Origin of the sequence: Metaplanococcus flavidus, from assembly GCF_042675885.1 — a bacterium.
Classification (GTDB): domain Bacteria; phylum Bacillota; class Bacilli; order Bacillales_A; family Planococcaceae; genus Planococcus; species Planococcus flavidus.
This window is the reverse complement of the sequence record NZ_JBHTKI010000051.1, coordinates 1-55,814: the sequence shown is the minus strand read 5'-3', so window position 1 is coordinate 55,814 and position 55,814 is coordinate 1. Positions and strand designations below refer to the sequence as shown.

At 44.3% G+C, this 55,814-nt stretch carries 56 protein-coding genes, 1 pseudogene and 1 riboswitch; of the genes and pseudogenes, 44 read left to right on the top strand and 13 right to left on the bottom strand.

Translation table 11 applies throughout. The annotated features are described in order from the left end of the window. Positions 1-244: 244 nt before the first annotated feature. Both ACFQ1X_RS16520 and ACFQ1X_RS16515 read right to left on the bottom strand, forming a co-directional pair. Positions 245-442 (bottom strand): hypothetical protein, encoded by a 198-nt coding sequence (locus ACFQ1X_RS16520; protein WP_144841276.1) that lies wholly within the window; start codon positions 440-442, stop codon positions 245-247. A gap of 26 nt (positions 443-468) precedes the next feature. After that, positions 469-813, bottom strand: a complete 345-nt coding sequence (locus tag ACFQ1X_RS16515) for a hypothetical protein (protein ID WP_144841275.1) — start codon at positions 811-813, stop codon at positions 469-471. Positions 814-1,495: 682 nt separating this feature from the next. On the opposite strand from ACFQ1X_RS16515, the gene ACFQ1X_RS16510 reads away from it, so the two are divergent. The 14 genes from ACFQ1X_RS16510 (at position 1,496) to ACFQ1X_RS16445 (ending at position 11,641) form a co-directional block, all read left to right on the top strand. Continuing rightward, entirely contained in the window at positions 1,496-1,840 is a 345-nt protein-coding gene (locus tag ACFQ1X_RS16510; RefSeq protein WP_144841274.1) for a hypothetical protein, read from the top strand. Between the two features lie 484 nt (positions 1,841-2,324). After that, complete coding sequence (thyA, locus tag ACFQ1X_RS16505; protein WP_144841273.1) at positions 2,325-2,702, top strand: thymidylate synthase; 378 nt, start codon at positions 2,325-2,327, stop codon at positions 2,700-2,702. A 12-nt stretch (positions 2,703-2,714) separates the two neighbouring features. Continuing rightward, the gene (locus tag ACFQ1X_RS16500) at positions 2,715-3,212 is read left to right on the top strand and encodes a dihydrofolate reductase (protein WP_144841272.1); all 498 of its coding nucleotides are present in this window, start codon (positions 2,715-2,717) and stop codon (positions 3,210-3,212) included. Next, a complete protein-coding gene (locus ACFQ1X_RS16495; RefSeq protein WP_144841271.1) occupies positions 3,205-3,921 on the top strand; it encodes a lysophospholipid acyltransferase family protein in 717 nt (238 codons plus the stop codon). Before ACFQ1X_RS16500 ends, ACFQ1X_RS16495 begins: the two co-directional genes overlap by 8 nt. Positions 3,922-4,049: 128 nt before the next feature. After that, positions 4,050-4,889, top strand: coding sequence for a DegV family protein (locus ACFQ1X_RS16490; RefSeq protein ID WP_144841270.1), 840 nt, complete (start codon positions 4,050-4,052; stop codon positions 4,887-4,889). Between the two features lie 435 nt (positions 4,890-5,324). Further along, a complete protein-coding gene (locus ACFQ1X_RS16485; RefSeq protein ID WP_144841269.1) occupies positions 5,325-6,128 on the top strand; it encodes a GDSL-type esterase/lipase family protein in 804 nt (267 codons plus the stop codon). Between the two features lie 6 nt (positions 6,129-6,134). Then, positions 6,135-6,710: a YpmS family protein gene (locus tag ACFQ1X_RS16480; protein ID WP_144841268.1), complete on the top strand. Its 576-nt coding sequence runs from the start codon at positions 6,135-6,137 to the stop codon at positions 6,708-6,710. Positions 6,711-6,727: 17 nt separating this feature from the next. Then, positions 6,728-7,258 (top strand): peptide-methionine (S)-S-oxide reductase MsrA, encoded by a 531-nt coding sequence (msrA, locus tag ACFQ1X_RS16475; protein ID WP_144841267.1) that lies wholly within the window; start codon positions 6,728-6,730, stop codon positions 7,256-7,258. Beyond that, the gene (gene msrB / locus ACFQ1X_RS16470) at positions 7,255-7,680 is read left to right on the top strand and encodes a peptide-methionine (R)-S-oxide reductase MsrB (RefSeq protein ID WP_144841266.1); all 426 of its coding nucleotides are present in this window, start codon (positions 7,255-7,257) and stop codon (positions 7,678-7,680) included. The genes msrA (ACFQ1X_RS16475) and msrB overlap by 4 nt, the downstream gene beginning before the upstream one ends. An 88-nt stretch (positions 7,681-7,768) precedes the next feature. After that, positions 7,769-8,011, top strand: coding sequence for a YozE family protein (locus tag ACFQ1X_RS16465; RefSeq protein ID WP_379083423.1), 243 nt, complete (start codon positions 7,769-7,771; stop codon positions 8,009-8,011). Between the two features lie 69 nt (positions 8,012-8,080). Next, entirely contained in the window at positions 8,081-8,785 is a 705-nt protein-coding gene (gene deoD, locus ACFQ1X_RS16460) for a purine-nucleoside phosphorylase (protein WP_144841265.1), read from the top strand. A gap of 110 nt (positions 8,786-8,895) precedes the next feature. Beyond that, positions 8,896-10,440 (top strand): lmo1851 family serine protease, encoded by a 1,545-nt coding sequence (locus ACFQ1X_RS16455; RefSeq protein ID WP_144841264.1) that lies wholly within the window; start codon positions 8,896-8,898, stop codon positions 10,438-10,440. A 74-nt stretch (positions 10,441-10,514) separates the two neighbouring features. Beyond that, positions 10,515-11,396: a CobW family GTP-binding protein gene (locus ACFQ1X_RS16450; protein WP_144841263.1), complete on the top strand. Its 882-nt coding sequence runs from the start codon at positions 10,515-10,517 to the stop codon at positions 11,394-11,396. After that, on the top strand, positions 11,393-11,641 hold the full coding sequence (locus ACFQ1X_RS16445) for a hypothetical protein (RefSeq protein WP_379083420.1): 249 nt from the start codon (positions 11,393-11,395) through the stop codon (positions 11,639-11,641). Before ACFQ1X_RS16450 ends, ACFQ1X_RS16445 begins: the two co-directional genes overlap by 4 nt. 62 nt (positions 11,642-11,703) lie before the next feature. Here the strand turns inward: ACFQ1X_RS16445 and ACFQ1X_RS16440 are convergent, their stop codons facing one another. After that, the gene (locus tag ACFQ1X_RS16440) at positions 11,704-13,044 is read right to left on the bottom strand and encodes an MATE family efflux transporter (RefSeq protein ID WP_144841262.1); all 1,341 of its coding nucleotides are present in this window, start codon (positions 13,042-13,044) and stop codon (positions 11,704-11,706) included. A gap of 127 nt (positions 13,045-13,171) precedes the next feature. Between ACFQ1X_RS16440 and ACFQ1X_RS16435 the strand changes: the two genes are divergently transcribed. The 9 genes from ACFQ1X_RS16435 (at position 13,172) to ACFQ1X_RS16395 (ending at position 25,406) form a co-directional block, all read left to right on the top strand. Continuing rightward, positions 13,172-14,254 (top strand): undecaprenyldiphospho-muramoylpentapeptide beta-N-acetylglucosaminyltransferase, encoded by a 1,083-nt coding sequence (locus ACFQ1X_RS16435; RefSeq protein WP_144841261.1) that lies wholly within the window; start codon positions 13,172-13,174, stop codon positions 14,252-14,254. A gap of 16 nt (positions 14,255-14,270) precedes the next feature. Further along, positions 14,271-15,224 carry a diaminopimelate epimerase gene (gene dapF, locus ACFQ1X_RS16430; protein WP_144841260.1) on the top strand — a complete coding sequence of 318 codons (954 nt, stop codon included), beginning with the start codon at positions 14,271-14,273 and terminating at the stop codon, positions 15,222-15,224. Continuing rightward, complete coding sequence (locus tag ACFQ1X_RS16425; RefSeq protein ID WP_379083417.1) at positions 15,217-16,902, top strand: diguanylate cyclase domain-containing protein; 1,686 nt, start codon at positions 15,217-15,219, stop codon at positions 16,900-16,902. Before dapF ends, ACFQ1X_RS16425 begins: the two co-directional genes overlap by 8 nt. Positions 16,903-17,133: 231 nt before the next feature. After that, positions 17,134-19,944, top strand: a complete 2,811-nt coding sequence (locus ACFQ1X_RS16420) for a 2-oxoglutarate dehydrogenase E1 component (RefSeq protein ID WP_144841259.1) — start codon at positions 17,134-17,136, stop codon at positions 19,942-19,944. A gap of 24 nt (positions 19,945-19,968) precedes the next feature. Further along, entirely contained in the window at positions 19,969-21,240 is a 1,272-nt protein-coding gene (gene odhB / locus ACFQ1X_RS16415) for a 2-oxoglutarate dehydrogenase complex dihydrolipoyllysine-residue succinyltransferase (RefSeq protein ID WP_144841258.1), read from the top strand. Between the two features lie 511 nt (positions 21,241-21,751). After that, positions 21,752-22,342, top strand: coding sequence for a DedA family protein (locus tag ACFQ1X_RS16410; RefSeq protein WP_144841257.1), 591 nt, complete (start codon positions 21,752-21,754; stop codon positions 22,340-22,342). 83 nt (positions 22,343-22,425) lie between these two features. Further along, positions 22,426-22,623 carry a DUF6501 family protein gene (locus ACFQ1X_RS16405; RefSeq protein WP_144841256.1) on the top strand — a complete coding sequence of 66 codons (198 nt, stop codon included), beginning with the start codon at positions 22,426-22,428 and terminating at the stop codon, positions 22,621-22,623. 62 nt (positions 22,624-22,685) lie between these two features. Further along, on the top strand, positions 22,686-23,543 hold the full coding sequence (locus ACFQ1X_RS16400; protein WP_144841255.1) for an ATP-binding protein: 858 nt from the start codon (positions 22,686-22,688) through the stop codon (positions 23,541-23,543). 9 nt (positions 23,544-23,552) lie between these two features. After that, entirely contained in the window at positions 23,553-25,406 is a 1,854-nt protein-coding gene (locus ACFQ1X_RS16395; protein ID WP_144841254.1) for a vWA domain-containing protein, read from the top strand. Positions 25,407-26,076: 670 nt separating this feature from the next. Here the strand turns inward: ACFQ1X_RS16395 and ACFQ1X_RS16390 are convergent. Both ACFQ1X_RS16390 and ACFQ1X_RS16385 read right to left on the bottom strand, forming a co-directional pair. Next, entirely contained in the window at positions 26,077-27,255 is a 1,179-nt protein-coding gene (locus tag ACFQ1X_RS16390) for a toxic anion resistance protein (RefSeq protein ID WP_144841253.1), read from the bottom strand. After that, on the bottom strand, positions 27,227-27,925 hold the full coding sequence (locus ACFQ1X_RS16385; protein WP_144841252.1) for a 5-bromo-4-chloroindolyl phosphate hydrolysis family protein: 699 nt from the start codon (positions 27,923-27,925) through the stop codon (positions 27,227-27,229). The genes ACFQ1X_RS16390 and ACFQ1X_RS16385 overlap by 29 nt, the downstream gene beginning before the upstream one ends. Before the next feature lie 425 nt (positions 27,926-28,350). Here ACFQ1X_RS16385 and ACFQ1X_RS16380 point away from each other — a divergent pair, with 425 nt between their 5' ends. The 3 genes from ACFQ1X_RS16380 (at position 28,351) to ACFQ1X_RS16370 (ending at position 29,787) form a co-directional block, all read left to right on the top strand. Further along, a complete protein-coding gene (locus ACFQ1X_RS16380; protein ID WP_144841251.1) occupies positions 28,351-28,551 on the top strand; it encodes a cold-shock protein in 201 nt (66 codons plus the stop codon). Between the two features lie 455 nt (positions 28,552-29,006). Beyond that, complete coding sequence (locus ACFQ1X_RS16375; protein WP_144841250.1) at positions 29,007-29,231, top strand: cold shock domain-containing protein; 225 nt, start codon at positions 29,007-29,009, stop codon at positions 29,229-29,231. Positions 29,232-29,310: 79 nt separating this feature from the next. Next, positions 29,311-29,787 carry a YkvA family protein gene (locus ACFQ1X_RS16370; RefSeq protein WP_144841249.1) on the top strand — a complete coding sequence of 159 codons (477 nt, stop codon included), beginning with the start codon at positions 29,311-29,313 and terminating at the stop codon, positions 29,785-29,787. A gap of 50 nt (positions 29,788-29,837) precedes the next feature. On the opposite strand, the gene ACFQ1X_RS16365 is transcribed toward ACFQ1X_RS16370, so the two are convergent. Then, positions 29,838-31,445 carry an ABC-F family ATP-binding cassette domain-containing protein gene (locus ACFQ1X_RS16365; protein WP_144841248.1) on the bottom strand — a complete coding sequence of 536 codons (1,608 nt, stop codon included), beginning with the start codon at positions 31,443-31,445 and terminating at the stop codon, positions 29,838-29,840. A gap of 500 nt (positions 31,446-31,945) precedes the next feature. Continuing rightward, the gene (locus tag ACFQ1X_RS16360) at positions 31,946-32,182 is read right to left on the bottom strand and encodes a hypothetical protein (protein WP_144841247.1); all 237 of its coding nucleotides are present in this window, start codon (positions 32,180-32,182) and stop codon (positions 31,946-31,948) included. 99 nt (positions 32,183-32,281) lie between these two features. Here ACFQ1X_RS16360 and ACFQ1X_RS16355 point away from each other — a divergent pair, with 99 nt between their 5' ends. Next, the gene (locus ACFQ1X_RS16355; RefSeq protein ID WP_379083430.1) at positions 32,282-33,457 is read left to right on the top strand and encodes an MFS transporter; all 1,176 of its coding nucleotides are present in this window, start codon (positions 32,282-32,284) and stop codon (positions 33,455-33,457) included. 30 nt (positions 33,458-33,487) lie between these two features. Continuing rightward, positions 33,488-33,985: a GNAT family N-acetyltransferase gene (locus ACFQ1X_RS16350; protein WP_144841245.1), complete on the top strand. Its 498-nt coding sequence runs from the start codon at positions 33,488-33,490 to the stop codon at positions 33,983-33,985. A gap of 80 nt (positions 33,986-34,065) precedes the next feature. Here ACFQ1X_RS16350 and msrA (ACFQ1X_RS16345) read toward each other — a convergent pair whose 3' ends face one another. Beyond that, positions 34,066-34,599, bottom strand: a complete 534-nt coding sequence (gene msrA, locus ACFQ1X_RS16345) for a peptide-methionine (S)-S-oxide reductase MsrA (RefSeq protein ID WP_144841244.1) — start codon at positions 34,597-34,599, stop codon at positions 34,066-34,068. Between the two features lie 571 nt (positions 34,600-35,170). On the opposite strand from msrA (ACFQ1X_RS16345), the gene ACFQ1X_RS16340 reads away from it, so the two are divergent. From ACFQ1X_RS16340 to ACFQ1X_RS16330, 3 genes are all read left to right on the top strand, one after another. Then, positions 35,171-36,115, top strand: coding sequence for an LCP family protein (locus tag ACFQ1X_RS16340; RefSeq protein ID WP_144841243.1), 945 nt, complete (start codon positions 35,171-35,173; stop codon positions 36,113-36,115). Between the two features lie 70 nt (positions 36,116-36,185). Then, a complete protein-coding gene (locus ACFQ1X_RS16335) occupies positions 36,186-37,376 on the top strand; it encodes an AI-2E family transporter (protein ID WP_144841242.1) in 1,191 nt (396 codons plus the stop codon). A 61-nt stretch (positions 37,377-37,437) separates the two neighbouring features. Further along, positions 37,438-37,857 (top strand): sporulation protein, encoded by a 420-nt coding sequence (locus ACFQ1X_RS16330; RefSeq protein WP_144841241.1) that lies wholly within the window; start codon positions 37,438-37,440, stop codon positions 37,855-37,857. Positions 37,858-38,247: 390 nt separating this feature from the next. Here ACFQ1X_RS16330 and ACFQ1X_RS16325 read toward each other — a convergent pair whose 3' ends face one another. Genes ACFQ1X_RS16325 through ACFQ1X_RS16310 form a run of 4 tightly spaced genes read right to left on the bottom strand, consistent with a single transcriptional unit; the run spans position 38,248 to position 41,592 of the window. After that, positions 38,248-39,003: an energy-coupling factor transporter transmembrane component T family protein gene (locus ACFQ1X_RS16325; protein ID WP_144841240.1), complete on the bottom strand. Its 756-nt coding sequence runs from the start codon at positions 39,001-39,003 to the stop codon at positions 38,248-38,250. Further along, positions 38,984-40,414, bottom strand: a complete 1,431-nt coding sequence (locus ACFQ1X_RS16320; RefSeq protein ID WP_144841239.1) for an ABC transporter ATP-binding protein — start codon at positions 40,412-40,414, stop codon at positions 38,984-38,986. Before ACFQ1X_RS16320 ends, ACFQ1X_RS16325 begins: the two co-directional genes overlap by 20 nt. Next, on the bottom strand, positions 40,407-40,988 hold the full coding sequence (locus ACFQ1X_RS16315; protein ID WP_144841238.1) for an ECF transporter S component: 582 nt from the start codon (positions 40,986-40,988) through the stop codon (positions 40,407-40,409). Before ACFQ1X_RS16315 ends, ACFQ1X_RS16320 begins: the two co-directional genes overlap by 8 nt. Further along, entirely contained in the window at positions 40,981-41,592 is a 612-nt protein-coding gene (locus ACFQ1X_RS16310; protein ID WP_144841237.1) for a YkoF family thiamine/hydroxymethylpyrimidine-binding protein, read from the bottom strand. The genes ACFQ1X_RS16315 and ACFQ1X_RS16310 overlap by 8 nt, the downstream gene beginning before the upstream one ends. Before the next feature lie 110 nt (positions 41,593-41,702). Beyond that, positions 41,703-41,808, bottom strand: a riboswitch (TPP riboswitch). 458 nt (positions 41,809-42,266) lie between these two features. Between ACFQ1X_RS16310 and ACFQ1X_RS16305 the strand changes: the two genes are divergently transcribed. From ACFQ1X_RS16305 to ACFQ1X_RS16290, 4 genes and pseudogenes are all read left to right on the top strand, one after another. Next, positions 42,267-42,590, top strand: coding sequence for an IDEAL domain-containing protein (locus ACFQ1X_RS16305; protein WP_144841236.1), 324 nt, complete (start codon positions 42,267-42,269; stop codon positions 42,588-42,590). A gap of 287 nt (positions 42,591-42,877) precedes the next feature. Continuing rightward, positions 42,878-44,242, top strand: coding sequence for a M20/M25/M40 family metallo-hydrolase (locus ACFQ1X_RS16300; RefSeq protein ID WP_144841235.1), 1,365 nt, complete (start codon positions 42,878-42,880; stop codon positions 44,240-44,242). Between the two features lie 494 nt (positions 44,243-44,736). Further along, positions 44,737-45,567: a hypothetical protein gene (locus ACFQ1X_RS16295; protein WP_144841234.1), complete on the top strand. Its 831-nt coding sequence runs from the start codon at positions 44,737-44,739 to the stop codon at positions 45,565-45,567. Positions 45,568-45,615: 48 nt separating this feature from the next. Beyond that, positions 45,616-45,717 (top strand): annotated as a pseudogene (locus tag ACFQ1X_RS16290) (glyoxalase); the annotation flags it as partial. Between the two features lie 562 nt (positions 45,718-46,279). Here ACFQ1X_RS16290 and ACFQ1X_RS16285 read toward each other — a convergent pair. After that, on the bottom strand, positions 46,280-46,390 hold the full coding sequence (locus ACFQ1X_RS16285) for a putative holin-like toxin (RefSeq protein WP_379083407.1): 111 nt from the start codon (positions 46,388-46,390) through the stop codon (positions 46,280-46,282). A 781-nt stretch (positions 46,391-47,171) separates the two neighbouring features. On the opposite strand from ACFQ1X_RS16285, the gene ACFQ1X_RS16280 reads away from it, so the two are divergent. The 9 genes from ACFQ1X_RS16280 to ACFQ1X_RS16240 all read left to right on the top strand — a co-directional run bounded on the left by ACFQ1X_RS16280 (position 47,172) and on the right by ACFQ1X_RS16240 (position 55,629). Further along, positions 47,172-48,170, top strand: coding sequence for a macro domain-containing protein (locus ACFQ1X_RS16280; protein WP_144841232.1), 999 nt, complete (start codon positions 47,172-47,174; stop codon positions 48,168-48,170). A gap of 344 nt (positions 48,171-48,514) precedes the next feature. Continuing rightward, positions 48,515-48,700: a hypothetical protein gene (locus tag ACFQ1X_RS16275; RefSeq protein ID WP_144841231.1), complete on the top strand. Its 186-nt coding sequence runs from the start codon at positions 48,515-48,517 to the stop codon at positions 48,698-48,700. 59 nt (positions 48,701-48,759) lie between these two features. Continuing rightward, a complete protein-coding gene (locus ACFQ1X_RS16270; protein WP_144841230.1) occupies positions 48,760-49,032 on the top strand; it encodes a DUF4212 domain-containing protein in 273 nt (90 codons plus the stop codon). Between the two features lie 93 nt (positions 49,033-49,125). Next, a complete protein-coding gene (locus ACFQ1X_RS16265; protein ID WP_144841229.1) occupies positions 49,126-50,790 on the top strand; it encodes a sodium:solute symporter family protein in 1,665 nt (554 codons plus the stop codon). 350 nt (positions 50,791-51,140) lie between these two features. Then, positions 51,141-51,635 carry a hypothetical protein gene (locus ACFQ1X_RS16260; RefSeq protein WP_144841228.1) on the top strand — a complete coding sequence of 165 codons (495 nt, stop codon included), beginning with the start codon at positions 51,141-51,143 and terminating at the stop codon, positions 51,633-51,635. A gap of 600 nt (positions 51,636-52,235) precedes the next feature. Further along, on the top strand, positions 52,236-52,913 hold the full coding sequence (locus tag ACFQ1X_RS16255; protein ID WP_144841227.1) for a hypothetical protein: 678 nt from the start codon (positions 52,236-52,238) through the stop codon (positions 52,911-52,913). A gap of 1,560 nt (positions 52,914-54,473) precedes the next feature. Further along, on the top strand, positions 54,474-54,668 hold the full coding sequence (locus ACFQ1X_RS16250) for a hypothetical protein (RefSeq protein WP_379083403.1): 195 nt from the start codon (positions 54,474-54,476) through the stop codon (positions 54,666-54,668). 250 nt (positions 54,669-54,918) lie between these two features. Continuing rightward, the gene (locus tag ACFQ1X_RS16245; RefSeq protein WP_144841225.1) at positions 54,919-55,323 is read left to right on the top strand and encodes an AbrB/MazE/SpoVT family DNA-binding domain-containing protein; all 405 of its coding nucleotides are present in this window, start codon (positions 54,919-54,921) and stop codon (positions 55,321-55,323) included. A gap of 51 nt (positions 55,324-55,374) precedes the next feature. After that, the gene (locus ACFQ1X_RS16240) at positions 55,375-55,629 is read left to right on the top strand and encodes a type II toxin-antitoxin system RelE/ParE family toxin (RefSeq protein ID WP_379083428.1); all 255 of its coding nucleotides are present in this window, start codon (positions 55,375-55,377) and stop codon (positions 55,627-55,629) included. The last annotated feature ends 185 nt before the right edge of the window (positions 55,630-55,814 follow it).

Below are 55,814 nucleotides of genomic sequence, written 5' to 3'. Positions count from 1 at the left end.
AGAGAAATTTTGGAAGACTGGCAAGTCTTTTTTTGTGCCTTTGCACAGTGCAGCGTTATGTACTTTTTCGTTTCATAACTCTGTACTTCTATATTGCACTACACACTTGTTATCCGTTAAGGGTATTGCGTTAGAGTATTCATTTTCGTAAATGGAATGGATTTACGAAAATGAATGTTAATAGTTTAAGATATTATTGATTGAAGGAGAACAATCCCCAAGACAAAAGGGATTGTTCTTTTTTTCATTGTTTCCAGACTCCCTCCTTTAGCAATTGATTTCGATACTTTTCAAATTCTTCTTTTGAAAGTTTTAAGTCTTCCATAATGAATTGGTCATCTCTCTTCGCATGATGATGTTCCAACATACGATCTAAATAATACAAATCTAAAACACGCATTCCTGATGAACGACGGCCGAAGTTTTTAAATGATCCTCGCATAAAATCATCCTCTCCGTTTAACTTGATCAGTTGTCGTCTAATTCAAAGCGTCTCGTCCAAGATAAATTCCATAGCTTTTCTAGTTCTGCGATTATAAGGTGAAGCTGTTGATCATGGATTTCATTCAGTATACAGACGATTTCTTCATTCTCTTCGCAATTTCTTAGTAATAAAAAGGAACCGAGTAATAAGGCAGCAAAACCTTTGAACTTATACTGATCTTCAAACTCCTGCACCATTTCAATTATCCAGTCGGGAAGTGCTGCTTCTCGCTCTTTTACCGTGTTGGCATCGAAAAGCTTTTGGCGTACTGTAAAAATGAAATGGCACTTCTGCTCAAACGACAAGGTAAAAAATTCTTCTTTGCTCAACTCTCCATTCGATTCACCTCCTAAATACAGAAAGTGCTATCTGTTCTTTATTTATAACAGAACATATGTTCGCATTCAAGTTACAGCCTATCGTTCGAACTATCTTTATTATGAGAAAGCACATAAAAAGTGATCAGACACCTGGATTGCAAACATCCGATCGCTTTTTCTTCTGACTTAGGAAGGCATTCAGGTTCTACGTTACCTTGTCACCTTAATGATTCCACTGTGCTGCCCAACAAGGAAAGCCTAGTGATGTAGAATTTACCCGACTAATCTTCTATATTATGAACAGCTATCGCTTCAATGCGAATGTAAAGCTTATTATAAGATAGTAAAAGAGGATCTTTGGCTATCCTCAACGTTCGGCATATCTAACAGTTGAAGACGAACCAAAATTACCATGGGTGGTTTTACTTCCTTGATACGGTGATTCATCGCAACGACAAGAATACCATAACTAAAATGATGGTTGAGAGTTCTCTGTTTCCTATCCAAGACACATATAGAAGCCTTCGTGTATCTCAGCACCAACCTCAGTAAAAGGATAGTCTATCTGTTTTGGAAAAAAAGGGTTATAAGATTATGTGTTAAAATCAAGACATAGAGGGAAGCGTCCTTTGCTTGGGAGTAGTGGACGGTGAACTCCCTTCAAATTGTTTTCGTCGAGGAGGTAGAGATGTTGAATAGATACTTATTTATTTTTACATTGATAATGACGCTATTTTTGGTTGGATGCGGCATTAACGAAACTACCGTTGCAGGAGAAGATGAGGAAGCGCAAAAGGCTGCTTGGGATTACATTGTAGAACGAGATTGGAATAAGAATGTTCAAGCAGGTGAACAAGATGTGGAAGTAAGAGAAGTGAAGGTTGATAGTAATTATGAGCTTCTAGACGAAAGCTATATAGGAGAAAGAGTTTTATCTATATCCTTTGAAGGTGATGGAAAATTAGTTACCGAAATACCAACAATAATTGTAGATTCGGATACCAATGAAGTAGTTGGGTATATTCCTAGCGAATGAAAAGCTAATGTTCGTAATACTAAATAAAGAAGCGGAACAACCTGAAATATAGGATGTTCCGCTTTTGTAGAGAGTAGATGTCATGTTAAGACTAAAAAACAACACCTTGTTTAACATAGCCTGATATTGAAGAAGACTTGATCAAAGTGAACGCCGACCGATTTTTGAGAAAAGAAACGCCTATGTAGATATCACCGTAAAATATTGTGTTAAAATAAAATGAGTTTAGGATATAAACAGAACAATGGACAAAACAATTCGGTAAAAATCTCCAATGGGTAAGTGGTGTTTTCCTGTTCAAATTAAACAAAACCTAAAAGAACAATGGACATTTCCAACGGTTAATTGAAACCTTGAGAATTAAGTAGAAAAGTTATAAGGAGTTAAATTAAAGTAAATACAATAATAGGACTAATTTAGCTTTAGAAAAAAATCGGTATAATAATAATCGATCGTACACTGTATAGAAAATAGTGGGATTTAAATGGATTCAACAAAAAAAGAATTGTGTAATCTGCTGGACGGCTATAAAAGCCTTTGTTGCTCTCGGATTAAGCAAAATACTGCTAACGAAAAATTTTTCGGAGTGCCTTTCAATATAGCCTCCTACGCACTGTTGACTCATTTGATTGCGAGAGAGTGCGGCCTTGATGTGGGTGATTTCGTGCATACAACAGGAGACACCCATCTTTATGTTAATCATCTTGAGCAAGTGAACGAACAGCTCAGCCGCACACCGAAAAAATTACCGACATTAAAAATAAATGATGATGTGGAATCCATTTTCGATCTCACATTGAACGATATCAGCATCGAAGGCTACGATCCGCATCCACGGATTTCAGCGCCGGTTGCTGTATAGGAGGAAGTAAGGATGATTTCATTGATGGTTGCACATGATTCCAATTATGTCATAGGGAAAGATAATCAATTGCCTTGGCATATACCCGAAGATCTGGCTTATTTTAAGAAACATACAGTCGGCAAAGGGATTGTGATGGGACGTAATACGTATCAGTCCATCGGCCGCCCTTTGCCAAAAAGGAGAAATATCGTGGTCAGCCGAAATCAGGATTTGCGGATTGATGGAACAGATGTGGTCCATACTTTGGACGATGCTATCCGACTGGCTGAAGAAATTCATGAAGAAGTAATGATCATTGGAGGGGAGCAGATTTTCAGGAGTATCCTGTCGCAGGCGGACCGCCTTTATATCACATTGATCCATAAAGAATTTGAGGGGGATACCTTTTTCCCTCAATATGGAGCCGAGTGGGAACTCGTTTCAGAGTCCCAACGCTTTCAATCGGGAGAAATCCCATACAGTTATCTGATTTTTGAACGGAAAAACGGAGACTCCTTGAATGTTTAGTTCAATCAGGACATTCTCATTTCTGTTCGGCTACTTGCCGGTGGCTGCGATGAAGCTCAAAAGCTTTCAGAAGAAAAAGCCACAACTGTCAACTGAAGAATATGATAAGTTGATCCATACGGAACCAAGCAAATGGGCTTCGGGCATCATGCGTCGTACAAAAAGTGAAGTGACGGTGGAAGGGCTGCATCTTTTGCCGGATGGCCCAGCACTTTTAGTCAGCAATCACGAAGGGAATTTTGATATTCCTGTAATTCTGTCAAGTATTCCAAAACCCTTCGGCTTCATTTCAAAACAGGAAGTGAAAAAGTTTCCTGTAATTCCGACTTATATGGAAGATATGAATTGCATTTTCATCGACCGCACCGATCGTAGAAGTGCACTGAAGTCGATCGGTGATACTGCCCAAAAATTGAAAGAAGGACATTCCATTCTGATTTTCCCTGAAGGAACACGCAGCAAAGGGCAAGGTTTGGGTGAATTTAAAGCAGGTTTTATGCGCATAGCTAGTGATGCAGGAGTACCAATTGTGCCCATTGCTATAAACGGGACAGCTGACATAATGGAAAAAAATAACAATAAAATCATGGCTGCACAAGTAAGATTGCAGATTCTTGAGCCGTTTATGCCGGCTGTATTTTCTGAACTGCCTTCCAAAGAGGCAATTCTACTGGTCAGGAATACTATTAAAATGGCACTGGAACAGTAAGGGATATCCGGTATAACCGGAACTTGCTTGCACCGGCGAAAAAAGTTGCCTTGAACATATTAGTTGCTATGAATTCATTAAGTTTTTAGAATAGGAAATAAGGTATATAAGAAGAAGGAAGTGATGTTATGCCAAGGATTCACATTGTGACTGATTCAACCTCGGATTTGCGTACAGATGTTTTAAGGAGTTATGACGTGCACATGGTGCCGCTAACTATTCAAATCGGAGACAAAACATACTTGGATCGAGTTGATCTTGAACCGGAGTCATTTTTAAAGCTGATGGAAAATTCAGATGAATTGCCGAAGAGCTCACAGCCGGCGCCAGGGGTTTTCAAAGAATTATATGATGAATTGGGGAAAGATGGAGACCAGGTGCTATCGATCCATATGACAGGCGGCATGAGTGGCACAGTAGAATCTGCGCGTGCTGCAGCCGAATTGACCGATACAGATGTTACGGTAATCGACTCGCGTTATATTTCCTATGCGTTATCTTTCCAGGTGGTGGAAGCTGCGAAAATGGCGAAAGAAGGAAAGACTATGGAAGAAATCGTCGCAAAAGTCGACGAGATCAGAAGCAAGACCAAATTATTCGTGGTCGTGGATACTTTGGACAATCTTGTCAAAGGCGGCCGGATCGGAAAAGGGAGAGCAATGGTCGGATCTTTTCTTAAGATCAAACCGATAGCTTCACTCGATGACGGTGAATATACGCCAGTCGCCAAAGCCAGAAGCCATAAAAAAGTGGTCGACTATCTTTTTGAAGATTTTATTGAACGGACTAAAGGAAAAATTGTCAAAGGTGTCGGTTTGGTCCATGCCGATGGGTTGGCAATGGCTGAACCTTTGAAGAAGCGTATCATTGAATCAGGCTTCAATGATATCAAATTCGATTTCACGACTCCTGTAATTTCAACACATACAGGCATTGGGGCAATCGGTTTTATGTTCTATACGGAATGACTGTATAAGTTGAACTAAATAAACTATAGTAGCCGATATTCCGCAAAACAGCTTGCTTGCCTGGGGGCTTGCGCTGAGCTAACTCGGACTCGTTGCACTTCGCCCGAGTGGATCTGGCACTTCGTCGGCATTCGCCTGCTCCCCTGGGCGTCTGCGCTGTTTTGCTCCATATCTTAGAGACTTGCTCAGCCATAGTTACTTCACCAGCGCCGGCGCGGCTCAGGACTTGGCGGAGCAATAAGACGAGTGCTCTTCTCGGCTTATTGCGGGAGCCAAGGTGCGCCATACAAAGATGGCGCCTCCTTTGCGACGAGCAGTGCGCAGGAGCATAATCTTTGCCCTTGTCCATAGCGCCGAAGCGTTATGAAAGTTAAATTCTTTAGTTCAACATATTTAGATGCCTGCAGTTCTCAAAACAGTAAAGGAGAGAAAAGAGTGAAACGCATCCTCTATATCGTAGTTTTGACCACAGTTGTATTAGCGGGATGCAGTTCCTCTTTTATTTTTGGCAATGATGAAGCAGTACCCCGGCAGCAGACAGCATTTGCCGGTTATCAGGTTCCTCCGAACTTTATTCCGCAAGCCCTGATCATAACAGCACTCGGCGATTCTCTGTCGCAAGGAGTGGGAGATGAAGAGAATAGAGGTGGCTATGTCGGAAGGCTGACTTCAGAAATGAGGGACTGGCCGGGAGTCAGGGGTGCTGCAATTGAAAATACAGCGAAGCGTGGCCGGCGCAGCGACCAGTTATTGTCGATGTTCCAAAAAGGCGAACTTACCGGACCGGTGACAGAAGCGGATTATATTCTAATGACCATCGGCGGCAATGATATTATGCGGATAGTTAAACGGGATCTCTTCAATTTGAACCTTGATGCATTCTCAGAAGAATTGCTCCTTTATGAAAACCGCTACGAGAACATCTATTCCACGATTCGATCGATGAATCCCAATGCCCCGCTCATAATGGTGGGGGTCTACAATCCATTCTCGCTGATCACGGATGAAATACAAGAGTTTGATGAAATTATGGCCGCTTATAACGGTGCAATGGAAGAGACACTGGCAGAAGATCCACAGGCTTGCTTTGTACCGGTTATGGATCTGTTTGAGGGCAATGATAATCTTGTTTATCATACAGATTTCTTCCATCCAAACGGCAAAGGCTATGAATTGATGACAGAACGAATATTGGAACGCATGGGAGAATGCGGGCTGACTTTCGAAGACAGGGGTTGAGGGTAAATGAAAAAATGGCGGTCAGCATTCATCGTATTATTGGCTGTTAATATAGTGGCTTTTATCGGATTCCTGTTCTTTATAACTATTCCCGATGTGGATTATATCAGTTACGAAGCGGAAGAAAGAGCTTCCGTTGAAGGGAATACGGTGACTGTCAGAACTTCAAAGGCTGATTTTGAGGGCATTGCCAATACTTATATTCAGGATGCAATGGAAGACCAGCCGATTCCTCTCAGATTATCAGTGGATGACGACGTTTCATTGTCCACTGAATTGCAGGTTTTTTCAATGGCATTGCCAATCCTGCTGAAATTTGAACCCCATGTACAGGAAGACGGAAATCTGTTATTGGAGCAAAAATCGGTTAATGTCGGACTGCTCGATATACCGCCTGAATCCGCATTGAAATTATTGCGGGATTCAGTGGCATTGCCCGAGTTCATGGAAGTGAATCCGGGAGCAGAAGAAATTCTTTTACGGCTGACGGACATTTCATTGGACGATGGTATCAGCGTAAGGGCGGAATCGTTTAATCTGGAAGAGGACGACATCAGGTTGCGCGTGACCATCACCCAATAGGAAGAGGTGCAGTAAATATGAAGACAGAAAAAGCTACATTTGCCGGAGGATGTTTTTGGTGTATGGTAAAACCTTTCGACAGCCTTCCCGGCATCGAATCGATCGTCAGTGGTTATACAGGCGGAGATTTGGAAAATCCGACCTACGAACAGGTTTGCACCAATCTGACCGGACACAAAGAGGCTGTTGAAATCGTGTTCCAACCGGAAATTTACCCGTATGAAAAATTATTGGACATTTTTTGGTCACAAATTGATCCGACAGATGCCGGCGGGCAATTTTTTGACCGGGGATCTTCATACGCACCGGCAATTTTTTATCATACTCCGGAGCAGCGGAAAGCCGCCGAGGAATCCAAAAAGCAATTAGAGGAGTCCGGTAAGTTTGATAAACCGATCGTAACACCTATATTAGAAGCCAAGCCATTTTATCTGGCTGAAATCTATCATCAGGATTATTACAAGAAAAATCCTGCGCATTATGAGCGTTATTCCGTCGGATCAGGAAGAGCCGCTTTTATTCAAAAAAATTGGGGTGGACAACAATGAAGGACGAATTAAAAAACAAATTGACACCAATGCAGTATCACGTGACGCAGGAAAGTGGCACTGAGCCTCCGTTCCAGGGGGAATATGATCAGCATTTCGAAGACGGCATCTATGTGGATATCGTTTCTGGAAAACCTTTATTCAGTTCGAAAGATAAATTTGATGCCCATTGCGGCTGGCCGAGTTTTGCCAAGCCGCTCGAAACGGAAGAAGTCAAAGAAAGTTTTGACACGAGCCACGGCATGCGCCGCACAGAAGTGAGGTCCGCAGACGCTGACTCGCATCTGGGCCACTTATTCCCGGACGGTCCTTCAGAACTGGGTGGTTTGCGTTATTGCATCAATTCCGCTGCGCTCCGTTTTGTTCCGAAGGAAGATCTGGAAAAAGAAGGTTATCCGGAATACAAAGAGCTTTTTGAATAACACAGAATTATATTTTGCAAGTAGCCGGAAAATCAGCTAAGCTGACAATAACCACATTACCCCGGGCGGGATGTCCGGGGTTTTAAATTTGACTGAAAGGGTGGATGCGATTGTTATGGAACGTTCATTTTATCATTTTGCATTGACTTATCGCGGAAAAACCAATGCCGATGACTTTTCCCGGTTCGCGGATGCCATGTTCCTGGACCATGCCTTTCCGAAGGCCACAAAAGATTTTGAAAAAATATCGAGGTATCTGGAAGAGCGTGCGCATCCTATCATGAAAGCTTCCATTTTCGACGAAATGTGGATTGAATACACAAGCCAATAATGCTCTTCGTTGCACTCAATGGCAAAAAACAGTATGATTAATACGACTAAAATAAAGTGAGGTTTTATCATGAGTGTTCACATTAACGCACAAAAAGGCGAAATCGCCGATACGATTCTTCTTCCTGGAGACCCCCTTCGCGCGAAGTATATCGCGGAAACGTTTTTGGAAGATGTAACTTTGTATAACGAAGTGAGAAATATGTTCGGTTATACCGGCACATATAAAGGGAAGCGCATTTCGGTACAGGGAACAGGAATGGGAGTTCCTTCCATTTCCATCTATACAACAGAATTGATGCAAGAATATGATGTTAAGAAATTGATTCGCGTTGGTACTTGCGGTTCCATCCACAAAGATGTGAAAGTCCGTGACGTGATTTTGGCACAAAGCGCTTCAACAGATTCAAACATGAATTCAATTATTTTTGGGAATGTGACATTTGCTCCTACTGCAGATTTCAATTTATTGCTGAAAGCTTATAACGCAGGCGTTGAAAAAGGGCTGAACTTGCGTGTCGGCAATGTCTTCACTGAAGATGTCTTTTATAACGATCACGCAGAGCATGAAAAATGGGCACAATACGGCGTATTGGCTCTCGAAATGGAATCATCGGCTTTGTATACACTGGCTGCCAAATTTGGTGCACAGGCTTTATCAATTCTGACAGTAAGCGATCATTTGCTGACTGGCGAAGTGACAACTGCCGAAGAACGCCAAACCACTTTCAACGATATGATCGTCGTTGCTTTAGATGCGGCAATCCAGGACTAAACCAATTTTACGCAATCAAAAAAGACTGTCTCAACAGTCTTTTTTTCGAATTTAGAAGTCTGGCTTAAGAAGTTTTGATTTGCCGGCAATAACGAAAGTGGTGAAATATTATGGATGAAAAACGCCCTGAAGAGGAAAATGAGCAATTGCCTCCTGCAGAAGAATCGAAAGGCCATTTTATTCGGCTGAAAACTTTTTCCTTTATTATGATGGTGGTTGTGCTTATTCTGGCAACTGCGGGATTAACAGTTTTCGCTTTGACTTTCGGTGATGAAAAAGCGGTTGAAGTGAATTCGCCGGAACGACGGGAATTCCAGAAACTCTATACCGCATATGATGAAATACAAAACAGATATTATGAGGATGTGGACCGGGAAGAATTGATCAACGGTGCTATAAACGGCATGGTTGATTCTCTTGAAGATCCGTATTCAGATTATATGAATGAAGAAGAAGCATCGCAGTTTCAGGAAGGCATCTCTTCCAGTTTTGAAGGAATCGGCGCTGAAGTACAGGAACGAAACGGTTTTATCACAATTGTTTCGCCCATCAAGAATTCTCCTGCTGAAAAAGCCGGAGTCCAGCCCAATGACCAGATCATCGAAGTTGATGGGGAAAGCATCCAGGGCTTCAGTACGACTGAAGCTGTAATGCTGATCCGCGGCGAAAAAGGGACAGAAGTCACTTTGACGATTGTGCGCGGAGAAATGGATGATCCGATTGAAGTTACAATCGTCCGCGATGAAATCCCGATTGAAACAGTTTATTCGGAAATGATTGGCGATAATGTAGCTCATATCCAGATCACCAGTTTTTCCCGTGAAACTTATAACGAGTTGCAGACAGCCATTGCAGATATGGAAGAAGAAGGCATGGAAGCGATGGTAATCGATGTTCGTCAAAATCCTGGTGGCCTTTTGGAATCCGCACTCGATATCTCCAACCTGTTCATTGAAGAGGGACAAGAGATGTTCGAAGTTCAGGCAAAAGGTCTTGAACCTGAAATATACCTGGCAACCGAGGGAAATAAAGTCCAAATCCCGGTAACATTATTGATTGATGGCGGCAGTGCATCGGCTTCAGAAATTCTCGCCGGTGCCATGAGCGAATCCGCCGGAATCCAACTTGTCGGGGAAACGACTTTCGGCAAAGGAACTGTCCAGACAGCAAATGACCTGGCAGACGGTTCGAACCTGAAATTCACAACGGCTAAATGGCTGACGCCTGACGGCAATTGGATCCATGAAGAAGGCATCAAACCAGATGTGGAAGTCGCTTATCCTGAATATGCTTCCCTTCCGTTTATTGATACCGATCTGGAACTGAAAGACGGAACCATCTCGGAACAAGTGCGGACAGCTGAACAAATGCTGGTAGCTCTCGGCTATGATGTCGGAGAAGTCGACGGTGTATTCGAAGAAGAGATGCTTGCAGCAGTTGAGAGTTTCCAGGAAGACCAGGAACTCGAAGTGACAGGAATCCTGACCGGCGACAGCATTTTCGCTTTAATGGATGCCTTGCGCACAAAAATTGAAGAAGAAGACCCAATGCTTTTGGAAGCCAAGAATCTGATCATGGAAGAAGCCGGCATTGAAGCTTCTGAACCTGAAACTGATGAAGCGGCTGAAGAAACAGAAGAGGATTCTGCAGAATAAAACAAAAAGGTCCGCGGAAGCGGACCTTTTCTTTAGGTATCGATAGAAATTTTAAATATTTTAGGAGGGCTAATATGGTGGATGTTTATTTATTCAGCGGGTTTCTTGGCAGCGGCAAAACGACGCTGCTGAAGAATATGCTGATTCAGGTTAAAGAAGCTGGTTTGAAGCCGGCGGTTTTCATGAATGAACTGGGGGAACTCGCCATCGATTCCGATGAAGTGGAAGATGGGGTGCCGCTCAAGGAATTGCTGGACGGCTGCATCTGCTGCACCGGTTCTGAAAAATCAGAGGCACAAATTCAGACCTTGCTGGCAGAAGAAGAGTTTGATGTGCTGTTGATCGAGACAACGGGTGCGGCACATCCAGTAGAAGCGCTCGACGCAATCTTTTCTCCTTTATTTGCCGAGAAGTTGAATTTCAGAGGGATCGTGACGGTTGCAGACAGCAAACGCTGGTTGGATCGGGACCGGATGTCGCCGCAGATCCGCTCTTTATTTCTGGAACAGATCCGCCACGCCGATCTGATTCTGGCAAATAAAATGGATCTGTTGACTGACAAGGAGCAGGGTGAAGTGGTTTTTGGAATCCAGGCATTAAATTCAGAAGCCAGAATCGTTCAGACTTCAGGAGCCAAAATTCCTTATAAATTAATGGAAACTTTGTCGACGGGTCCAAAAGAGTCAGTTGAGACAGCGGAAATCGGGAAATTGAATTTGAACACTAGAGTTTTTCGCTTTGCTGAACCGGTCAAACGGGAGGTTTTTGAACAATGGCTGCGAAACTTGCCCGAGACGGTTTACCGCATCAAAGGATACGTCCCGCTGGAGGGCGACAAATATCCGCATGCTTTTCAATACGCTTACGGCATGGCCCAATGGCTTCCGGAGTATATGAAGATGCAGCCGCAGATCGTTGTGATCGGTGAAGGCATTGACGGAGTTGAGTTGCCGTGACAATAGAGGCTTACAGAAAGATTTGGCCGCAGCGCCTATCGGCTGCATCAATCGAGTCGGAAGAGGAGATGGCGCGCCTGATCGCCATCGAATTGAAGGATGAACTGACCCATCCGCGCGTCCGTAAATCGAAAGAGCAAAAGCTCGACCTCGCAGTTGAACGGATCCACGCAGCTCCATTGGAACCGGAAGAACAGCAGGAATTAATCGAAACCTATAAAAAAATTGCAGCTCAGTTGGACTGAGCCGCAATTTGGGCCGCTGGAATTTTCCGGCGGTTTTTTTAATTCCAGATTAAAAGAGAGATTTAATATCTTTTTTGGATCGCCAATAGTCGGATGGATAAAGTGACGGCTCCGGCAGTTAAGCCGGCAATAAGCCCGATCCAATAGCCGAACGCGCCGAAATCTGTAAATCTGGCGAGCAGGTAACCGACTGGCAAGCCGATTACCCAATAGGAAATCAGCGCCATGATGAATGTGATGTTGACGTCCTTATAACCGCGCAGCGCGCCCTGTACGGGAGCCTGAATGGCATCGGACAATTGGAACAGCGCGGCGAATACCAGGAACTGGACGGCAAGGTTGATTACTGCAGGGTCGGATGAGTACAATTCCGCAATCGGCTCGCGGAGGAAGAACAAAATGCCTGCCGATACAAAGCTGATTGCAATGGCGGTTGCTACTCCTAGCCAGCTGTAAATCTTTGCGTCCTTGAAGCGTCCTGCGCCGACTTCATACCCTACAAGTATGGTTGCGCCCATCGAGATGCTGAGCGGCAGCATGTACAGCAGGGAAGTGAAGTTCAAAGCAATCTGGTGTGCGGCAATGGTTATTGTTCCGTAGACTGCTAGCATGAACGTCACAGCCGAGAAGATGCTCGTTTCGGCGAAAATGGCAATGCCGATCGGTACGCCGATCCGGCTGATTTCCTTCCAGCGGTCGATTGAAATTTTCTCCCATTTGCGGAAAATCTGATAGCTGGAAAAAGGATTCTGCGTCTGGATGATCACTGCAGCAATGAGCAGCACCAGCCAGTATGTAATTGCCGATGCAAGACCGGCGCCTGCGCCTCCAAGTTCCGGAAAACCGAAATTCCCGAAAATGAAAAGGTAGTTGAAAAATACATTGATCGGCGCAGACAATAATGTGATGACCATTGTGACGCGTGTGGCGCCCAGTGCATCGATATAAGAGCGCAGCGCATTGTAAACGAACAGCGGAATAAGTCCAAGGCTCATGAAGAAGATGTATCTGGCAGCCACGTCCGCGACCACCGGTTCAAGATTCATCAGGCCGAGAAGCGGATCGATGAACAGCAGGAAGAATGTAAAGACGATCATCGCCAGGAGGATTGCCAGATACATCCCTTGCTGCACGGCTTCTTTGACATTTTCTTTTTTCTTGGCCCCCATCAATTGTGCTACAATTGGAGTAATGGACATTAAGATTCCCGCGAGTCCGATGTAAACCGGAACCCAGAACGATGAGCCGATCGATACACCGGCCAAGTCGTCTGTTCCGTAGCGGGCGGTCATGTATATATCAAAAAATGTCACCATATACATAGCGACTTGTGTGATTAAAATCGGAAGAACAATTTTTACCAGTAAATTTAATTTTTCATATTTCGTATTCGTTTCATACATGGTCCATCCTCCTGAAAAGCACCAGCCATTGGGCAAATTAAGATAAGTATAGCATATAAGTTCGGAGTGTTTATCACTCTTCAGGTGCAACTGCAAAGGAAATCAAAAGATGAAAGTAGGATTTATAATGAGTAAACGCACGATTATATTGACCGGCGGGGGAACTGCAGGACACGTTTCCCTCAATCAGGCCTTGATTCCTGAAATTATTGGTATGGATTACAATATTGAATACATCGGTTCCAAAAACGGCATCGAAAACGAGTTGATCGTCGATTCCTATCCGGATATTAAATATCATGCAATCTCCAGCGGCAAATTGAGACGTTATTTTTCAATGAAGAATTTCACCGATCCTTTTCGGGTGGTGGCAGGTTTGGCACAGGCGATGAATATCATCCGCAAAACGAAGCCGGCTGCTATTTTTTCCAAAGGTGGATTCGTATCAGTGCCGGTTGCGATGGCCGGAAAACTTATGGGTATACCCGTCATCATCCATGAATCGGATGTAACGCCGGGGCTGGCAAATAAAATCGCAATGCCTTTTGCAGATCATATATTCACTGTTTTTAAGGAAACGATGCAGCATGTGCCAAAAGTGAAATCCACTTGCACCGGCTCCGTCATCCGCAGTGAACTGCTCGACGGTTCAGCAGCAAAAGGCCGGGAAATTTGCCATTTTGACAACGATTTACCGGTTCTTATGGTAATGGGAGGCAGTCAGGGGTCGGACGTGATCAACACGGCTATCCGTTCAAACCTGCAACATCTTCTCAAGACCTACAATGTGATTCACCTTTGCGGTAAAGGCAATATTGATGAATCACTGGAAGGAATGGAGCAGTACTGCCAATTCGAGTATGTAACACATGAATTGTCCCACCTCTTGCATATGACTGATTTTGTCGTTTCAAGGGCCGGCTCCAATTCAATTTTCGAGTTTTTGGCATTGAAAAAACCGATGTTGCTGATTCCGCTTTCTAGACAGAAGAGCAGGGGAGACCAAATATTGAATGCAGAACTATTCCGGAAAAACGGGTTTGCAGTTGTGCTTGAAGAAGAAGAGGCAAGCCCGGAGCAATTTTTGAAAGCGATGGACCAATTAAAAGCTGATGAGGAAGCTCTGATTGAAAATATGAACGCTGCCGAACCTCCTAAAACTGCCTATGAAATGGCGAAGCTGGTCGTGGCGCATACGAAGAAACGCTGATAATGGAGTGATTGAGATGAAAGTAACTTTAGAAAAAGTTCATGGCTCGATGAATACTTTTTATATGGTGGAAGGCCTGGAAAGAAATGACTATGCCGAACTGGCGATGCAGCTTTGCGACCGCGATACCAGTGTTGATGGGCTGCTTGTCATACTCCCTTCACAAACGGCCCACGCCAAAATACGGGTTTTCAACCGGGATGGTTCAGAAGCGTCGATGTGTGGCAACGGCTTGCGCTGCGTTGCCCGCTATGTCTGCGAAAAGGAAGGCATACGGGAAGCTGTAATCGAAACCATGAAAGCCGATCTGAAAGTCAAAAAGGAAGAAACATTAACGGATGGCATTGAAATGTATTCGGTCGAAATTTCTCCGATTTCATTCCGACTGGAAGATCTGCCGATGGAGTACGCGGAACTTGAGGAAATGATTCTTCAGCCGATTTCGGAGATTTCAGAAGAGATCCTGTTTTCAGCAGTGGCGGTGCCGAATCCCCATTTGATCGGAATCGTTCCGGAAGAAATCCAGAAAGACAGTACTCATCAACATTTTTGGGCTGAAAAGTTCAATGGACAAAATGCATATTTTGCAGACGGCGTAAATGTCAGTTATGTCACCAAACTGGAGCAGGGGATTTTTGTCCGGACTTTCGAACGGGGAGTAGGCTTCACAAATGCCTGTGGTACAGCAATGACCGCTTCAGCACTTATCAGCTGCATTGCAGGAATCGTACCATTCGGTGAAGTCACAGTTTACAATCCGGGCGGAATGGTCAAATGCACTGTGACGGAAACTGCTGGTGCTTATCAGTTATTGCTGACAGGCAATGCCACACGGATTTCATCACATGAATACCAATGGGAAAAAGAGTCGCAGGAAAGCGATTTCCTTTCTTCTCGAAAATTTGAAGAGCAACAGCAATATGAGAAGTTCATCAATGGAATTTCAGGGATAGTCGATCAATTTGCCTAAAGAAAAGAGTGATTTTATGCGCGGCCCTTTTACGAAGGAACAATTGGATCTGTTGTACGGAAATTCCGAAGACCTGGTATTTTTTATGCGCCAGGCTGGAGACACTTATGTCTATGAATATGTTAATGCTATCTGCCACGTCACTTTCAAGCAGGAACTGACGGGCAGCACTGTCGATGAGAAAATGCCGGTTCCGGTTGCTGTGGAAATAAAGAAGCAATACCGGATTGCAGAATCGCAAAATACTGTCCACCGTTACAGGGACTATAATCTGTTCAGCAAGAACAATGTAGCCAATGAAACTGAAATTACAAAACTGTTTCATGAAGGCTGCTTATACTTTCTGGTGATTTCCAAAAATGTCAGTATGCAGAAAACGATTGAAGAAGATTATCTGTTCTATCAATCTCTCGTTCAAAATTCAGTTGACCCAATGATCATGATTACTTCTGATTTCACGATCATTGATATGAACCCGGCGTACGAAACAATCTTCGGAATTTCAAAACAGCAATGGAGCGGAAACTCGTTTATGAAGCTCCCTTTAAATAGTCAGGAGTTTTTAAGCAGAGTCTTTCATGAAATAGGCACTGTGGAAAAAGGAAATAGGATTTCATCGTTTATTACCAGTCCCAGAATGATGGCGGAGAAAGACAGGAAATTTTCCGTCAGCTTTTCGCCAGTGGAAGAAGGCGGTGTCATCCGTGCTTTTCAAATTGTTTACAGGAAACTGACGGATGAAATCCAGTTGAAGGAAGAACTGCAGAAAACAGAAAATATTCTGGAGAGCTACAAAGATGCATTGAATTATGCAGCTTTGGTTGCCATCTGGGAGCCGTCAGGAACAGTTATGTTTGTTAACGACAATTTCAAAGGCACCACCGGTTATGAAAAAAGCGAACTGCAGGGTACGAACATTTCAACAATAGGCAGAGCGGTAATACCGGATGCTTATTACGATAGTATCCGCGACATTATTCTTAACGGAACCATTTGGCGCGGTGAAATAAAAAGCCTGAAGAAAAACGGTGAGTTTTTCTGGGTTGATGCGACAATTATTCCTCTGAAAGTCGAAGGAGGAAGGATTTATCAGATACTGGCGATTATGTTTGATATCACGGATCGGAAGAAGCTGGAAGAGAAACTGCACTTTATGGCATACCATGATAGTCTTACCCGCTTGCCGAACCGCCAGCTGATGCTGCAGGAGTTTGCTTCCCTGAAGGAACAGGCTGTCAAACAGCACAGTTGTATTGCACTTCTCTACATAGATGGAGATGACTTTAAATCAATCAATGATAATTTTGGCCATAACATCGGAGATGAATTCATTTCCAGCTTTGGACAGGCACTAGCTGAATCAATAGGTCCAGCTGATATGGCTGCAAGAATCGGCGGTGATGAATTCGTTATCTCAGTTCCAGGCTTAAACCATGAAAAAGCGGGAATGCAAATAAAGAGTCTTATCAGAAAAATACATCAAAAACTGGCTGAAGGCTGGAGGATTAATGGACATCATTTCGCCCCGACCGCTTCAATCGGCATTTCTCTTTTTCCGGAAAACGGAAAGAATTTTGAAGAACTCTTGAAAAAGGCGGATTCTGCTCTTTATGAATCCAAGAAATTAGGGAGAAATCAAATTCATTTCTATAGCGAAGAGGTTTTAAGGAACCAGTAATTACCAAAAAAGAAAGTTTCCACCGATGAAAGCGCTTAATATTTTGGTGGAGGAATAATTTCAACCAAAACCATTGTTTTTTCCAATGGAAGTAGTAAGATTGATATGGAAAATTGTTCTTCAATGGGCTAAACGCCTTCTGCTTTGTGTATAGCGGTTTGCGTGATAAAATATGGAAGACATATGTATTTATAGGACTGCCTTTAAGGCAGAATAGTTGGAGGTTTTTTTATGTCTAGCAATTATTCAGATTCGAAATCCCCATGGAGTTCCATTACAGGTCCAAACCTTGGGTACGTTATGGAAATGTATGACATTTATCAGGAATCACCGGAATCGATTGATCCGGAATTTGCTGAGCTATTCAAGCAATACGGACCTCCGGCTGAAGCAGGCGATGAAAAGCAGCCTGCCGCCACAGCTGAAGTGAAATCCGATAAATTCGGCAAAGTGCTTGGCGCCATTCAATTGGCGGAAGCAATTCGCGCGCATGGCCATCTGGCATCGGATATTTATCCGTTGAAAGACCAGCCGCGAGATACAGAACGGTTCGAACTTTCTGCATTCGGCCTGACTGAACAGGATTTGAAAGAAGTTCCTGTTTCATTGGTACTGGAAAATGCTCCAGCGGATGTAAAGGATGGGCTCGATGCCATCAATCATTTGAAATCACTTTATACGGACAAAGTAGCTTTTGAATTTTCTCATATTGTTCAGCCGCAGGAACGCAGCTGGCTGCAATCGAAAATCGAGGCAGGCGAAGCGAAACCTGCCCTTGATCCTGATAAGAAAAAGCAGGTTCTTGACCTGTTAACCCGCGTTGAAGGATTTGAAAAATTCGTCCACCGCACATTTGTCGGCCAAAAGCGTTTCTCAATTGAAGGTGTCGATACACTGGTTGTGTTAATGGATGAGCTTGTCCGTCTATCAGAAACTGCCGGCACAGAAAATATCATGATCGGGATGGCGCATCGCGGTCGTTTAAATGTGCTCACACATATTTTGAACAAGCCATATGAAATGATGTTTGCCGGATTCGCACATATCGGTGATGAAGCCTTCCTGCCGGAAGACGGATCGCTGCAAATCACAAAAGGCTGGTTCGGTGATGTTAAATATCATATGGGTGCCGCTTTTACTTCTCCGAACGGCACGAATATAAAATTGGCATACAATCCTTCGCATCTGGAAATCGTCAGCCCGGTGGTTGCCGGCCAGACCCGCGCTGCTCAGGAAAATACACAGCAGAGCGGCCTAGCGCCGATCGATGTGAATAAGGCCTATGGCATCATGGTGCACGGCGATGCCGCATTCCCGGGCCAGGGTGTGGTTACTGAAACGTTGAATTTCAGCCGCGTCCCTGGTTACCAAACTGGTGGTTCGATCCACATCATCGCCAACAACCTGATCGGCTTTACGACAGAGCAATCTGATTCAAGATCCACTCATTATTCCTCAGACCCGGCTAAGGGTTATGAAGTTCCAGTGATTCATGTGAACGCCGATGAGCCGGAAGAAGTCATTGCGGTTGCCAGAATCGCATTTGAATACCGCCAGAAATTCGGCAAGGATATTCTGATCGACCTGATTGGCTATCGCCGTTATGGGCACAATGAAATGGACGAGCCGTTGGTGACAAATCCGACCATGTATCATGGTATTCATGAACATGGCACTGTCCGAGAAATTTACGGTGGAAAACTTGCTGACGAAAAAGTCCTGTCTGAAGATGACGTGAAAAAGCTCGACAGTGACGTCCTGGCAGAAATGCAGCAGGCATATGATCGGATTAAAGAAAACAAATCTGATGATGTACACGAAATCAACATTCCTGAAGCAGTAATGGAAGGGTTCCCGGAAGTTCCAACAGGCGTAGACAAAGACGCGTTGACGAAAATGAATGAAGAATTATTGTCATGGCCAAGTGATTTCTCTGCATTCGGAAAACTTGCCCGCATTTTGAAACGCCGTGAAGATCCTTTCAATGGCAAAGGCAAAATAGACTGGGCACACGCAGAAACATTGGCATTCGGTTCGATTCTTCGTGAGGGAAATCCTATTCGCCTATCTGGACAGGATGCGCAGCGCGGAACTTTCGCCCATCGCCATCTGGTTCTTCATGATGAGAAAAACGGCAATCAGCTTGTGCCATTGCACCATATTTCGGATTCAAAAGCGTCATTTGTTGTCTACAACAGCCCATTAAGTGAAGCTTCAGTAGTAGGTTTCGAATATGGCTACAATGTTGAAAACGATAAAGCTCTTGTCATCTGGGAAGCGCAATATGGCGATTTCGCCAACATGGCGCAAATGATGTTCGATCAGTTCATCTCAGCTGCCCGCGCAAAATGGGGCCAGAAATCCGGACTGGTTATGTTGCTTCCACATGCATATGAAGGCCAGGGGCCCGAACACTCGAGTGCACGCCTGGAACGATTCCTTCAAAATGCTGGAGAAAACAACTGGACCGTGGCAAATCTTTCAAGTGCTGCCAACTATTTCCACATTCTTCGCAGACAGGCGAAAATGCTGGGGGAAGAGTCGATCCGGCCGTTGATCCTTGTGTCGCCTAAGTCTTTATTGCGCCATCCTTTGGTCGGAGCAGATGTTGAAGATTTGACAGAAGGAAACTTCCAGACGATCATCGAACAGCCAGGCATGGGCGAAAACACTAAAAAAGTGGAACGCCTCCTATTCGCCAGCGGCAAAATGGCAATCGATCTTGCTGACCGCGTGAAAGATGGGAAGGATTATCCGGATACGCATATTGTCCGCGTTGAACAGCTTTATCCGTTCCCTGCTGAAAAAATCCAGAACATCATCAAACGGTATCCAAAACTTAAAGAATTGGGCTGGGTACAGGAAGAACCGAAAAATATGGGATCATGGTCATTTGCAGAACCGCAGCTGCGTGACATCGCAAATGGCATTGAAATAAATTACTACGGCCGTATCGTCCGTTCAAGTCCGGCGGAAGGCGACGGTGAATCGCATAAAGTGGAGCAGGCACGCATCATTGATGAAGCATTAGCTAAATCTTGAGCATAATCTAAGGAGGAATTTTTTGTGGCAGAAATCAAAGTACCGGAATTAGCAGAATCGATTACAGAAGGAACGATTGCACAATGGCTTAAACAGCCGGGCGATACAGTGGAGAAAGGTGAATTCATCGTTGAGCTTGAAACAGATAAAGTGAACGTTGAAGTCATTTCCGAAGAAGCTGGAGTTGTGAAGGAGCTTATGGCTGCTGAAGGCGACACAGTGGAAGTCGGCCAGGTTATCGCAATCGTTGGAGAAGGTTCTGGAGAAGGAACTGGGGCAACAGCCGAGCCGAAAGAAGAAGCACCAGCTGCGGAAGAGCCAGCCAAATCAGAAGCGCCTGCAACACAGGAAGCGAACGAGGAAGCACCGGCTGCTGAAGAGCAATCTTCAAGTGACCGCACAATCGCAAGCCCGGCTGCACGCAAATTGGCTCGCGAAAAAGGCATCGACCTTGCTGCCATTTCACCAGTTGACCCAATGGGCCGAGTTCGTGTTCAGGATGTGGAAGCTCATTCATCCAAACCGGCTCAGAGCGCACCAGCAAAAGCAGAAGCTCCAAAAGCTGCTGCATCCCAGCCTTCATCTGATGAAGAAAGCGGCCGCATCGTACGTGAGAAAATGTCAAGACGCCGTCAGACAATCGCGAAACGTTTGCTTGAAGTTAAGCAATCGACAGCAATGCTGACTACGTTCAACGAAATCGATATGACCAATGTTATGGCGCTGCGCAGCCGTAAAAAAGATGATTTCCTTAAAAACAATGACGTGAAACTTGGCTTTATGTCATTCTTCACTAAAGCTGTAACTGCTGCATTGAAAAAATACCCTTACGTGAATGCTGAACTTGATGGCTCGGATGTCTTGTTGAAACAATTCTATGATGTCGGGATCGCTGTTTCTACTGAAGAAGGACTTGTTGTTCCAATCGTTCGCGACACAGACAAGAAGAACTTCGCAGAAATTGAAGCTTCTATCGGTGAGCTTGCTGTCAAAGCACGTGACAAGAAACTTTCAATCGCTGACATGACAGGCGGCTCGTTTACTATCACTAATGGTGGTGTATTCGGCTCGTTGATGTCAACGCCAATCCTGAACGGAACGCAAGTAGGGATTCTTGGCATGCACACAATCCAAAAACGTCCAATCGCTGTCGGAGACAATGTCGAAATCCGTCCGATGATGTACGTTGCACTTTCTTATGACCACCGCGTAATCGACGGAAGCGATTCTGTCGGCTTCCTGAAAATGGTCAAAGAACTGATCGAAAACCCGGAAGATCTATTGCTTCAAGGGTAATAAAATAAATGGAGACTGCCCGCCAGCTTATTGCTGGTGGGCGTTTTTTCTTTTTAACCGATATTCCGCAAAACAGCTTCGCTTGCCTGGGGGCTCGCGCTGAGCTAACTCGGTCTCGTTTCACTTCGCCCGAGTGGATCTCAGCACTTCGCTTGGACCCCTGGGCGTCTTCGCTGTTTTGCTCCATATCTCTGGAGATTTCATTTAGCGCCGGCACGGCTCAGGAGCATAATCTTTGCTTTGGCCCTTCTGCGACGAGCAGTGCGCAGGAGCATAATCTTTGCTTTGGCCCTTCTGCGACGAGCAGTGCGCAGGAGCATAATCTTTGCTTTGTCCGTAGCGCAGAAGCGATGAATTCAAATTAGTTTTTTATTTCAACTTAATATACATCCTTATATGATACGAAATTGATTCGAATCTGATAATTTCAGCTTCATGGGAACTCTGAATTGCAGGACTCCCAATTTTTTGTCATGATTAGGGAAGAAGAGCCAGAAGGCGGTCGAATGGGATGGATTTATCTTTTTTTATGGAAATTGTTAAAGAGTACGGTTATGTCAGCATGTTTATTTTCAACTGGCTGCTGCTTTTCGGGATGCCGATACCGAATGAGGTGGCTGCCGCATTCTCCGGTGTTTTAACGGAAATCAGTTATTTCACACCGGTGAAAGCATTCCTGTCGGCTTATCTGGGGCTCATTACAAGCAATACATTCGCTTATTTTATCGGACGCTTTTTTGGCCAGAAACTGCTGGATCGCCTGAGCCGGACGAAACTGAAAAAGCCGATTGCAAATTTTTCCAACTTTTTACAGAAGCACGGAGCAATGGCTATCTCACTCAGTTTCTTTCTGCCTGGCATACGCTGGGCTATGCCTTATGTTGTCGGGGCCAATAAATATCCGTTTGTCAGGTATATGCTGTATGCATATACTGCGGGCTTTGTATGGATGATGATTTATTTCAATCTGGGGCGCACATTCCCTTATGCTTATCAGTCCATTTTGAATAATTTACAAAGCTTTCTCATCCTGCTGTCGGGGGCAATCATCGTATTATTGTTCGGCCGCTATTTATACAAGGAACGCCATGCCCGTAAATAAGCGTCAGTCGCTGCATGGATTTGAAAAAGAGACAGGTTTTCCTTATACTGAAATACATAGACATATAAAAAAGGATGAGGACTGTGATTCACAACGAATGGCTTACGAAAGAAACGATCCGCACGGTTACGTGCACACATACTGACGCTGCAAAATTTTTGGTGTCGAATGTCCTGACTGCGGGTAAAACCTATGAAGTAAAAAACGAAACGGAAGAATTCATATTTGTCATTGATAACACAGGCAAAATCGGTGGATTTTATAAAACTTATTTCGAATAAATCAAAGAACACGAAAAGCCGATGCATGTTCATCGGTTTTTTCTATGGAAAGAGGGCTTTTTATGGATTTTATTGATAAAGAAATTTCAGCGCGTAAAAAAAGTCGGCATGAAGGGTACGAGTCGCTGGTCGGAACGGGCGGTTATATATCACCGGATGCCCATCTCTGGGAAGATATCATGGCAGCCGTGGTGCTGCGCAAACCGGTTCTTTTGAAAGGGCCAACAGGAGCGGGCAAAACACGTTTGGCTGAAACGATTTCAGCGGTGTTCGGCCAGCCGATGCAAAGCATCAACAGCTCCGTCGATTTGGATGCCGAGGCGCTGCTTGGCTTCAAGACATTGGTTCAGCGTGACGGGCAGAGCCAGATTGAATTTATCGAGGGCCCTGTGGTCACTGCAATGAAAAAAGGGCATCTTCTATATATAGATGAAATTAACATGGCGAAAGCTGAGACTCTGCCGATTCTCCACTCGGCACTGGATCATCGGCGCATGATGACCAATCCGTTCACCGGTGAAGTGATCCAGGCGCATCCTGATTTTGGTGTAATAGCCGCCATCAATGAAGGCTATATAGGAACGGCCCCGATGAATGAAGCGCTCAAGAACCGTTTTATTGCCTATCCGATTCCTTATTTGACTGGTCAGCAGCTGGCCGAATTATGGGACCGTGAATTTCCTGCAGCAGAACCGAAGCTCAAGGAGTTTATGCTGAATCTGGCGGAAGACCTGATGAAACAGGTTGAAAACGGTTTATTGTCCGAAGAAGCTGCTTCAATCCGAAGCCTGTTGGATGCCACAGCGTTGGCAGAGCATATGGATCCGATGCGGGCTATCAATTATGCCATTGCACAGAAATTGGAAGATGAAAGTGAACGGGACCTGTTCATGGACCTGGCGAATACCTGGAAGAAGTAGGTGATCTGTATGGCTTCTGTCAATCGCTTTATCCAATTTAATAATGAGACGATCGACACCAAAATGCTTTATCAGATGGAAATGCTCGCAGGGGCGCTGGCGGATGCGCCGTATTTGAAGGTGACGACGCGCAAACTGATTGAGCTGCGTCCCAAAGAGTCGGCGATATCGGTCAGTGTATTTTGGCGGCACCGGAGCAAGCAGGTGGAACGGCAAGGTTATCTGTCAGATATTTATTTGCTGAGTGCAGGATTTTGGCGAAATTTCAGTTTGCCGGCATGGAAACGGTTTACGGCTGAAAGCTCGACAGTTTCTTCACTGCGGGAACAATTGCTGCTGTGCGCTGAAGAATTCCGGCTGTCGGAAAGAATTCAACAAGACCGGCCGGGAACTGCTGAGGCATTTGCCATTCGCCAACAGGTTTATAGCGACTATCATGCAAACCAATTGGATCAGAACATGAAAAAAGGTTTTGTGGCAGACGCTTTCCTGAATGCCGCATATTTGAGCCTCCGTAACAGTGACAAGGGAATAGGTGCGGAATGGGAGCCTTTGCTGCAAATATGGAAAGGACTGTTTGATGCGCGCTCCACTGCTGATTCCGCCGCCATCGTGGGGCAGATGACAGGTCGGCTCGAATATTTGCTGAAAAGCGATATGGTCCATACGTATTACACATTCGGTGATACGGCAGAAAAGGTGCCGCCGTTTCATTATCATGAAGGAATAGAAGCGGACGAGGCGGAAGAACCCGAGGAAATCGAAACAATTGAAGAATGGTTTCATACCTGGCACAGGGAAAGTGAAATGACGGAATCGCCGGCGATGGAGTTTGAATTGGAGCAAGGCGATTCGCAGATGGCCACCGGCGGCCGGGAGGAAGCTGGAGCCGACGAAGTGCAGCAGACGGCCAGGGGAGACTCAAGCGGTGAGCATCTGGAAGACAACGATGCAGAAGACCGGGATATGGACAGCGGACCGAAGAGAGCTGGCGGTAAATTCGGCAGAGCGAACGAGCAGGTGGTATTTTACGAAAAGCGCCTGTTGGCGAATGATGGCCACAGCCGCCAAATAGCCGATTGGCGCAGAAAACAGGCTCCGCATGTCCGTGCTTTATTGAAAGAATTGAAAAAGCGTATCACCCAGCGTCACCAGGATTACCGCACGAACCTTAATGCTGGCAGGCTGTCGAAAAATCTGCTGCCGCTTGCTTTGGAAGAAAGGCCAAAACCGTTCTACCGAAAGTCAGCGCCGTCAAAAGAGCTGGACGCCGTTTTCTGCCTGCTGATTGACGGATCCGCATCAATGGTCGATAAACTGGATGAAACGAAACAAGCTGTGCTTCTGTTCCATGATGTTTTGCGCGGGCTCAGGATCCCGCATGAAATTGTGCTGTTTTACGAAGATGCATACGAAGCAAGTGACCGCGAACAGCCGAATTATTTCGAGTGGATGCATAAATTCGAGGACGGCAGTCGTGATCATGCACAGGAAATCGCCTCTTTTGAAGCGCATGAAGACAATCGGGACGGCTTTGCGATTCGATGGATGGCAGACCGTGTCAAACTGCGCAGAGAAAAACACCGTTTTCTGCTGGTATTTTCTGATGGAGAGCCGTCTGCTTATAATTATGCCGAAAACGGTGTTGCAGATACGGCCAACGCTGTCAATGAAACGAAAAAAGATGGCATCGAGCTGCTGCATCTGTTTCTGAGCAGCGAGCCGATTACTGAAGAGCAAGCTGCATTTTATCGCATGATGTATGGCAATAAATCTGTGAGCGCCGATTCGCTGGAACATTTTGTTGACCAGACGCTGCGATTGCTGAAACGGACATTGCATCTGGTTATTCAATCGGGGTAGGAAAAATTTCAGGCTGTCGAGAAACCGACAACCTCTCCAAACATTTCGCTCTAGGCGGCCGCTTTCCTCGGGGAGCGGCCTAAGCCTCCTCGCTCGCTTCGAAAACCGATGCTCCTGCAGCGTTTCACGCTTCGTCGCAAAGTTTCAACCGAATGCTGTTCGGTTGAAACTTCACTGCGGGGTCTCAGGCTCGCTCTGGTCCCGCAGGAAAGACGTTGGCCGAAGCCTGCGAGGACAAGTCTTTGCGACGAAGCAGCGAAGCAATGCAGGAGCACCTCTTTGCCTTTCGACGCCTGCCGCTTCATTCTGTTGTGTGCAAAATGGAAGTGTCCACTTTCTCACGTGCAACACACTTAAACGTCTATTCCTTTATAGAAAGTGATCTGAGATATGGAGCAAAACAGCGCAGACGCCCAGGGGAGCAGGCGAATGCCGACGAAGTGCAAGATCCACTCGGGCGAAGTGAAACGAGACCGAGTTAGCTCAGCGCGAGCCAAGAGTTGGCCGAAGGGAGCTCGGCCGAGTCTTTGCGACGAAGCTAGCGCAGCGATGCAGAGACAGGAGCACGGGTTTTGGCAAGCAAGCTGTTTTGCGCAATATCGATTATTCATTAATTCTTTCTCGAAAAGTTAAAAATCCCGTGAAGCTTGGCGCTTCACGGGATTTCCTTTTATTCATCTTTAGATTTTTCGCCTTCATGAATTGCCAGCAGGCGCTGCTTGAGTTCGGATTCCATCTTGCCAATTTCCAATTCAGCGGCGCGGCGATTTTTACGGCCTTCAGTCTGGATCTGCAGTGTTTCTTCGATTGTCGTTAAGAGGTTTTCCTGCGTTTTCTTCAATGTTTCGATTTCGACGATGCCGCGTTCATTTTCCTTGGCGGTTTCAATCGAATTCATTTTCAACATTTCTGAGTTCTTCAATAATAGATCATTTGTCGTAGAGGTGACTTGCTTTTGTGCTTCAACGGCTTTCATCTGTTTATTGAGCGTCAATGCAATCGCAATCTGGTTTTTCCATAACGGAATCGATGTCATGATCGATGACTGGATTTTCTCAGCCAGGGTCTGGTTGGTCTGTTGGATCATCCGGATCTGTGGAGCACTTTGGATAGTGATTTGACGTGATAATTGCAGATCATACAATCGCTTGTCGAGGCGATCGACAAACTGAACCATGTCGTTTACTTCCTGGTACGCCATCTGGTCATCCGAGGCTTCCGCTTTTTTGCGGAGGGCAGGGATGGTATCATTCAGAATTTCATCGCGTTTTAGTTCAGCTGCTGCAATATAAACATTCAATGCCTGGAAATACATCTTGTTCTGATCGTATAATTCTTCAAGCATCTGCACATCTTCCAGCAGGCCACGTTTGGAATGGTCCAGCTGGATGCTGATGCGGTCCACCTGCGTGCTGAGTTTCTGGTATTTGGTCATGATCTCCTGGACGGAGTATTTGGCTTTGGCGAAGAGCTTGCGGATGCCGGATTTTTTCGTATCCGTAAGTTCTTCCGGATTCAGTTCCTGCAGCTTTTTCATCAGGTCATGCAGAACATCGCCGACAGGCCCGATATCTTTTTGCTGCACATGATCCAACATTTTATGCGAGAAATTGCCGAGCTGGCTCTGGGCATTTGCCCCGTAGGTCAGGATGGCTTCGTGATTGCCGGCAGGAATCTGCTTGGCCAGCTCCTGCGCTTTTTTCTTGTCTTCGTTTGATAGTTTATCCATTAACAGGACCGGCCGGCCGTTTTGCTGCTCGGCGGGGGATTGTTCTTTCTCCAGTTGGATGCCAAATGGCGATTCCAGCAAATCATCCAATTCACTTCGTGTCGATTGATTTTCGTTCATTTTCCACGTCTCCTTCGTCATCGGTCAAGGGTTGAACCAATAATTTTTGATTCTGATTTTTGTCGACCGCCAGCTGGGCATAGTCGAGTTCCATCCGGAGCTGTTCCACATCTGCAGACAGCACTTTCTTTAAATCGTTTTCCATTACATTATTCATCGATTGCAGGGTTTCACGCGTGTCCTGCAAGGCAATCCGAAGTTCCCGGTCTTTGACAGGCTGTCCGACGAGCAGGGAGTATTTCTGCGTCAATTCCATGGCGGTGTCGAGATGTGAATAAAAGAAAGGTTCCGCCAGATAAAATTTTCTGGGGTTCTGCTGGACGACCATTATGATCTTATTCGCAATCTTCGTCATCTCCATCAATTGCCTGAAAGAAGAGATTGAGCGGACGCTGTAATAATGGCTCTGCAATTTCTTGGTTTTCATTTTTGCTTCCTGCACTTGTTTGATCACGTGTTTATATTCGCTTCGGGTCATTCCCAGTTCTTTAGAGGTGGAAGAGAACTGGAATTGTTTGATCGTTGTATTGCTCGCCAGATAGCTGCCGGCAGCAACTGCTCCGGAAGCAAGCAAGCCGATTTCCGCACCGAGGTACAGTACGGGAAACATCACTCCCATGATCGGGAGGCTGACCGATTGGCGTCTAATGAAGTTTTGGACTCGCTTCATGCGAAAGTCACTCCTTTAATGCATTTCCTTATATATTTACGATTGACCGCCGGGAAAGTTTCATCGGCGGGTTCTTTACCCTCATTTTACGGCAAAGGGTGGGGCAATACAAACTTGAGAATTCTGCAGGCGAGCGATGCTTTTTACTGGACAGATGCAATTGGATTTGGCAAAATGCAAATAGAGAAATTGATTTGGGCTTGGGAATTATTAATCCAAAAAAAATAATTATAAATATTTAGATTTGTTTGACATTTACATTCAATTTCGTTATCATTAAGAAAATTAATAATTCTTCACCAGATACAGCTATTCACATATTCCAAAAAGTGATCAGTTCGTTATGGTACTTTTTGGAATATGTGAATTTTTTACGTGAAAATTCATATATTGAAAATTTTTTTATTACCAGGAGGTTTTTTAACATGCAAGAAGGAACAGTAAAATGGTTTAACTCAGAAAAAGGATTTGGCTTCATCGAAGTCGAAGGTGGAGATGACGTATTCGTACATTTCTCAGCAATCCAAGGCGATGGCTTTAAAACTCTTGACGAAGGTCAAAGAGTGGAATTTGAAGTCGAGGAAGGCAACCGCGGACCTCAGGCTACAAACGTAACGAAAGTGTAATTTCCATGAGCTGCTCATTGCGAGCGGCTCTTTTTTGTATATAGGTTGAACTAATAATTTTTAATAATCGATATTCCGCAAAACAGCTTGCTTGCCTGGGGGCTTGCGCTGAGCTAACTCGAGCTCGTTCCACTTCGCCCGAGTGGATCTCAGCACTTCGCTAGGTCCCCTGGGCGTCTGCGCTGTTTTGCTCCATATCTTTAGAGACCTCTATCAGCAAAGGCGCGGCTCAGGACTGAGCGGAGCAATAAGACGAGTGGGCTTCTCGGCTTATTGTGGGAGCTTTGTCCATAGCGCCGAAGCGTTATATATACTATTTCTTAAGTTCAATTTATATAGGTCATAAATTTTTACAGCTTCCATTTGATCTCCTTCCTTTAAGCAGTAACGTTTAAGAAACTATGGAGTCAGGGTATTAATACGTTATTGAAGATATATCAATAGGAGGTTTTTAAATGGCTGATGAAGTTATAGCAGGTTCGGGTAAAGTGAAATGGTTTGATGGAGACAAAGGCTACGGCTATATTGTCGGTGAAGACGGTGAAGAATTTTTTGTAGAAACAGTCTCCATCAATATGGACCTCAGCGTGCTGATGCCCGGCCAGGCAGTCAAATTCAATATTGTGCAGGGCAATCCGGCAAGAGAACGTATTGCGACGAATGTTACGATGAAATTCTGACAGCAGTTAAACATATGTTTATTTACTGTTTGAATATGGTTATAGTAATTATAAATGATAAATCTAGGGGGAGAAGCGAATGGTAAACGACCAATTGAAAAAACCGCTGCCGAGTGAAAGTGAGCAGCGGGATTTCTATCAGAAGCTGAGGTACAGGATTCAAAATTGGGTTGAAAGCAAGACCGGAAAAGGCAGCAGATTAATGAAATATGTTATGTTTGCACCCGATTTTTTCCATTTATTGATGAAGTTGATGCTCGATAATCGCATTGACAGCAAAAGCAAGTCAATGATCGGTGCGGGTATTCTTTATTTCTTTGCACCAGTCGACCTGTTGCCGGAAGTCATCCTGGGACCAGCCGGTTTTGCGGATGATGTAGTCGTAGCGGTATATATCGTAAATACGCTATTGAATAAATACCCTAAAGAAATCATTACCTCCCACTGGGCGGGCGATGAACATCTGCTGGACGTAATAAGCAAACTGGCGGGTACCGGAAACAAATGGGCATCACGTTTGCCGGCAGGTAAAATGGTCAAACGTTTCCTGAAATAAAATACAAAAATCCCGCCACACTTTTCCAGTGTGGCGGGATTTTTTTTGGATCAGTTTGTGATGCCTTGTGATTCTTTCCATTCAAGGAATTCATCATAGCTTAATTGCTTATCGAGGATTGATCCATCTTCACGGATCTCAATCACACGGTTCGCAACTGTCTGGATAAACTGATGGTCATGGGAAGTGAAGACCATCGCACCCTTGAATGCGATCATGCCGTTGTTGAGTGCTTGAATCGATTCCAGGTCCAAGTGGTTGGTCGGCTCATCGAGCAACAGGACGTTGGCGTGGGACAGCATCATTTTCGACAGCATGCAACGAACTTTTTCGCCACCGGACAAGACAGATGGTTTCTTTTTCACTTCTTCACCGGAGAACAGCATTCTGCCGAGGAAACCGCGAAGGAACGTTTCACTTTCGTCTTCCGGAGAATACTGGCGGAGCCAGTCAACAAGCGAAAGTTCGCTGCCTTCAAAATAAGCTGAGTTATCGATAGGCAGGTAAGCGCGTGAAGTCGTTACGCCCCAGCGTGCATATCCTTCTGCCGGTTCATCTTCTTCTGCCAGGATGCGCAGCAGGGCAGATTTGGCAAGAGGGTCACCCATCAGGACGATCTTATCGTCTTTGTTCATATTGAAGCTGACACCGTTCAAGAGTTTATTGCCATCAACTGTCTGGCTCAAATCTTTGACTGTCAATACATCGTTGCCGATTTCGCGGGCGACGGTGAAATTAACGAACGGATATTTCCTGGAAGAAGGGCGGATGTCATCCAGCTCAATCTTATCAAGCATTTTCTTCCGCGAAGTGGCCTGCTTTGATTTGGAAGCATTCGCAGAGAAGCGGGCAATAAAGGCTTGCAACTCTTTGATCTTCTCTTCTTTTTTCGCATTTTGGTCACCTGCTAAGCGTGTCGCCAATTGGCTTGATTCATACCAGAAATCGTAGTTTCCTACATACAACTGGATTTTACCGAAATCGAGATCCGCGATGTGCGTGCAGACTTTGTTTAAGAAGTGACGGTCATGCGATACGACGATGACGGTGTTTTCAAAGTTCATGAGGAAATCTTCCAGCCACTGAATTGCTTTCAAGTCCAGGTGGTTGGTAGGCTCATCCAGAAGGAGAACATCAGGTTTGCCGAATAATGCTTGTGCAAGGAGCACTTTCACTTTATCGGACCCTGAAAGTTCAGCCATCTTTTTATCATGAAGGCTATCCGAAATGCCAAGTCCCTGCAACAGGATGGCGGCTTCAGATTCAGCTTCCCAACCGTTCAGCTCAGCGAATTCACCTTCGAGTTCTGCTGCGCGCATGCCATCTTCATCTGAAAAATCTTCTTTCATATAAATGGCGTTTTTCTCTGTCATGACTTCGTACAATTTCTTGTAGCCCATCATTACGGTATCAAGAACCTGCTTTTCCTCGTATTCGAAGTGGTCCTGTTTCAATACGGCCAGGCGTTCGCCTGAACCCATATACACATTTCCGGATTGCGCTTCAAGATCACCGGAAAGGATTTTGATGAATGTCGATTTGCCGGCACCATTGGCTCCGATCAGTCCGTAGCAATTCCCGGGGTTGAATTGGATGTTCACGTCTTCGAATAATTTACGGTCTCCGAAGCGCAAACTTACATCATTTACTGCTATCATTAATACGTACCTCCTAAATTTCACAATACTAATAGTATAGCATGAAACGGGCAAAAACAGATAGCATCTGAGCGTGGTGTTGGATAAACTGGTAGAGGGCGGATAGTAAACTATTTTAATTATAAATAAGTAGAGCAAATAATTTTTAGAAACCGATATTCCGTAAAACAGCTTCGCTTGCCTGGGGGCTCGTGCTGAGCTAACTCGGGACTTCGTCCGAGTGGATCTCAGCACTTCGCTTGGTCCCCTGGGCGTCTGCGCTGTTTTACTCCATATCTCTAGAGTGTTCTTTCAGCGCCGGCGCGGCTTAGGAGCAGGCGAATGCCGACCGGAGCAATACGAATGCTCTTCTCGGCTTATTGTGGGAGGCAAGGTGCGCCAAACGAAGATGGCGCCTCCTTTGCGACGAGCTTGCGCAGGAGCATAATCTTTGCTCGGTCCGAAGCGCCGAAGCGATATACAAATGCTAATTCATTAATTCGTTTTATATAGGTATATCACTAAGCCTTAAATTTTCTTTCCTTATAAGCTTCCAGCATGCCGAGGTCTTTGTTCAGCAAGTATTCCATTTTTACATAATCGCGTCTTGTCGGTATGTGTTCCGGGGTCAGGCCTTTCATCGTAAAGATGAAGTAATAGCCGCCGATTTGGCGGAACCATACTACGACATGCGGGAATTCATCAAAAATTGCTTTTATGTTATAACGCTTTGCATAGCTCCAGTTCACAAGTCTCACAAGAATAACCGCCTTTCGTTGCTCTTAGTTTAATAAAATTTTGCGGCGAACACAAGTTTGATTTACTGTTTCAGAAGGAGTGTATCGGTTTTGACAGACATGCAAAAAAAATCAGCACTCGGCATCATGGTATTGGCGATTCTGTTTGTTTCCGTCAATCTGCGGCCGGCGATTTCATCTATCGGACCATTGCTCGACACAATCAGGGCAGATCTTTCGTTATCCAGCAGTGAAGTGAGCCTGCTGACTTCCGTACCTGTATTCTGTATGGGGTTGTTCGCACCTCTGGCAGTCGTTTTCAATAAAAAATTGGGGTTGAAAAATTCCATTGCGATTCTCGTTGCGGCGATCGGTCTATTCACGTTGCTGCGCGGCATCCTGCCAACTTATCCGGTCCTTTTGATCAGCGCATTCTTCATCGGTTTGTCGATCGCCATCATCAGCCCGTTGCTGTCTGCGATGATCAAACGGAATTTCCCGACGCGGACCGCTTCACTGATCGGCGTTTACTCATTCGGCATGGGGCTGGGTGCTACACTGGCTGCTGGCCTGACCGGCGTTTTCTATTCGGTTGCCGGTTGGCCGATCGCATTGGCGAGCTGGGGGCTTCTTGCAATTGCAGCGATCCTTTTATGGCTGCGTGTCAAAGAGCCGGTTGCAGAGGTTTCTGAGCTGCCGCTGGAGGGGGCGGCATCCGTATCGCCATGGAAAAATAGACGTGCCTGGTATATGCTGCTGTTTTTCGGCTTCCAGTCCGCATTATTCTTTTCTGTCATCACGTGGCTGGCACCGATTGCAATCGAGAAGGGGATGTCGATTCTGGTGGCAGGGGCAGTGCTGACCGTTATGTCCACGGTTCAGATCGCCTGCAACCTGTCGATACCGCTGCTGTTGGAAAGATGGCCGAGCCGGCATTTGTGGATCATGGTCAGCCTGGGATTTGGTGCTGCCGGCGTGCTGCTTTTGATGTTCGCCGACATGATTTTTATCTGGCCGGCGGCAATCTGCATCGGCATCACGCTCGGAGGATTGTTCCCGCTGGCACTGTTGATGCCGCTGGATGAAAATAAAACAGCGGATGATGTAAACAGCTGGTCTTCTATGATCCAATCAGGAGGATACATCATTTCCGCTTTGACGCCATTTACAATAGGGTTGTTCTATGACCGATTCCAAAACCATATGATTTCGCTGAGCCTGTTTTTGGGGTTCATTGCCATACTTACGGTTTTTGCGTTCCTGCTGAACAAAAAGCCAGAGTCGGCTGGTGAATGAAAACCGGATTCTATATTAAGGGGTGAAACGATGTTGATTCGAAGTGCAGTTTCAAAAGATGCAGCTAAATTGACCGAACTGATAGCAGATGCCGAAAGTTCGGGTTTTATGATGTTTGATCCAGGTGAGCGGAAAATGACATCAGATCAATTAGCCAAGAGAATAGAGCAAGTGGAACAGGATTCAAGCTCCGCTATACTGCTGGCGGAAAGTGACGATGAACTGTTGGGCTATCTATTTGTTATCGGCAATGCGCCGCAACGGACACGGCACAGCGTCTACCTGGCAATCGGCATCAGGGAAACGAGCCGCGGCCAGGGAGTTGGGACGAGGCTGTTCGAACGTTTGGACAATTGGGCGGCAGAAAATAAAATCCACCGGCTTGAGCTGACGGTTATGGTCAAAAACCGGGCAGGTCTCGCACTTTATCAAAAGATGGGCTTTATTATAGAAGGAATTAAAAAGAATTCGTTGCAAGTGGACGGGGAATACATAGATGAATATTATATGGGGAAGTTGATGGGCTAGAGGTTGGGAGTAACTTTGAGCGTTCAGATTTTAACTTTAAAAAAACGGACGCCCCTATTGTGGGGCGTCCGTTCAACTTATTATTTCACTTCACCCTTTTCCCATACCGCATCCAGAAACTCGTCTCTGCCGGATTGTGCGCGGTCTTCTTCGTAATGCTGCGAATTCTTTTTGTAGTAATCCTGATGATAATCTTCTGCAGGATAAAAAGGAGCAGCATCAAGAATCGGTGTGTTCACTGGCTTTTTATAGCGGCCGCTGGCATCCAATTGTTGTTTTGAGGCTTCAGCAACCTCACGCTGGCGGTCGTTGTGGACAAATATCGCCGGTCTGTATTGCTCGCCGCGGTCCTGGAATTGCCCTTCATTGTCTGTTGGATCAATCTGCTGCCAATAAATATCGAGGAGCTGCTCATATGGAAAAAGTGCCGGATCAAAAGTGATTTCAACCACTTCAAGGTGGCCGGTCGTTCCTGTTTTCACCTGTTCATAGCTTGGGTTTTCAATATGGCCGCCGGTATAACCCGAAACCACTTTTTCTATTCCTGCAAATTGATCGAACGGCTTTACCATGCACCAAAAACAGCCGCCCGCAAATGTCGCTTTCTCCGCCATACCCAATCTCCTCCAATCGTTCATAAAAGAAATAGTACCACTGCAACTGTTTCCAGACAATAAAATTGTTTATACTGTAGGAGATAAGATGATTATAAGTATAAATTTTTCACTGACTGATGAAATCGCTCAATACAGAGTATTGTTTTCTGATTTAATGTTTATGATGTTAGTGAAGATGAATGTGGGAGCTGCCGATTCGCTCTATTTTTGGCTGAATGATCATAGAATCAACGAAACCGCTCATAGAATCGCAGAACCGCTCATAGAAACAACGTTTAGTGGATTCAAGATCTCATGGATTCCGCCCATTCATTTACTCACAGAGAATTCTCTAGAGATATGGAGTAAAACAGCGCAGACGCCTTAAGCACAGGGGTTAAATAAGCATGCTCCTGCATCGCTTCGCTGCTTCGTCGCAAAGACTTGACCTCGCAAGCTTCGGTCAAAGTCTTAGCAAGCTGTTTTGCGGAATATCGATTTATAGTATTAATTCGAGAAATTCACCAGAAACTTCTCCAGGCTCCATACGTCCTAATTCGCATGGAATATAGAAAGGAAAGTGTATTTAATGGAAGAAGAACGTCAACTTAGAGGAAACCGCCGGAAAAAAAGAAGGTTCCGGAAGCGGGGAATCCTGTTTATTATGCTGATTATGCTGCTTGCATTCGGTGCATACTTTTTCATGCAATATCAAAGCGGTAAAAATCTCGCTGAAGAATCGGATTTGCCTGAAGTGGAATTCAACAATGATGAAGACAACAGTGGTTATGAAAATATCCTGGTGCTTGGAGTCGATTCGCGTGGGGAGGCCCAGTCGCGAACGGACACAATGATGCTGGTAGCACACAATAAAGAAACGAACGATGTGAAAATCGTATCGTTCATGCGCGATATTTATGCGGACATTCCGGGATACCAATCCTATAAACTGAATACTGCCTTTTATCTTGGAGGAGTAGATCTACTCGCAGAAACATTGCGGAATATGTTCGGCGTGGAAATTCAGCATTACGCATTGGTTGATTTCACCAGTTTTGAAACCTTGGTGGATATTGCGGCACCGAACGGGGTCGAAATTGACGTGGAAAAAGATATGTCGGAACTGATTGGTGTTTCATTGACGGAGGGCAATCAGCATTTGAACGGCAAGGAATTGCTTGGCTATGCGCGTTTCCGCGCGGACAGTGAAGGGGATTTTGGACGTGTTCGCCGTCAGCAGCAGGTTCTGGCCGCTTTGAAGGAAGAAATGGCCAGCGTGTCATCGATTCCGAAACTGCCGAAATTGGCCGGAGCGGCACAGGGTTACGTCCAGACAGATATGCCGTTGCTCGACCAGGTGAAACTGGCGACTGACATGGCGACTGGGGGGACCGCAGCGGTTGAAAGACTGACCGTTCCTGTCGAAGGCAGCTACAGCAACGCAAGTTATCCGCATGCCGGGGCAGTGCTGGAGGTTAATCTTGAACAGAACAGACAGGCTTTGAGTGAGTTTTTAGATCAGCCGTTACAATAAAGGATAATGAAGTATTCTGAAAATATGCTAAGATATAAATGAATAGCCCAAATGGAAAGTAGGTCGCGCCATGGAGCCTGAAGAAAAGCCATCCTTTTTCAAAACGAACTATATCCAGTTTCTCGGAGGCAGAAATACATTATTTACGTTACTTGCTTTAGTCCTGATCGGCTTGATAATTTTTATTTTCAGGGAAGTATCTTTCATCTTCAATCCGTTGAGCGTCTTCATGCAGACAGTGGTGTTGCCTGTGACGTTAGCGATGATTTTGTATTATCTGTTGCGGCCGGTCTTAAGGCTTCTTGAGCGTTTCCGCATCAAGAGGATATGGGGAATTCTCATTATCTTCCTGGGCGTCATCGGATTGATTACCCTGATTACTTTTCTGATCCTCCCTTTTTTACGAGAGCAGCTGCAAATGCTGATCGAAGAGTTTCCGGAATACTTCAACCAATTATTAATGGACGTTGATGCTTTTCTCCGTTCATCATTTTTAAGCAACTATTACACCGGTTCAAATTTTGATATCGAACAATTGATGGAAACATTGCCGGAAAATGTGGCCGGCATCCTGCAGGATACGGTTGCCAGCATCATAACCGGAATTACAGGTTTCCTTTCGACCATCACAAGTTTTGTGCTGTCGATTGTCATCGTTCCGTTTATCCTGTTTTATTTGTTGAAAGATGGGGAAAAGCTTCCTGAGTACATTTTGAAATTATTGCCGCCGCGTTTGCGCCATGATACGCGCGAAGTGTTCGGCGAGGCGGATAAACAGCTGAGTGCTTATATCCAAGGCCAATTGATCGTAGCGTTCCTGATTGGTGTAATGGTCTATATCGGCTTCCTCATCATCGGAATGGATTATGCGCTGCTCCTCGGTGTACTGGCCATGTTCACGAGCGTCGTGCCCTATATCGGTCCTGCAATCGCGATTACACCGGCCGTCATTATCGCGCTGGTCACTTCACCATTCATGCTGGTGAAACTGGCGATTGTCTGGACAGTTGTCCAAGTGGTGGAAGGGAATGTGATTTCTCCGCAGGTCATGGGAAAAACTTTGTATATTCATCCGGTTACGATTATTTTCGTGCTCTTGACAGCCGGTTCATTGTTCGGTGTGCCCGGTGTAATTCTCGGTATTCCTGCATACGCAATACTGCGTGTATTGGTTTCCCATATCTTTAAGCTGTTCAAGCGCCGATACAATAAACATGAGCCAAGCCTTGATAACCATTATGATTATACGGAATTGCATTAAACGTTTATAATTGAAGTATGGGTAATAAAGTTCATTACAAAAATTTGGAGGTTTCCCAGTCATGAAATTCAAAGATTTTTTATCATCCATTGGCTTTGGGTCAATGAAAGTTGAAACAGTTGTTGAGAGGCCGCATTTGGAAGAAGGCGAAACCTTGAACGGCACGATTTATTTTGAAGGCGGCGATTCCGATCAGGAAATAGAATTCATCGAACTCCACGTCATCAAACTGATCGATGATTATCGGGAAGACAGCGATTTTAATATCATTGAAACGATTGTCGCGAAACAATCGATGGAATTTGCGGGATCGGTGAAGTCGAAAGAAACAACCATGCAGCAGTTCGAAATCGTACCGGACGAACGCTGGTTGATCGAAACCGATAAGGCGCGCCTGGTGCTGCGGACAATTGTGCATATCCATGAGGGCTTGGATGTACGGGATGAAGACGAGATTACATATGGGAAATTTGAGAGCTGATTCTTCAGCTCTTTTTTTGTGCAAAAAAGGTATTGGGATAAAATCTATCCCAATACCTTAAATTTTTATGAACTTCCCTTCTATATAAATGAGCAATCGTTTCAGCCGATATTCCGCAAAACAGCTTCGCTTGCCAAAACCCGTGCTCCTGTCTCTGCATCGCTGCGCTAGCTTCGAGACATGAAAGTGCGTTGCATCGCTGCGCTAGCTTCGTCGCAAAGACTCGGCCGAACTCCCTTCGGCCAACTCTTGGCTTGCGCTGAGCTAACTCGGGCTCTTCTCCCGAGTGGATCTTGCACTTCGTCGGCATCCGCCTGCTCCTCTGGGCGTCTGCGCTGTTTTGCTCCATATCTTTAAAGTGAAGTATTCTTCAGATCTTATTGTGGGAGTTTAAGACAGCATATTCCCAGCATACATAGACAGCCCCGCCAGCATTAGGAGGGAAGAGGCTAAAACATAATCTCTCGTGGAGACAACTACCGGTTGATAAAATTCCTTCCTCGGCTCTCCGGTAAAACCGCGTGCCTCCATCGCAAAAGCCGAGCGCTCAGCTTTGCGGACGGCACCGGCAAGCATCGGGATGATGATTCTGCGTATGCCGAGGAGACGCTGCCACCAGAATTTCTCCGTTGCCGCGCCGCGCAAACGGTGCGCTTGCTGGATCTGGAAAAATTCATCTTTCAGCACCGGCAGAAATTGATAGCCGACAAGTACACCGTAGGCCAGCTTCGGCGACAGTTTCAGCTGCTGCATCAGGCTCATGACGAATTTCACAGGATCTGTCGTCAGGGCGAACAAGAGTGACAACGATGAAAAAGCCAGGACACGGAACGACAGTGACAAGGCCAGCGCCCATTGTTTATCGGTTACATCAAATCCGAACAGGGACCACATAACGGTGCCGCCTGTTTCGGCGCTGAAAACGATGGTCGTCCACAGATAGCCGAAAGCACCAAACGCAAACGGCAACATGAACAGAGACCATAGCTTCCAATTGATTCGGCTGAACAACAATTGAATGACAAGGATGCAGAAAAAGAACAGCAACGGCGTCCAGGGATTGAAGAAAAATGCCAGCCCGAGCATGGCGATAGTGACTGTGATGAATTTGATTGATGGGTTCATGTCATGCAAGAGATTTCGCATGCTGCAAAGCTCCTTTCGGAGGAAGCAGATTATGGCGGGCGAGCAGATCCGGATCCTGCCAAACCCGTTTGGCAGGAAACATTCCCGTCATTTTGCTATCTTTCAACAGGAGCAGAGAATCTGCAACGGCTGCGGCAAATTCCATATCATGTGTGACAATCAATACGGTATCCCCCTGATCCAGCCGATGAGCTATCAAATGGAACAATTCCAACAGGGCTTTTTGATCCTGGCCTGAAGTGGGCTCGTCCAGAAAGTGGATGTTCCGTTTATCCGCCAGCATGGCGCCGATTGCAACCCGCCGCTTTTGGCCATGGCTGACAGCGAAAGGATTGTGGGCCGCTATTTCGGCTAAGCGCAAGGAATCCATTAAATCCTTCAGTTCGTTCAAGGAAGATGTTCCGGAAAAGTCGATTTCATTTTTGACCGATGCAGTCAGAAACAGAAATTCCGGTGATTGCGGCACATAGCCGCACGCACCAGAGTCGACGGTGCCCGATTCTTTTTTGTAAATGCCGCAGAGCGCTTTGACCAATGTGGATTTGCCGCTGCCGTTGGGGCCGGCAATGACGATGCATTCGCCTTTCTTCGCTTTGAAGGAAAGGGGATGCAGCAAAGTCTGGCCCTTTATTTTCACGGATAATCCGTTCGCAGATATGGCCGATTCATCCAGTATCGAATTCAGCCGCTGCGGGTAGCGGAAGGTTTGATGCGGATTGAACTGCTGATCCGAAACAATTTTTCCGCCGGCATCGATTGCAATTTCGCGGTCAAAGAATGTTCCCCAACTGTCGAGACGGTGTTCAACGGCGATGATGGTCAGGTTGAAAGTTTTTTGCAGCCCGTCGAGCCAGGATATGAAATCTTTTGCAGTCAGTGGATCTAAATGTGAAATCGGCTCATCAAGCAACAGGACTTCAGGGTCCATGATCAATGCGCAGGCGGTTGCGACGCGTTGTTTCATTCCGCCTGACAGGGTTTGAATGGTGGTATTGCTCAGGTGGGACAATCCGGTCATTTCCAAAACGTCCCGAATCTGCTCTTCCATTTCTTTAGCTGGCGTGTTCAGGTTTTCGAGAGTGAATGCGAGTTCTTCTTCTACAGTCGGCATACAGAACTGCGAATCGGGGTCCTGGAACACGGTGGCGACGCGGTGGTTGATCTCACCGGGTCTATAAGATTCAGCAGCTTTGCCGAATAAAAGAATTTCACCTGCCACAATGCCATCGCAATTTTCCGGGTATAGCCGGTTCATTAAATAGAGCAAAGTCGATTTGCCAGAGCCGCTCGGACCGGAAATCGCGACCCGTTGTCCGCGTTCGATGCCAAACGACATCGACGACAGAGTGGGTTCCCGATCATCCGGATAGCGAAAGGTGACGTCCTTCATGGAAAGGATGCTATTAGGCATTGGCATCACGCGGCTGGGTTTGGGCAATCGCGTAACCGCGCAGGGAACCGGTCGCGAGCAGCGCATCGCCGATGTATTTGCCGCCGATCCCCGCAATGATCGCGCCGCTTAATACACGCAGTGTAAACATCAGCGCTACAAAAGAAGGATCCAGTGCCGCATAGCCGGAAACGAAATAACCGTAGATGAAACTGAATACAGCGGCGCCAATACCGGCAAGCATAAAGACGAATATATTGAAATGGCGGTAACGTGTGACCGCAAACGCCGCTTCGGCGCCAAGCCCCTGGATGACGCCGGACAGGATGAGTCGGGGGCCGACCGCGTTGCCAAGCATGACTTCGATGATAGCAGCCATCGTTTCGGGTATCACTGCCGCACCTGGTTTGCGGATGATGTGCATACAGATGATCGACACGATGAACCAGATACCGAACATCCATTCATAGGCGATGGGGCCAATCAGGCCGGCCCAGATATTGCCGAGATGGATGAATAACAGATAGACGATGCCGAACACGACACCGAACAGCGACATTAAGACGATTTCCTTCAGTTTCCAGGTGTTAAGCATTGGCTTTGCCTCCGTCCGAATTCGTGTGTGACGGGCTATTGATGCTCATCGATACCGTCATGATGAGGTGGCGATGCTGATCGGAGCGGGCATGAGTAAACGATTCTTCATAAAACGCGAAGACGTCATGGATATCACCGTGGATACCGCTGGCGTAATGCATCGAGTCATTCCAGACACCATGTTCTTTAGCGCGTTCGACTTCTTTATAGATAACGCTCATATAATCCGGGTTGTTCATCGGATACAGCGCGAACTGGGAAGAGACATATTGTTTCGTATCATCCGTGTTCAGCAGAACATCGTCTTTATCGAGATAGACATCACCTGATGTGTCTCCCGGACAACCGATGGAGAAGGTGCCGTTTAACGCCACGTGTTCTCCCGTTTTCGCCGCGTGCAAAGTCAGTGCTTTTGCGACGTTGAAGACGTGGTTCTGTTTGCCGCGGATAACGCTGGAGACGTCGTCGGTGTCCATCCAGACATTCGAGGTGTCCGTTCCGTTCAACGCCCCTTTGATGATTTTGATGAAGTCGCCGCACATCGGATTGAGCGTGAAGCGGAATCCGACGATCGGGCTTGTGCCGCATTGCAATGGTTCCATAATAAAATTCCTCCTTAAAAATTTGCACAAAAATGGCCGCATCCGTGAAGATGCAGCCACTGTTCCATGCAAATTAAAAGGAGGTATTCGCTCCTGAAGATTTCGTTTTGCGGAAAGTCACCGCACTTCCTCACGCAGGTCCTAACCTGTTCGAGTCATAAGGGATCGGAGCTTTCGCTCGCATCTCAGCTAAAATAAGCACCCCCAGTGCAGAAAACGGTATGCGGTTTTTGTGTTCGGGTTGTCCCGATGGCTTCAGTGTAAATGAAGGTTGGAGGGAAGTAAAGGATAATTTAGACAGATGATATTCCGCAAAACAGCTTGCTTGCCTGGGGGCTTTAGCTATACAAGTTGAAAACAAGTGCTCCTGCATCGCTGCGCTGCTTCGTCGCAAAGAGTTGACCATCGCAGGCTTCGGTCAACTCTTCGCTGTTTTGCTCCATATCATTTATAAAATCATTTACACAAATGTAGATAAAAAATGTCATAGCAGCAAATAACTAATTCATTTATCCTGAAATCAGAGCATATATATTGAGTTCTCTTCCATAGAAGAGTAATATTCGATTTACCCACTTTAATGGGTAAGAGTCATTTAATAGGGTATTGATGGTAATAGAGCATAGATAAATTTCAAGTTTCTATAAAATAAATTAAAAAGCAGGTGTTCTGATATGAATGAAGAGAAAACAATTTTAAAAACCACTGATTGGGTTAAAGGGACTTCCATTAAAGGTGAAATGGTAATTGGATTTATTGATTCGATGAGCATGGTGCAAGGCGCTGTATATGTAACGGTTGCCGAAAGCGATAATGAAGAAATTATTGGCATGACGATTCCATTGGCAGTCAAGCAGGTTGAGAGTTTGCAGCAAACGGCACCGAAAGATGCAGCGCAGCTTGAGTATCTGATTGATCTGGCTTTGCAGACTGGTGACAAAGAGTGGTTTAAAGAGTTGACTGCAGAGTTGAATGGGAAAGAGCAGGCTGTAAAGTAAGCTAATTGAAATGAAAAATTATATATTTTTTTTAAGAGCTGCGGGTTAATTAGAGTGACCCAATAAAATGAGACAAGGAAAAAGCACCCCCAACGTCGTATGTAGTAACAACGACAAACTGGAGGTGTTTTTCTGTATGGGTTCAAAAAAGCGGTTCTATCCGGAGGAGATCAAACTAGAGGTCATTGAGATGAAATTGAATAAATCCTACCTCCCTGGAGCTGTGACATTCGTGTCACAGCTCCTATTTTATAATTAAGGCAATAACAGAAAGGGAGAGGATGCACATGCAGAACTTGAACCGATTATTTATTCGCCACGGATTTCTTGTAGAGGAAATTGAAGAAGGAAGATTTGATTGCCGGAAAGAAACGGAAGAGAACATGATGTTTTTGATAGAAACCTTGGATGAGCTTTTTGTGGCTTACACAAAGATCAAGGGTTTGTTGAAAATAGAAGAAACAGATATTGATGAAGAACGATGGCTTCGTGCGGTGGATTTCACATATAGAGGCCGAACCGAGATGCTGCAATTTGGTCCCGGAGTGGACATTCCCGGCATCAAAAATTTCGACACCTACATGGCAGGAATCATCCGCCAATTGAATCGATTGGGCCTGTCGACAACAAGTTGCTGCGATGGCCATGAAAAGAAGCTTCCTAGCATTTCCTTTACCAGAGATACGGATATAACAACCGTTGTTAAAGTGCTGACTGTCATCGGATTGCCGAATGTACATGTTCGAAATCACTCCATTAGTATAAGGGCGCCGCGAATCCAATTGCTCGATGCAGCTGAAGCATTAAGCACCTTTTCTCCGGAAGACCTGAAGAAGGATATTGAGGAATTGAAAAAGCAGTCATTTCTGATGGAGCTCGAAAGCTGCCTATCAATCGACGGTGATAGTGGAGACGAAGAAGACATTCGCGACTGGGTCCTAAGCAAACTCGTGAATCATGCAGACTCATTGGAAGTGGACAGCAAGGGCAATATTCTGGCTGTTAAGGTTTATGGGAGAGGAAAAGGACCGGTGATCTTATTGAATGCGCATCTGGACACCGTGTGCAGTTTTGATGAGGGCCGCGAGATCATAAAAGACGGCAACATCTGGTCCAGCAGCAGCGGCATTTTGGGCGCAGATGACCGGGCGGGTGTCGCCATCCTATTGGAAACACTGAAACGTCTGGATGCAAAGAACTTCAATGGGACCGTGAAATACATTTTCACCGTCGAAGAAGAAATCGGTCTCCTGGGAGCAAAGGGAGTCGAGGCGAATTTCCTGCATGATGTTGATGTTGCGTTTGTAATCGATCGAAGAGGCACAGGGGATATTGTGACTTCCTGTGGCGGTTATGAGAAATTCTGTGACGACTCATTTGGTGAATTCATCGAAGAAACTGCCAGCAACAACGGACTGCCGGGTTGGAAATGCACCGCCGGAGGGAGCAGTGATACCCGCATCTGGGCTTCGCACGGCATTCAAAGTGTAAATTTGTCAGCGGGTTATTATCATGAGCATACCGCGGATGAATGTTTGGATGTTGAAGGGTGTTTAGGTACGGTTGAATTGTTGTTGACAGTTTTAAGTGAAGGTAAAAAATTGCGTGAAATAATTCGGTCTTTAAAGGAAATGAAAAAAATGATAAGTTAACCGATTTCCAACTAGAAGGTCCGGTTAGGAGTACAAAATCAGGAGTTTTCGAAATGATTCTAAATCGCTATTTAATCTATTCATGGAGGTTGCTATATTAGCAGCCTTCATTTTTATTATTGATAATATGAATTAATTTCAAGTTTATGGAAGAAAAGACCAAAACTCCGGTGTAGGCAATAAGATTAATTTAATTGAAAAATATGGAACTTTAATGATACTATGAATATATTATTGAGAATAATTAAACGAATCGGGATTGAGAGGAAGCATGGGCAAATTTATTGATTACTATACATTGCTTAATATACTGCCGACCGTTAGAGGTTAAAAAAGAAATTTTTAAAAAATTCTTTTTAAACTATCGAGGGCGTTAACTTAATAAAACGATAATGCAACATAGGATTTCCATATAATTAGGAGTCCTATTGTTTCTAAAAATAACAACACCAAAATTTAACAGAACCAAATTAAAAAACGAAATGAGGATTGACATGAACAAGACAGTCAAAATTGCCAGTTTGCTGATGGTATTGGTTCTGGTCATCATCTTTGCATTGACGTACCTTGTCATTTCGCTGTTGGAAGGTGACGAAGTGTTTGAGACGACAACCGAAGAAATCGAAACGTTCACCCGGCTGCATCTGACAGACCCCGCGGCCCTCGAAGACTATTTCATCCAACTGGAAGATGAAACGGAAACCCGCTTTGCGATTCAAGACCACAAAATCGTCGAAGATCGTTCGTTCAGCGAAAGCACCTACACCAAAGATGAGAGTGCTTTTGACAACCAGCGCGAAGTCTACGTGACGATTACCTATCAAACAACCGGTACCGATAAAAGCGTATACACCGTATGTAAAACGTGTTCGTACGAAGCGACAGCCATCTACGAATATGAAGACGGCAACTACCTGCTGGATGCCGTCAAGTTCGAACAGAATTGGTTGTTCGAGACGCTTGCCGAAACGCTGGCGCCGGAATATGTCGAAATGGGCACCCTTCCCGATAGTCCGTATTATTACCACATCGTATCGGATCACGAGCGCACCCTGTCGTTCAACGAATTGAGCGCCACCGGTTATTGGGACAAAGACACCGATAATTTTATGCTGACAGTTCCCCTGTACAGCGACCCTGTGCCATTGCACAACGGCATCATTTTCGGCGACTTGTTTGACTATGATACGCGCAGCAGCACATCCGGATTTCTCCGGATCAACGACGACGGCTCCGTATCGCTTTACGAAACACCGGCCGTAACGCCCAGCGAAGACACGGGCAACCCGGACGTCGCATTGGTCAAAACATTTCTTCCAAAGTAACCCAAACCTCAAAAAACAGGAGGTCGTTTCATGAATATCTTAGTCAAAATTAGAATGTTAAATTCTGTTCCAATCCCTAATTATGAACATTTTGAATTTAGAGACCCTTTTGGAAATAGAGTAGAGATTATAAAAGAAATTCAAAAATAATTCTTCTTTAACTATCGAGGACGTTTGCTTAGTAAAATGATAATGCAACATAGGATTCCCATATAACTGGGAGTCTTATTGTTTCTGAAAATAACAACACCAAACTTTAACAGAGCCAAATTTGAAAAAGAAGGTTGAATCAAATAAAAGGTTAATCGAAAGGAGGTAAAATCTAAAGCCTATAGATTTTTGGGAATTCTTATTATGGTTTTTAGAAACAGCTCGTATTCCTTTAGTAGTGGCTGTAATGATTGCTGTTTATCATTTTTATTACTATGTTAAACCTTCGAAAAATTAAAAAGAGATAGATACATAGAAGAAAATCCAAACCTATAAAATGCCCGCAGGCACATTATCAGCATCTTTAAAAAACAAGACCCTATTAATAAAATATAAATAATAGAACCTGAAAACTTAGTATGTTACAATGTAGACATAAAAAAAGACCGGGTGCGTAAACACCCGGTCGATGCAGTACATGCCGTTAAAGAGCGGCTGGCCAAATTGAAGATGTTTTTAAGCAAAAGAGTAACCACCTACAATCCTGGCAGGGAGAAGGCGGTTACTTCTTTTTGTTGATGGCAATTGCGATGATCGCGACTCCAGCCGTTAAAGCTGAAGCGAGGAATATACCGAATTGAAATAGCATATTCATAGCATCGTAAGTTACCATATCTAAACACCCCCTTTCTCAAGGGAGTGCCAACCGCCCGTCCACTTTATGTAGCTGCATTTCTTAGTTTATCATGGAAATAAGGAGTTTACTATTCCAGTTTAGATGCCTGGAAATTGTGCCGCTCCTTGGGATGCGTAGCTAATTAATGTAGGTATAACTTTTCACAACAATCGGATTGAAACCTAGTTAGCAACTCTATCACGATATATGATTAGAGTAAGCACATTTAATGTGATTGTAACGACGAGAAGAACTGCTGAAACAATCGCGACGGCTCTACTAGTGTCCATAAGAGCAGACCAATCCTCAATCTGTACTAGATGATGACTATAAACAATCTGGAAACTCAGCGAAATAGCACAAGCACTGAGACTTATAATTGAACGAGTGATCCAGTGGTTTTGCTTTTCGTAGCGTCCGAAATTCACAACAGGAAGAACCCAAGCAATTAGTCCAAGCACGAGGCTGCCAAGATTAAGCCAACCAAAATCCATTTCTAATCTCCCCTTTATTGTCCTTATTCTTTTTCAGCCATTCTGCTCGTTCGATGAATATGAAGTATGATTATTTCATCAACTTAGACGTCCTATACGTGCCAAAAGTTTCCTTATTTAGTATAAAATCCTAGGTTGGAGTCAGTCATAAGCAATATGCTTTCTTATTGTGCTGCTCGCTGGGATGCGCAGTATTTCCTTATGATAAGATGGAAGATATAAGCAATATTATCAAAACGTAATTTTTACATAAGCAATCAAAACATTGGAAAGGGGACTGGCACATGCCACTCGAAATCGTACGCCACGACATTACGAAAATGACAACCGATGCCATCGTGAATGCCGCAAACTCCCAGCTGGAAATGGGCGGCGGCGTCTGCGGTGCCATATTCAATGCGGCAGGATCCGACGCATTGCAGCAGGCGTGCGATCGCATTGGTCATTGTGCGGTGGGGGAAGCGGTGCATACCGAGGCTTTTGCGCTGGCTGCCAAGTTCATCATCCATACGGTGGGACCCGTCTGGGAAGGCGGTTCCAATAACGAAGAAGCTTTGCTGCGGAACTGCTACCGCAACTCCCTGGAACTTGCCCATGAGCTCGGCTGTGAATCGATCGCCTTTCCGCTCATCTCCACCGGCATCTTCGGCTATCCGAAAGAACCTGCCTTGCGGATTGCCATCTCTGAAATCGAATCCTTTCTATTGAAGCATGAAATGCAGGTCTATCTGGTCGTATTCGACAAGCAATCCTTCGGCATCAGTGAAAAACTCTACCAGTCGATTGCAGCCTTCATTGATGAAAATGAAGTAACGGAACTGGAGAAAAAAGATACACGCTATCACAGAAGAATCGAATCAGAAACCATCTACGATGTCTACGAAGAGGACATTACAGTGGAATCCAAACAGGAACTCAGCCTGGAGGATTTTCTTCAAGATGCAGAAGACTCCTTTTCAGAGCGCCTGTTACGCTTGATTGACGAAAAAGGCATGACGGACACCGAAACGTATAAAAGAGCGAATATCGACAGGAAACTGTTTTCCAAGATACGCAATTCGCCTGGCTACACGCCGTTGAAAAAGACAATTGTCGCGTTTGCAATAGCTCTTGAGCTGGATCTTTATGAAACGGAAGAGCTGCTGGGAACAGCGGGATACCGATTGTCGCGCAGCCATAAATTTGACCTGATCATCCGGTATTTCATTGAGCGGAAGAATTACAACATCCATGAAATCAACGAGGCTCTGTTCGCGTTTGATCAAATGCTCCTGGGTGCTTGAAACTGAACCTTTGAAGTGATCGGCTTTTGAAGAGGGAAATTGCTGGGGATGCGGAGGATCTGGTAAATCAGTGACATTTCTGCAAGCTCTCTAAAATTATTTTAGTATTTAATAACCCCAGCATTAGCTAAATAAAATTTGGTTCAAAAGCGGATGAAGAAACTTCTTCATCCGCTTTTTTTATTTTATTTTAAATTGACAGTTTACAAGATTAGCAATTATTAGAATAATGAAAATACAATAATTTCTAAAAAATACCATTAAAAGGAGGGGGGGGGCATCAGAGAAGGAAAATGGGTTGAGTTGAAAAGCAGGTAGGGCAGCGCTTGCAGAAGGAGGATTTTATGATCTGGGTTATAGCTCTGGGACTCGTGACGATTGTATCGGTAATAATGGGACTGAAAAAGAAGAAGGCGATTTTTCTGTTGGTTCCTTTTGCATCCATCTTCGCGTTCATGTTAGTGAAAATTATTATGGTGCCTCTTCCTTTTTCGGATACGGTCCGTTTCATATTCAGTTTGAGAGGATGAGTAAAAACTGAATGGCGCGGTTTTAAATGGAACATATTAAAAATAATGGGGTGAAGAATGTGAGGAAGATTGATAAAAAAGAAGCAGATGCTTACTTTCGTCTACGGACCACTCTAATACTGATTTATTTGGCAATTGGGTTTTCGGCCTCTTTCGGTGTTGTATTTTTCGCAGAGGAATTGTCAGGCTTCAGCATCAACGGATTTCCTTTCCACTATTTCATGGGAGCGCAAGGAGCGGTACTGATCTTCATAACCCTATTATTCATCAATGCTATTGTGAATGACCGAATTGATAAAAAGTTCGGACTTACCCAGGATAAGAAAAGATGATGGCACTCGGTCAGCTAAACATTCAAGTGTTCTCAGAATAAAAACATCCAACTCTTAAAGAATTTGGGTGTACCGTAAAAGGGGGTAGAACTGATGGATACACAATTTATCGTCTCACTTGGACTGATTTTGGCAACTTTTGGCTTATATATCGGGATAGCCTTTTACAATATGGCAAGGCAGACCTCCGATTTCTATGTGGCAGGAAGAAACGTCCCGGCAGTCTTTAATGGGATGGCTATAGGGGCCGACTGGATGAGTGCCGCTTCTTTTATCGGCATGGCGGGTACAGTCATGCTCCTCGGCTACGACGGACTTGCCTACATCATGGGGTGGACAGGCGGTTATCTTTTGCTGACTTTCTTACTGGCTCCACAATTGCGAAAGTCCGGCCGTTATACGGTTCCTGAATTCATCGGAGACCGTTATAATAGCGGCACAGCACGGTTAATTGCTGCTGTGGCAACAATCATCATCAGTTTTACATATTCGATCGGACAGCTTTCAGGCTCGGGGGTTGTTATTGGCCGACTGTTGGAAGTGGATACGGCTATCGGGACAATGATCGGTGTGGCCCTAATTGCGTTTTACTCTGCTGTCGGTGGGATGAAAGGGATCACCTGGACACAAGTGGCGCAATATATCGTCTTGATCACAGCTTATCTTATCCCGGTTATCTTCATGTCACTTCAATTGACCAATAATCCGTTGCCTTGGCTTTCATACGGACAGATTATCAGCGAGCTCCAAGTATTGGATGCACAGCTTGGAATCTCAGAATATGTAGTGCCTTTTACTGAGGCGACGCGATGGCAGTTTTTGGCTCTTATGTTTACACTGATGGCAGGAACAGCCGGTCTGCCTCACGTCATCGTCCGATTTTACACAGTTCCTACAATGAAAGCGGCTCGCTGGAGCGGCGCTTGGGCATTGCTTTTCATCGGTTTGCTTTATTTATCGGCTCCTGCTTATGCTGCGTTTTCCCGTTTTATCTTAATGACTCAAGTGGCAGGCTCTTCTATTGCGGATTTACCGGCCTGGACAACTTCGTGGGTCAATACCGGATCGCTGTCACTGGCAGATGATAATGGAGATGGTATTTTACAATGGGAGGAACTGGTGATCAGCAATGATATTGTGGTCATGGCAACTCCTGAAATTGCCAACCTTGGTGTGTTTGTCGTAGGTTTAATGGCAGCGAGGGCAATGGCTGCCGTCCTGTCAACGGCTGGTAGATTAATGATTGCGATTTCTGCAGCGCTGTCTCAAGACATTTATTACCGTTCGATCAATCCGCATGCGACCGAAAGAAAACGCTTATTAGTTGGTCGCTGGTCTATCATTATTGCAACCGTTTCAGCAGGAATTGTTGCATTGGATCCGCCGGGAGCTATTACGCAAATTGTCGCATGGGCCTTTGCACTGGCGTCAGGCACTTTCTTCCCGGCCCTTATTTTAGGGGTTTGGTGGAAACGGGCAAATGGACCGGGAGTCATCGCAGGCATGTTAACCGGTCTGGTGGTGACGCTCTCTTACATTTTTGCTTCGAGATTTGGAGGTTTGAGCATCCTCGGAATTATCGATACGGGTGCAGGAGTGTTTGGAGCAGCGGCGGCAATCATTGCAATTGTTGTTGTTTCACTGATAACAAAAGCGCCTTCGCAGGAAACTCAGGATGGAGTTATGGATCTTCGTTATCCGGAAGGCATGTCTTATAAGAATGGGGAAGTCTGGATGGATGACTCGACAAAAGATTAAGAACCGCAAGTGTTAACGACTAACAAAGTTGTTTAATTTTACTCTGAGACACCGTTCGTAAATGTATCGGGAAATAAGAGAACGTTCGTAAAGTGGTTATCCACTTTTACGAACGTTTTTTTATGAGTTTTTTGAGTGGTTTTGGGGCGTTCGTAAACGTGTACTTTTACGAACGGTTTTATTTAGATTTACTAAATATCACCTTGGTTTTTGATATATGAAGTAAATGCACAAAAGTAAATATTCAAAGTGGGTATCTATTCTGTTAAGTGGAATGCCGATGAAGCAAGTTTAACTAAATCTTGTACAGGTATATATATAATATGGAAGTATTTGGAGGGAGGGATTCAATGGCAAAGGCAATGCTCTTACTGGTAATCACACTGGCACTTGCAGGATGTGGAAACGACGCAACTTTGGACGGGAAAATTGGAGGTTCGGAAGCAACTTTCGTAGAAGCTCACGGGCCGAATCAGCAGGATGAAGACGCGGAGGGGTTATCAGCTCTTTTCGAATATATGTCTGAATCAGGAATCGCGACTATTTTTATAGAGGACCACGCAGTTCATCTTCTGGTTTCTTTAGACAATGAAGAAGATTCAGGTCTCACACTTGAGGACGCTTTGGATTATACTGAGGATTTCATCCCTGAGGATGCAAAACTTGTAGAAGAGGGGGAGGTCCTGCAGAAACAGGTCTACATCTACGAAAGCGAATTACTGCATGAAGCTGTCGGCGGAGAAGACTCCGATACACAAGCGTTTTCAATCCGGCTTACTGGAGACGGGGAAGATCGCTTTACTCTAGCTGAAATTAAGACGGAGCAGCTGGATGAAGATGAATAGCCCGGCCGCCGATACTCCTTTTTGGTATAAGAATCGGGGAATCAGCATAGCGTAAAAATGTAGCTTTCTTTTATTTCGTTGCAACTTGGAATCCATTCAGCTAAAAAACTTCCATATCAACTATCAGTTTAAGTAATTTTCTCTTTTATTCTTTCTAAAATCTGCAAAGAGCGCTGCATCTTAAAAGTTAGTTTTCACTCTAACCTTTAGTGATGTAGCGCTTTTTTTTATTAAAGCTGTCAAATTTTTTTGGACGGCTTGAACTTCGAATTCGTATATTTGGCTTTTCTTGTTCTCCATAGGAAGAGTAGTAATGATTGTGCGGGCTTTTTTGCCAAGTGCTTTTACAGTCCAATGATTATGGATACACATTTCTACGAACAGAAAAGCTTGTCATTAAAAATCAACTGTCTCTTCTTTTAGATAAATCTTTAAGCTTCAAAAAGGCTACCTTCTTTTCATACCATTTCCCCTTACTTTACTAATAAATTAAATATTTAAAACTAATTATTAATGAGTAATAATATCAATTTATTACTTTAAAAGTTTTATTTTGTAATATTGTGGTATACAAAGGTGTAAGAAAAAAATACTAAGGAGATGGTTGAAATTAGAAAAAAGACGTTCACCTCACTATTCATAGTTATGTTACTTTTGGGTTATAGTGGAGCTGCATATGGACAAAATTCTACTCTCACATCAACTCAAGAGAAAGCAATTGAAACTGTAGAGAGATTGAGTGAAAAATATGGAGTAGAGGTTGATATTCATGTTCCTGAAAATTCTAATATGAAAAAGCAAAATGGGATGACTGTGGAAGAATTAGAAAATACTTTCAAGTTTTTAGCTGCAGTTAAAAATGATGAAGCCGAATTCACTAATAATGAAATGCAAACAACTAATTTTAAAAACGAAATCTCGGTTCAAAATACTTCTTCTGGTACAGCAACAGCAAGTTCACAATACGTTTTAGGTCCTGAAATAAATGATGAATTAGTTAACCGTAACATTTCATTCGCATATACGGTTACCTTAAGTGATGTAAGTGGTGGTCTTCCGCAGTGGCAATCAATTTCTCAGGTAACTTCATTTGGTTCAGGATTATCTACTGTGGATTGGATTGAAACATCTTCAAACTACGATATCACTGCATTAACTATAGTTAGATTGACTGCTTCGGGATATTGGGAAGTAAATGAACCATTCTCTGGTATAGAATTAGGTGTAAGACAAGTTGATAATTGGATTTTACAATATTTTACCAACGACCTTCAATAGACTATGATTTTAAAAATTCAAAGTCATTGGATCTAATTAAAAAACTGCATGAAATCAAGCCTAAAATTTCATTTTATGCAGTTTTTTACTTTAATTACAAAAGTAAGGGGGGGTTAAATTGAAAAAGTTAATTCTGGGCATAGTCATCGCAATTTTCCTGCTTATTGTTGCTTACTTTTTTATTACGTTGGTCGGGTGGTAAGTAAATTTTCTAGAATAAATTAATTTAGAAGCCGTTTCATTAGAATCCTTTAATTAGAATGAAAAATTTAAGGCTTTATTCCCTGTTGCCAGTTTCATAATATAATTTATGTAACAATTTTAGAGATCTATGAGCATGACTTAGAGATACTGTACAGTGAACTTATTTAAAAATACACTGTGTTCATTGTGAGGAGAACATACGAATGATCAAAAAAGTTCCCGACTCATCTTACTGTGGGAGATGGCGAAAGGCTTTTTTTCACTCATTACATACAATTTTTTTCTTACTGATTATTATCGTGAGGCAAGTTTTGAATGTAGAAAAACCGCAACTCTTTTTCTTCATGTGCAACTAGTCGGTCTAGCATTTGTTTCACTGTCGAATTATTAGTTTACATATCATGAGGTTATCGGAAGCTGCGTAGATATAAAGGAGAGAAGATGCTCTTTGTGAACTGAACTCCAAATGGGTTACTTTTTTAAAGAGTCTACCATTGGGGTTCAGTTCAATTATGATCTTGAGGGGATTTTGTCATCAACAGCAAAACAAGCGGCATTTTCATTGTATATTTTCCAAGAACAGAGGTGGGAACTAAAGCGGTCTTATTCTCACTATTAAAAAGCAACGGTCTATATTAATTGATAAAATGTTTAGCTAATAAAAACACCCATGGGCTAATCAATAGCAAGCCACTTATATACATAAAGCTACGTTTACTAATAACTATTGCTATTGCCCAACTAGAGATACCACAGAGAAAAGTGAGTATTAAGGTAGTGATTATCCCGTACTCACGGAAGATAGGTACGGTAAATGACAGTATTCCGATTCCTATAATAATCCAATAAAATACATATGGAGATTTCTTATTTTCCATTCCTAAGACCCCTTTCGAGAATGATTTACCTGAATTGATTACTTGTCTTGAGAGCGTAAAATATCTTGTGTAAATAACAAAACACAAACTTATTAATTAACATAGCATACCAAAGAGTTTACATATGAGGGATTATCAGAAGCTGATTGAAGACATAAGGAGAGAAGAGGCGAATACTATGCATCTTCTCTCCCTTTTAGTCTGTTTTAATGTAATTTTGGAATGGTTTTTTCTAAGTAAAAGATATTCAATTTCTATTTATGTTGTGGGAATTAATGTTAATCTAAATGTAGTTGATGTTTGAAGGATATGAACGTAACTTAAGTGCAGTTAAGTTACATTCAGTTTTTTCTGGAAAAGAATCGATACTTTGAATACTTTGTTATCGTTTATCCCTAGAAAAGTTTATCCGTACTATTAGATTTGAAATATGGATGTAACAAAAATTTAGAAAGTGGGGAGAACTCTGAAAAAAACAGTGTTGATTTTAAGTATTTTATTTTTACAAGCCTGTGGAGTTAGTGATGAAAAGGATTATGAGGTTAGTTGGGGAGACTATAGTGATTCGGCGGTAGAGAGATTAGAAGAAAATAATATAGATTACGAAGTTAGGAATCAAGTAATTTTTATTAAAGAAAAGGATTTAAACAAAGCTCAGGATTGTTGTAGTTGAGAATGTATTGGAAGATAAAAAAATACTAAAATGTCTATACGCATTTGCTCCGTTTACTTTGGAGAACCGCGAAGCATGAATGTAACTTAATGTGAAGTAAGTTACATTCACTTTTCTTTTTCTATAGTCTTCAAGAAGTCGTTCCAAGCCGGGATCTTACAGTACTTCAAACGTTCATTCCTTCTAAAAAAGTGATATACTTTAAAATAAATTAATAAATAATTTTATTTTAAAGTTAGGAGTGAAATTGATGAGTGCTATTATGCCGAAAAAAAGAGAGTCTGAACATGGATTGAAGCCAGGAAAGAAAGCAAAAAGACGGGTACGCGTTTCGCAGCAACGACAATTGAGCATCCCCAAAGATTTTTACCTGGCTCTTGGACTTACCGATGAAGCCGTCATGGAATTTACGGGGACAGAGATCATCATCCGGCCTGCCACATTCGAAGAAGTCGATTTTTCCGCAGATATTTTACAGGACTTAATCGCTCAAGGTCTTTCCGGACAAGAGTTGTTGCAAGAATTTAAGAAAATCAAAGCAGACATTCCAGCAGCCCTTCAATCATTGGAACAGGAAACGATGACTCAGCCTATCATCCAGGGAAGTTTAGACGACTATTTAGACGCTCTGGAGGATGATGAAGAAGATGAGTGAAGACTTGTTGCCTGTTCAGCTCAGCAAACGAGCTGGGAAAGAGTTAAAAAAATCAAAAAGTCCGACCAAGTCCTCTACCGGAAAATGGACGAGGCCATCACAAGTATCCGAAAGGATCCGGCCATTGGCGAAGCAAAAAAAGGGGATTTAAAAGGCTATTCCTGCTTGGATATTCATCACAGAGGAACAAATTACGAGCTGTGTTATGCCATAAGAGAAAACGAAGAAGGAGAATTGGTTCTCGTTGTTTTATTGGGAACTCGTGAAAATTTTTATTTGGAATTAAAACGTTATCTAGGCAAATGAAAAAAGCCATCCTAAGCGAAGGATGGCTTTTATTGGATTAACTACAGCTAAAAAATGAATTTTTGAATGTAACTTAATGGTAATTAAGTTACATTCCACTGCTGGTAAACACAGGGTTCATTTTCATGCTCTATCTTAAAAAAACTACCAATTTTCAGCCTTAAATTACTTACAAGTTCATCGTT

Coding starts and splice junctions, on each gene's coding strand:
- ACFQ1X_RS16520 (WP_144841276.1), bottom strand. CDS start 442: ATGCGAGGATCATTTAAAAACTTCGGCCGTCGTTCATCAGGAATGCGT.
- thyA (WP_144841273.1), top strand. CDS start 2,325: ATGGATTCAACAAAAAAAGAATTGTGTAATCTGCTGGACGGCTATAAA.
- ACFQ1X_RS16500 (WP_144841272.1), top strand. CDS start 2,715: ATGATTTCATTGATGGTTGCACATGATTCCAATTATGTCATAGGGAAA.
- ACFQ1X_RS16495 (WP_144841271.1), top strand. CDS start 3,205: ATGTTTAGTTCAATCAGGACATTCTCATTTCTGTTCGGCTACTTGCCG.
- ACFQ1X_RS16490 (WP_144841270.1), top strand. CDS start 4,050: ATGCCAAGGATTCACATTGTGACTGATTCAACCTCGGATTTGCGTACA.
- ACFQ1X_RS16480 (WP_144841268.1), top strand. CDS start 6,135: ATGAAAAAATGGCGGTCAGCATTCATCGTATTATTGGCTGTTAATATA.
- msrA (WP_144841267.1), top strand. CDS start 6,728: ATGAAGACAGAAAAAGCTACATTTGCCGGAGGATGTTTTTGGTGTATG.
- msrB (WP_144841266.1), top strand. CDS start 7,255: ATGAAGGACGAATTAAAAAACAAATTGACACCAATGCAGTATCACGTG.
- deoD (WP_144841265.1), top strand. CDS start 8,081: ATGAGTGTTCACATTAACGCACAAAAAGGCGAAATCGCCGATACGATT.
- ACFQ1X_RS16455 (WP_144841264.1), top strand. CDS start 8,896: ATGGATGAAAAACGCCCTGAAGAGGAAAATGAGCAATTGCCTCCTGCA.
- ACFQ1X_RS16450 (WP_144841263.1), top strand. CDS start 10,515: ATGGTGGATGTTTATTTATTCAGCGGGTTTCTTGGCAGCGGCAAAACG.
- ACFQ1X_RS16440 (WP_144841262.1), bottom strand. CDS start 13,044: ATGTATGAAACGAATACGAAATATGAAAAATTAAATTTACTGGTAAAA.
- ACFQ1X_RS16435 (WP_144841261.1), top strand. CDS start 13,172: ATGAGTAAACGCACGATTATATTGACCGGCGGGGGAACTGCAGGACAC.
- dapF (WP_144841260.1), top strand. CDS start 14,271: ATGAAAGTAACTTTAGAAAAAGTTCATGGCTCGATGAATACTTTTTAT.
- ACFQ1X_RS16420 (WP_144841259.1), top strand. CDS start 17,134: ATGTCTAGCAATTATTCAGATTCGAAATCCCCATGGAGTTCCATTACA.
- ACFQ1X_RS16410 (WP_144841257.1), top strand. CDS start 21,752: ATGGATTTATCTTTTTTTATGGAAATTGTTAAAGAGTACGGTTATGTC.
- ACFQ1X_RS16400 (WP_144841255.1), top strand. CDS start 22,686: ATGGATTTTATTGATAAAGAAATTTCAGCGCGTAAAAAAAGTCGGCAT.
- ACFQ1X_RS16395 (WP_144841254.1), top strand. CDS start 23,553: ATGGCTTCTGTCAATCGCTTTATCCAATTTAATAATGAGACGATCGAC.
- ACFQ1X_RS16390 (WP_144841253.1), bottom strand. CDS start 27,255: ATGAACGAAAATCAATCGACACGAAGTGAATTGGATGATTTGCTGGAA.
- ACFQ1X_RS16385 (WP_144841252.1), bottom strand. CDS start 27,925: ATGAAGCGAGTCCAAAACTTCATTAGACGCCAATCGGTCAGCCTCCCG.
- ACFQ1X_RS16380 (WP_144841251.1), top strand. CDS start 28,351: ATGCAAGAAGGAACAGTAAAATGGTTTAACTCAGAAAAAGGATTTGGC.
- ACFQ1X_RS16375 (WP_144841250.1), top strand. CDS start 29,007: ATGGCTGATGAAGTTATAGCAGGTTCGGGTAAAGTGAAATGGTTTGAT.
- ACFQ1X_RS16370 (WP_144841249.1), top strand. CDS start 29,311: ATGGTAAACGACCAATTGAAAAAACCGCTGCCGAGTGAAAGTGAGCAG.
- ACFQ1X_RS16365 (WP_144841248.1), bottom strand. CDS start 31,445: ATGATAGCAGTAAATGATGTAAGTTTGCGCTTCGGAGACCGTAAATTA.
- ACFQ1X_RS16355 (WP_379083430.1), top strand. CDS start 32,282: ATGCAAAAAAAATCAGCACTCGGCATCATGGTATTGGCGATTCTGTTT.
- ACFQ1X_RS16350 (WP_144841245.1), top strand. CDS start 33,488: ATGTTGATTCGAAGTGCAGTTTCAAAAGATGCAGCTAAATTGACCGAA.
- msrA (WP_144841244.1), bottom strand. CDS start 34,599: ATGGCGGAGAAAGCGACATTTGCGGGCGGCTGTTTTTGGTGCATGGTA.
- ACFQ1X_RS16340 (WP_144841243.1), top strand. CDS start 35,171: ATGGAAGAAGAACGTCAACTTAGAGGAAACCGCCGGAAAAAAAGAAGG.
- ACFQ1X_RS16335 (WP_144841242.1), top strand. CDS start 36,186: ATGGAGCCTGAAGAAAAGCCATCCTTTTTCAAAACGAACTATATCCAG.
- ACFQ1X_RS16330 (WP_144841241.1), top strand. CDS start 37,438: ATGAAATTCAAAGATTTTTTATCATCCATTGGCTTTGGGTCAATGAAA.
- ACFQ1X_RS16325 (WP_144841240.1), bottom strand. CDS start 39,003: ATGCGAAATCTCTTGCATGACATGAACCCATCAATCAAATTCATCACA.
- ACFQ1X_RS16320 (WP_144841239.1), bottom strand. CDS start 40,414: ATGCCTAATAGCATCCTTTCCATGAAGGACGTCACCTTTCGCTATCCG.
- ACFQ1X_RS16315 (WP_144841238.1), bottom strand. CDS start 40,988: ATGCTTAACACCTGGAAACTGAAGGAAATCGTCTTAATGTCGCTGTTC.
- ACFQ1X_RS16310 (WP_144841237.1), bottom strand. CDS start 41,592: ATGGAACCATTGCAATGCGGCACAAGCCCGATCGTCGGATTCCGCTTC.
- ACFQ1X_RS16305 (WP_144841236.1), top strand. CDS start 42,267: ATGAATGAAGAGAAAACAATTTTAAAAACCACTGATTGGGTTAAAGGG.
- ACFQ1X_RS16300 (WP_144841235.1), top strand. CDS start 42,878: ATGCAGAACTTGAACCGATTATTTATTCGCCACGGATTTCTTGTAGAG.
- ACFQ1X_RS16295 (WP_144841234.1), top strand. CDS start 44,737: ATGAACAAGACAGTCAAAATTGCCAGTTTGCTGATGGTATTGGTTCTG.
- ACFQ1X_RS16285 (WP_379083407.1), bottom strand. CDS start 46,390: ATGGTAACTTACGATGCTATGAATATGCTATTTCAATTCGGTATATTC.
- ACFQ1X_RS16280 (WP_144841232.1), top strand. CDS start 47,172: ATGCCACTCGAAATCGTACGCCACGACATTACGAAAATGACAACCGAT.
- ACFQ1X_RS16275 (WP_144841231.1), top strand. CDS start 48,515: ATGATCTGGGTTATAGCTCTGGGACTCGTGACGATTGTATCGGTAATA.
- ACFQ1X_RS16265 (WP_144841229.1), top strand. CDS start 49,126: ATGGATACACAATTTATCGTCTCACTTGGACTGATTTTGGCAACTTTT.
- ACFQ1X_RS16260 (WP_144841228.1), top strand. CDS start 51,141: ATGGCAAAGGCAATGCTCTTACTGGTAATCACACTGGCACTTGCAGGA.
- ACFQ1X_RS16255 (WP_144841227.1), top strand. CDS start 52,236: ATGGTTGAAATTAGAAAAAAGACGTTCACCTCACTATTCATAGTTATG.
- ACFQ1X_RS16245 (WP_144841225.1), top strand. CDS start 54,919: ATGAGTGCTATTATGCCGAAAAAAAGAGAGTCTGAACATGGATTGAAG.